The 45,582-nt window shown below is 68.2% G+C and carries 40 protein-coding genes; 17 read left to right on the top strand and 23 right to left on the bottom strand.

From position 1 onward, the window contains the following. Nucleotides 1-55 precede the first annotated feature (55 nt). The gene (locus AC1DMN_RS15035) at nt 56-853 is read right to left on the bottom strand and encodes a hypothetical protein (protein WP_477230013.1); all 798 of its coding nucleotides are present in this window, start codon (nt 851-853) and stop codon (nt 56-58) included. A gap of 232 nt (nt 854-1,085) precedes the next feature. Here AC1DMN_RS15035 and AC1DMN_RS15030 point away from each other — a divergent pair, with 232 nt between their 5' ends. The 3 genes from AC1DMN_RS15030 to AC1DMN_RS15020 all read left to right on the top strand — a co-directional run bounded on the left by AC1DMN_RS15030 (nt 1,086) and on the right by AC1DMN_RS15020 (nt 4,664). Further along, a complete protein-coding gene (locus AC1DMN_RS15030) occupies nt 1,086-2,078 on the top strand; it encodes a hypothetical protein (protein ID WP_477230012.1) in 993 nt (330 codons plus the stop codon). A 52-nt stretch (nt 2,079-2,130) separates the two neighbouring features. Further along, complete coding sequence (locus AC1DMN_RS15025; protein ID WP_477230011.1) at nt 2,131-3,366, top strand: hypothetical protein; 1,236 nt, start codon at nt 2,131-2,133, stop codon at nt 3,364-3,366. A gap of 65 nt (nt 3,367-3,431) precedes the next feature. Further along, nucleotides 3,432-4,664, top strand: a complete 1,233-nt coding sequence (locus AC1DMN_RS15020; protein ID WP_477230010.1) for a hypothetical protein — start codon at nt 3,432-3,434, stop codon at nt 4,662-4,664. 147 nt (nt 4,665-4,811) lie between these two features. Here the strand turns inward: AC1DMN_RS15020 and AC1DMN_RS15015 are convergent, their stop codons facing one another. The 4 genes from AC1DMN_RS15015 to AC1DMN_RS15000 all read right to left on the bottom strand — a co-directional run bounded on the left by AC1DMN_RS15015 (nt 4,812) and on the right by AC1DMN_RS15000 (nt 10,433). Beyond that, nucleotides 4,812-6,536: a dipeptide ABC transporter ATP-binding protein gene (locus tag AC1DMN_RS15015; protein WP_477230009.1), complete on the bottom strand. Its 1,725-nt coding sequence runs from the start codon at nt 6,534-6,536 to the stop codon at nt 4,812-4,814. Further along, nucleotides 6,533-7,546 (bottom strand): ABC transporter permease, encoded by a 1,014-nt coding sequence (locus tag AC1DMN_RS15010; protein WP_440732695.1) that lies wholly within the window; start codon nt 7,544-7,546, stop codon nt 6,533-6,535. Before AC1DMN_RS15010 ends, AC1DMN_RS15015 begins: the two co-directional genes overlap by 4 nt. Before the next feature lies 1 nt (nt 7,547). Further along, nucleotides 7,548-8,624 carry an ABC transporter permease gene (locus tag AC1DMN_RS15005; RefSeq protein WP_477384498.1) on the bottom strand — a complete coding sequence of 359 codons (1,077 nt, stop codon included), beginning with the start codon at nt 8,622-8,624 and terminating at the stop codon, nt 7,548-7,550. Between the two features lie 174 nt (nt 8,625-8,798). Next, a complete protein-coding gene (locus AC1DMN_RS15000) occupies nt 8,799-10,433 on the bottom strand; it encodes an ABC transporter substrate-binding protein (protein WP_477384496.1) in 1,635 nt (544 codons plus the stop codon). A 327-nt stretch (nt 10,434-10,760) separates the two neighbouring features. Here AC1DMN_RS15000 and AC1DMN_RS14995 point away from each other — a divergent pair, with 327 nt between their 5' ends. After that, entirely contained in the window at nt 10,761-10,985 is a 225-nt protein-coding gene (locus AC1DMN_RS14995) for a hypothetical protein (protein ID WP_477230007.1), read from the top strand. A gap of 223 nt (nt 10,986-11,208) precedes the next feature. Here the strand turns inward: AC1DMN_RS14995 and AC1DMN_RS14990 are convergent, their stop codons facing one another. The 4 genes from AC1DMN_RS14990 to AC1DMN_RS14975 all read right to left on the bottom strand — a co-directional run bounded on the left by AC1DMN_RS14990 (nt 11,209) and on the right by AC1DMN_RS14975 (nt 16,362). Beyond that, entirely contained in the window at nt 11,209-11,589 is a 381-nt protein-coding gene (locus tag AC1DMN_RS14990) for a DUF779 domain-containing protein (protein WP_477230006.1), read from the bottom strand. 171 nt (nt 11,590-11,760) lie between these two features. Further along, entirely contained in the window at nt 11,761-13,311 is a 1,551-nt protein-coding gene (exaC, locus tag AC1DMN_RS14985; protein WP_440732699.1) for an acetaldehyde dehydrogenase ExaC, read from the bottom strand. 172 nt (nt 13,312-13,483) lie between these two features. Further along, the gene (locus AC1DMN_RS14980) at nt 13,484-14,806 is read right to left on the bottom strand and encodes a GAF domain-containing protein (protein WP_477230005.1); all 1,323 of its coding nucleotides are present in this window, start codon (nt 14,804-14,806) and stop codon (nt 13,484-13,486) included. 92 nt (nt 14,807-14,898) lie between these two features. Then, nucleotides 14,899-16,362, bottom strand: a complete 1,464-nt coding sequence (locus tag AC1DMN_RS14975; RefSeq protein WP_477230004.1) for an MFS transporter — start codon at nt 16,360-16,362, stop codon at nt 14,899-14,901. A gap of 134 nt (nt 16,363-16,496) precedes the next feature. Here AC1DMN_RS14975 and AC1DMN_RS14970 point away from each other — a divergent pair, with 134 nt between their 5' ends. Continuing rightward, nucleotides 16,497-17,219 (top strand): TetR/AcrR family transcriptional regulator, encoded by a 723-nt coding sequence (locus tag AC1DMN_RS14970; protein WP_477230003.1) that lies wholly within the window; start codon nt 16,497-16,499, stop codon nt 17,217-17,219. Nucleotides 17,220-17,238: 19 nt separating this feature from the next. Here AC1DMN_RS14970 and AC1DMN_RS14965 read toward each other — a convergent pair whose 3' ends face one another. Further along, entirely contained in the window at nt 17,239-18,681 is a 1,443-nt protein-coding gene (locus AC1DMN_RS14965; protein WP_477230002.1) for a CCA tRNA nucleotidyltransferase, read from the bottom strand. An 83-nt stretch (nt 18,682-18,764) separates the two neighbouring features. Here AC1DMN_RS14965 and AC1DMN_RS14960 point away from each other — a divergent pair, with 83 nt between their 5' ends. Next, entirely contained in the window at nt 18,765-20,612 is a 1,848-nt protein-coding gene (locus AC1DMN_RS14960) for an alkaline phosphatase family protein (protein ID WP_477230001.1), read from the top strand. Between the two features lie 24 nt (nt 20,613-20,636). Here AC1DMN_RS14960 and AC1DMN_RS14955 read toward each other — a convergent pair whose 3' ends face one another. The 3 genes from AC1DMN_RS14955 to AC1DMN_RS14945 are packed head-to-tail and all read right to left on the bottom strand — an operon-like array spanning nt 20,637 to nt 24,211. Beyond that, complete coding sequence (locus tag AC1DMN_RS14955) at nt 20,637-21,554, bottom strand: alpha/beta hydrolase (RefSeq protein WP_477230000.1); 918 nt, start codon at nt 21,552-21,554, stop codon at nt 20,637-20,639. A 23-nt stretch (nt 21,555-21,577) separates the two neighbouring features. Next, complete coding sequence (locus AC1DMN_RS14950; protein WP_477229999.1) at nt 21,578-22,633, bottom strand: LLM class flavin-dependent oxidoreductase; 1,056 nt, start codon at nt 22,631-22,633, stop codon at nt 21,578-21,580. A gap of 39 nt (nt 22,634-22,672) precedes the next feature. Next, entirely contained in the window at nt 22,673-24,211 is a 1,539-nt protein-coding gene (locus AC1DMN_RS14945; RefSeq protein ID WP_477229998.1) for a DUF7059 domain-containing protein, read from the bottom strand. A gap of 161 nt (nt 24,212-24,372) precedes the next feature. Here AC1DMN_RS14945 and AC1DMN_RS14940 point away from each other — a divergent pair, with 161 nt between their 5' ends. The 5 genes from AC1DMN_RS14940 to trxA all read left to right on the top strand — a co-directional run bounded on the left by AC1DMN_RS14940 (nt 24,373) and on the right by trxA (nt 30,434). After that, nucleotides 24,373-26,574 (top strand): DUF6049 family protein, encoded by a 2,202-nt coding sequence (locus tag AC1DMN_RS14940; RefSeq protein WP_477229997.1) that lies wholly within the window; start codon nt 24,373-24,375, stop codon nt 26,572-26,574. 79 nt (nt 26,575-26,653) lie between these two features. Further along, a complete protein-coding gene (murJ, locus tag AC1DMN_RS14935) occupies nt 26,654-28,183 on the top strand; it encodes a murein biosynthesis integral membrane protein MurJ (protein ID WP_477229996.1) in 1,530 nt (509 codons plus the stop codon). A 28-nt stretch (nt 28,184-28,211) separates the two neighbouring features. Continuing rightward, on the top strand, nt 28,212-28,868 hold the full coding sequence (locus tag AC1DMN_RS14930; protein WP_477229995.1) for an IMPACT family protein: 657 nt from the start codon (nt 28,212-28,214) through the stop codon (nt 28,866-28,868). Between the two features lie 215 nt (nt 28,869-29,083). After that, entirely contained in the window at nt 29,084-30,037 is a 954-nt protein-coding gene (gene trxB / locus AC1DMN_RS14925) for a thioredoxin-disulfide reductase (protein WP_477229994.1), read from the top strand. 73 nt (nt 30,038-30,110) lie between these two features. Beyond that, nucleotides 30,111-30,434 (top strand): thioredoxin, encoded by a 324-nt coding sequence (gene trxA, locus AC1DMN_RS14920; protein WP_292717765.1) that lies wholly within the window; start codon nt 30,111-30,113, stop codon nt 30,432-30,434. A 68-nt stretch (nt 30,435-30,502) separates the two neighbouring features. On the opposite strand, the gene AC1DMN_RS14915 is transcribed toward trxA, so the two are convergent. From AC1DMN_RS14915 to rpmH, 10 genes are all read right to left on the bottom strand, one after another. Next, on the bottom strand, nt 30,503-30,841 hold the full coding sequence (locus AC1DMN_RS14915) for a hypothetical protein (RefSeq protein WP_477229993.1): 339 nt from the start codon (nt 30,839-30,841) through the stop codon (nt 30,503-30,505). 560 nt (nt 30,842-31,401) lie between these two features. Continuing rightward, complete coding sequence (locus tag AC1DMN_RS14910; protein WP_440732712.1) at nt 31,402-31,740, bottom strand: single stranded DNA-binding domain-containing protein; 339 nt, start codon at nt 31,738-31,740, stop codon at nt 31,402-31,404. A 97-nt stretch (nt 31,741-31,837) separates the two neighbouring features. Continuing rightward, nucleotides 31,838-32,815, bottom strand: coding sequence for a ParB/RepB/Spo0J family partition protein (locus AC1DMN_RS14905; protein ID WP_477384494.1), 978 nt, complete (start codon nt 32,813-32,815; stop codon nt 31,838-31,840). Continuing rightward, nucleotides 32,815-33,741 (bottom strand): ParA family protein, encoded by a 927-nt coding sequence (locus AC1DMN_RS14900; RefSeq protein WP_441976629.1) that lies wholly within the window; start codon nt 33,739-33,741, stop codon nt 32,815-32,817. Before AC1DMN_RS14900 ends, AC1DMN_RS14905 begins: the two co-directional genes overlap by 1 nt. Nucleotides 33,742-34,579: 838 nt before the next feature. Next, a complete protein-coding gene (gene rsmG / locus AC1DMN_RS14895) occupies nt 34,580-35,221 on the bottom strand; it encodes a 16S rRNA (guanine(527)-N(7))-methyltransferase RsmG (protein WP_477229991.1) in 642 nt (213 codons plus the stop codon). Between the two features lie 15 nt (nt 35,222-35,236). Continuing rightward, nucleotides 35,237-35,722: a Jag family protein gene (locus AC1DMN_RS14890; protein WP_440732716.1), complete on the bottom strand. Its 486-nt coding sequence runs from the start codon at nt 35,720-35,722 to the stop codon at nt 35,237-35,239. Beyond that, nucleotides 35,719-36,834 (bottom strand): membrane protein insertase YidC, encoded by a 1,116-nt coding sequence (gene yidC / locus AC1DMN_RS14885; protein WP_440732717.1) that lies wholly within the window; start codon nt 36,832-36,834, stop codon nt 35,719-35,721. Before yidC ends, AC1DMN_RS14890 begins: the two co-directional genes overlap by 4 nt. 3 nt (nt 36,835-36,837) lie before the next feature. Then, nucleotides 36,838-37,188 (bottom strand): membrane protein insertion efficiency factor YidD, encoded by a 351-nt coding sequence (gene yidD / locus AC1DMN_RS14880; RefSeq protein ID WP_441976508.1) that lies wholly within the window; start codon nt 37,186-37,188, stop codon nt 36,838-36,840. Continuing rightward, nucleotides 37,185-37,517 carry a ribonuclease P protein component gene (gene rnpA, locus AC1DMN_RS14875; RefSeq protein WP_440732719.1) on the bottom strand — a complete coding sequence of 111 codons (333 nt, stop codon included), beginning with the start codon at nt 37,515-37,517 and terminating at the stop codon, nt 37,185-37,187. The genes yidD and rnpA overlap by 4 nt, the downstream gene beginning before the upstream one ends. A 3-nt stretch (nt 37,518-37,520) precedes the next feature. Next, nucleotides 37,521-37,658 carry a 50S ribosomal protein L34 gene (gene rpmH, locus AC1DMN_RS14870; RefSeq protein WP_105689046.1) on the bottom strand — a complete coding sequence of 46 codons (138 nt, stop codon included), beginning with the start codon at nt 37,656-37,658 and terminating at the stop codon, nt 37,521-37,523. Between the two features lie 300 nt (nt 37,659-37,958). On the opposite strand from rpmH, the gene dnaA reads away from it, so the two are divergent. The 6 genes from dnaA to gyrB all read left to right on the top strand — a co-directional run bounded on the left by dnaA (nt 37,959) and on the right by gyrB (nt 45,496). Next, nucleotides 37,959-39,359: a chromosomal replication initiator protein DnaA gene (dnaA, locus tag AC1DMN_RS14865; protein WP_440732720.1), complete on the top strand. Its 1,401-nt coding sequence runs from the start codon at nt 37,959-37,961 to the stop codon at nt 39,357-39,359. Nucleotides 39,360-39,873: 514 nt separating this feature from the next. After that, nucleotides 39,874-41,013 (top strand): DNA polymerase III subunit beta, encoded by a 1,140-nt coding sequence (gene dnaN / locus AC1DMN_RS14860; RefSeq protein ID WP_440732721.1) that lies wholly within the window; start codon nt 39,874-39,876, stop codon nt 41,011-41,013. A 5-nt stretch (nt 41,014-41,018) separates the two neighbouring features. Next, nucleotides 41,019-41,471, top strand: coding sequence for a GNAT family N-acetyltransferase (locus tag AC1DMN_RS14855; protein WP_441976510.1), 453 nt, complete (start codon nt 41,019-41,021; stop codon nt 41,469-41,471). 153 nt (nt 41,472-41,624) lie between these two features. Next, nucleotides 41,625-42,794: a DNA replication/repair protein RecF gene (recF, locus tag AC1DMN_RS14850; RefSeq protein ID WP_441976511.1), complete on the top strand. Its 1,170-nt coding sequence runs from the start codon at nt 41,625-41,627 to the stop codon at nt 42,792-42,794. Next, entirely contained in the window at nt 42,781-43,272 is a 492-nt protein-coding gene (locus tag AC1DMN_RS14845) for a DciA family protein (RefSeq protein WP_440732724.1), read from the top strand. The genes recF and AC1DMN_RS14845 overlap by 14 nt, the downstream gene beginning before the upstream one ends. Nucleotides 43,273-43,390: 118 nt before the next feature. Then, nucleotides 43,391-45,496 (top strand): DNA topoisomerase (ATP-hydrolyzing) subunit B, encoded by a 2,106-nt coding sequence (gene gyrB / locus AC1DMN_RS14840; RefSeq protein ID WP_440732725.1) that lies wholly within the window; start codon nt 43,391-43,393, stop codon nt 45,494-45,496. The last annotated feature ends 86 nt before the right edge of the window (nt 45,497-45,582 follow it).

Raw genomic sequence — 45,582 nt, 5'->3', positions numbered from 1 at the left:
GTCCGGCTGTGCGGTCGATGGGCGAGGCGGGGAAGACCCCCCCTCGCCCCGGCCRTCAGGCGCAGGAACTGAGTGCGGGCGACGTCACGAAGAGGTCGGCGTTCTGGCGCGATCCTCCGGTGACGTACGGGAGCGTGAAGGTGTAGGTGAACAGGACAGTGCCGTCCGAGCTGGGCGTGAAGGTCGTCGCGGGCGTCTGCGCGCTGCCGAAGTGGGTGTAGCCGACGAGGCCGTTGGGAACGACCGCGATCGCCGGGTTTCCGTAGTACCCCTGCACGACTCCTGGCATGTTCACGCCGGCGCCGGCCACCGAGATGTCCAAGTACTGCGGTCCGAGGTAGTCCGCCGAGGCATAGACCGGCATCGTGAACGAGTACGCGATGCCCGCCTTCACATCGACGGCGTAGTTCGCGGTGATGACGGAGGGCGTCTGGTCTGCGCCGTCACGGTTGTCGTTATCGTCGAGCGACAGGAACCCGACGCTGTTCTGCGGGTCGCCGCCGCCCGACCACCAGCTGGCCGGCGTCGGAGCGACCGCGGAGTCGGTCTGAGACCAGAGCCCCGTCTGCGGGTCCTGGACCGGCGCCTTGGGCGGAGTCCAACCGGTTCCGAACAGTCCATCTGATGTCGGCGATGTGCCGACCCGACCGTCGGACACCAGGTTCCCGCCGACGACGGTGAACGACCCCACCGGCAGCGCCGCGCAGGGAGCAGGCGCGGTCGAGGCCACGGCCACCGGGGCGGCGACGGCCATGGCGATGACCGGTACCGACCACGCGGCGGTCTTCACCACGGTGCGACGGCTGAGGCCGCGATGGACGCTGTCCGTTTCGGGCACGACGAATTCGGGCATGCAGGTTTCCTTCCCCATTGGATGCCGCACGGCCCCCAGCGGGCGCGCGACGACCGGCTCACGGGTCGGGTGCCCGTGATATTCCGGCATCGAGCAAAATAGCGGATCCGCCCGTCACGTTCCGCATCCCTTGCGGAAACCTACTGTGACCGGTCCCATGTCAAAGTTCGCGTTGTTCTTCATCTCCAAAACCCACATCGGTGGATGCGCGCCGCGACGATAGCCTGGCGGCATGCGATGGGAGAACGACGTCGAGGTCGGCAACTGGATCCGGGATCGTCTGGATCCCGGCTTCACGACGATGCACGGCGTCGTGCCGCACGGGTTCGAGGCGTACGCCAGGATCTTCCATCCGGCGTCGGTGCGGAGCCTCCTCGGTGGCGGCGTCGTGCCGACGAGCGACGAGCTGCGCGCGATGTCGGACGACGAGTTCGACCGCACCGTCGCGTCGTTGCGGGACGAGGTCGTCACCTGGGCGGACACGGCCGCAGCCTTCGGCACGGTGCTGCACCCGCTCGCACAGTGGAACCGGATCGTGCGCACGCCGGAGGGCGAGGACTGGCGCGGCCGGCGCTCCCCCGACGGGCGGCAATTCAGCGCGCCGATCGAGGGCGATCTGCCGCCCGCGATCCTGGCTCATGTCGCCGAGCACCTGGTCGCGCACACCACGACGCCGGACGACGGGATCGCGGGCGTCTGGGCGGGCTGGGGCGGCCTGCTCGGTGGCTACGGTCCCGCCGGGCGCGTGTTTCTGACGGCCACCGGCGACGCCGCCGAAGCGCACGCGGCGCTGCTGGCCGAGAGCATCCACGACCCGTTCAACAACCCGTACCAGAAGGCGGTGTGGCACGACGGGATCCTGCCCCGCGAGATCTCCGAGAGCGCGCACCTCGAGCTCCCGCAGCGCGAGCACGTGCTGTTCGCCGCGCCGCCGCGCGCGTTCGCGGATCCGGACTGGGTGGCGTTCGTCCCCTGGCGCGACCCTTCGACAGGCTCAGGGATCGGGCTCGACGAACGCGGYGTCGCACCGATGGCGCAGCACCCGAGCCTGATCTGGCCGGCGGACCGCGCCTGGATCCTGGTCAGCGAGATCGACTTCGACTCCACGGTCGTCGCCGGATCCGCCGCTCTCGTCGCCGCGCTGTGCGCGGACGAGCGGATCGAGGCCCTGCCTCTCGCCGAGGGCGCGGACCTGCAGTGGGACGCCGACGAGCTGAACCGTTGAACGCCCGCCGCGGTCCGGCCAGGATGCGAGCCATCGGGGTTAGCGTGGACGCGTGACCGTGCCGACGAACCGACCAGCGGGCTCGTATCCTTTCGATGCCACCCCGCTCACCGCGCCGATCGACCGCGCCGCGCTGGCCGCGTTCGCCCGTTCGGCGCCCGCCGGAGGCTCCGGAGCGAGCGCGCCCCAGATCATCGGCATGGTCTTCGGCGGCATCGCCATCGTCTTCATCCTCGGCGTCGCGGGCAGCATCTTCGGTGCGATGCTGAGCACCTCCTTGGGAGTCGGCGTCAGCGTCATCGTCACCCCCCTCTTGCTCCTGGTCGTCGCGGCGGTCATCACGGTGGGCGTCGTGTTCTGGGTGCGCGGCCGGAGGATCCGGACCTACCGCCTCGCCGCATTCGCGGCGGCAAACGGCATGAGCTACCTCCCTGAGCTCGCCGATCCGCAGCTTCCCGGCATGATCTTCGGCCTGGGCCATGCGCGGGCGTCCCGTGACCTGGTGCGAGGCACGACACCCCGCTTCGTCGAGTTCGCGAACTATCAGTACACGACCGGATCCGGCAAGGAAGCCGAGACCCACCATTGGGGCTACGTCGCCATCCGACTCGACGTGCCGCTGCCGAACATCGTGCTCGATTCGCTCGCGAACAACGGTTTCCTCGGCTCGAACCTGCCCGCGTCCTACGGCAGGCATCAGCGTCTGTCCCTCGAGGGCGACTTCGATCAGTACTTCGCGCTGTACTACCCCGAGGGCTATGAGCGCGACGCGCTGTATCTGTTCACACCTGACGTCATGGCGCGCCTCATCGACAACGCCGCCTCCTTCGACATCGAGATCGTCGACGACTGGCTGTTCCTGTACGCCCAGAAGACAGAGGTGACGACCCTGGATCCCGCGGCCTGGGCGCAGCTGTTCGGCACCGTGGGGGCCGTCATCACCAAGCTGCAGCAGTGGGCGCGCTGGCGCGACGACCGGTTGCGCGCGGCGGGAGCCGTCGGCGCCGGCTCCACGGCCGCCCCGTCCGCGTCCCCGGTGCCGGCCACGGCCCCTGGCGTGCCGGTCGCCCCGCTCGGATTCCTCGCCGGCGCCGCTGCCCCGAGCGCCGACGCCACCGGCTTCGCCGCACCCACGCCGGCGGATCCGGGCCAGCCCTGGTCGCCGCCCCCGGGCGTCGCTTCCGGCGGGCGCCGGCTCAAGCGCGCGTTCCCCTGGGTGTCGGTGCTCATGTTCGGCATCATCGCCGTGGCGTGGTTCGTCTTCCGGGTGCTCCTGTTCGGGCACTGATCCGGGCACCGGCCCCTCGGCAAGAACCCCGCGGATCCCGCGGCGGCTCGGGCTAGCGTGGGGGCGTGAGCACCCCACTGCCCCCGGGATACTTCGATCCCCGGCCGCTGACCGAGCCGGTCGATTCCAGCGCCGTCGCCGCGTTCGCGCGGCAGCAGCGCGCGCAGCACCCCACGTCGGGCGGCACGATCGTCGGGATCGTGATCGCCGCGGTCGTGATGGCGATCCTCGTGGTTCCGGTCATGTTCGTGATCGCCATGGGCATCGGCCTCACGATCGGCTCCGCAGTGGGCCACGGCGCGGGCGGGAGCGCGGGCGCCGCGATCGGCGGGTTCGGAATGCTCGTCCTGATCGGGGGGATGGGCACCGGCGCCTGGCTCCTCATCGCCAGGGCCCGGCGCGATCGACGGATCGCGCAGTACCGCATCGCCTGCTTCGCCGCGGCGAACGGAATGTCGTACATCGGGACGATCGCGGATCCGCCCCTTCCCGGCATGATCTTCGGGCACGGCTCGGGGCGTGCGACGACCGACGCGGTGCGCGGCACGCAGCCGAGGTTCGTCGAGTTCGGCAACTACCGGTACACCACCGGCTCGGGCAAAGACGCCCACACGCACCAGTGGGGGTACATCGCCGTCAAGCTCGACGTGCCCCTCCCGCACATCGTGCTGGACGCGCTCGGCAACAACGCGCTGGGCAGCAACCTGCCCGCGTCGTTCGACAAGCATCAGCGGCTCTCGCTCGAGGGCGACTTCGACCGCTACTTCACGCTGTACTGCCCGGCCGGCCACGAGACCGATGCGCTGTACCTGTTCACGCCCGACGTGATGGTTCGGTTCATGGACAGCGCGGCCCTGCTCGACGTGGAGATCGTCGACGACTGGCTGTTCCTGTACACGCAGCGCCCCGTGTCGACCCTGGATCCGAACAGCTGGGGCTGGCTGTTCGGTGCCGTCGCCGCCGTGCTCGGCAAGCTCGACCAGTGGGAGCGCTGGCGCGACGACCGGCTGCGGCTGGGCGCTCCCGCGGACGCGACCGCTCCTGCCCTGGCGAGCTCCGCCGACGCCGTCGGCGTGGTTTCGCCGTCCCCGGGGCCGACCGCCGGGCACGCACTGCCCTTCGCGGCGCCCGTGGACCTGCTCACCCCGCCGCCGCCCGGCGTGGCGCCACCAGGCCAGCGTCTGCGCCGGCGAGGACCGTGGGTGACGCTCGCAATCGTGTTCGGCGTGGTGCTGGGCGTGCCGGTGATCTTCATGGGCGCGCTCGGCGTCATCACCCTTCTCGTGGTGGGCCGCTGAACGGGACCCACTCCCTTCTCCGGTCGTTGAGCGAGCACGGCCGAAGGCTGAGCGAGACGAAACGCGGTGCCCTTTCGAGATGACCCCGTTTCGACTCGCTCCGGCTGCGCCGGTGCTCGCTCAACGACCCCGTGAGGGGTCTGGCCCTCAGGCGCCGCGGCGCACCGCCTGCCAGAGAGCGCGGCGCTCGGCCTGCTCCACCGGATCCGGCACGGGAAGAGCCGCGAGCAGCTCCCTCGTGTAGGAGTTCGACGGATCGTTCAGCACCTGCGCGGTCGTGCCCTGTTCCTGGATCCGCCCCCGCCGCAGCACGATGATGCGGTCGGAGACCGCGTCGATCACGGCGAGGTCGTGGCTGATGAACAGCGACGCGAAGCCGAGCTCGGCCTGCAGCTGCACGAACAGGTCGAGCACCTTCGCCTGCACCGAGACGTCCAGCGCGCTGGTGGGCTCGTCCGCGATGAGCAGCTTCGGATCCAGAGCCAGGGCGCGCGCGAGCGAGGCGCGCTGCCGCTGGCCACCGCTGAGCTCGTGCGGGAAGCGGTCGCCGAAGCTCGTCGGCAGGCGCACCGCGTCGAGCAGCTCGTCCACCCGAGCCCGCGCGGCGGCGACGCTGGACGCCTTACCGTGCACGACGAGCGGCTCCGCGATGCACTCGGCGATCGACAGCAGCGGATTGAAGCTCGTGGCCGGATCCTGGAACACGAACCCGATCTCGGGGCGGAGCGGGGCCAGCTGACGCTGCTTGACGCCGTTCATCTCCTGGCCGAGCACGCGCAGCGATCCGCCGACGACCGTGGTGAGGCCGACGACGGCGCGGCCGATCGTGGTCTTCCCCGACCCGGACTCGCCGACCAGGCCCACGACCTCGCCGGGGCCGACGTGGAAGTCGACGCCCTTGACCGCCACGACGCCGCCGCGGCCGAAGCGGCCCGGATACCCGATCTCGCACGCCCGCGCGACGATCAGGCTGCCTTCCGGGGCCTCGTCCGCGACGCCGGAGGCCGGGCTTGTCACCGCCGCCTCCAGCATCGACTTGCCCTGGCCGACGTGCGGCACGGCGGCGAGCAGCTCGCGCGTGTACTCCTGCTGCGGGTTGGCGAAGAGCTCACGCACGGGGGCCTGTTCCACGATGTCGCCGCGCAGCATCACCACGACACGGTCGGCGAGGTCGGCGACGACGCCCATGTTGTGCGTGATGAGCACGATCGTCGCACCGAATTCGTCGCGGCAGGCGCGCAGCAGCTCGAGGATCTCGGCCTGCACCGTGACATCGAGGGCCGTGGTCGGCTCGTCGGCGATGATGAGCCCGGCGTTCAGCACGAGGGCCATCGCGATCACGATGCGCTGCTTCTGCCCGCCGGAGAACTGGTGCGGGAACTCGTCCACGCGCTGATCCGGATCCGGGATGCCCACCTTGCGGAGGATCTCGATCGCCTTCGCCCGCGCCTCCTTCTTGGAGAGCCGGCCGTCGTGATGCGCACGCAGCCCCTCGGCGATCTGCCAGCCGACGGTGTAGACGGGGTTCAGCGCCGTGGACGGCTCCTGGAACACCATCGCCGCGTCCCGCCCGCGCATCGCGCGGAGCTTCGCGGGAGACGCGTGCACGACGTCGGTCTCACCGCCGCGGCCGCGCACGATGACCGCACCCGACATGGTCGCGGTCTCCGGCAGCAGGCCGAGCAGCGCGTTGGCGGTGACGGTCTTGCCGGATCCGGACTCGCCGACGATCGCGAGCACCTCACCCGCATGCGCCTGGATGTCGATGCCTTTGACCGCGTCGACGGGCTCGGCGTCGGTCGCGAAGCGCACCTTGAGCCCGCGGAGCTCTGCCACATCGGGCAGCCCGGTGTTCATGGTCGTGCCGGTCATGCCGCACCTCCCGCGCGACGGCGGGTGCGCAGTCGCGGATCGCTCAGGTCGTTGAGGCTCTCGCCGACGAGGGTGATGCCGAGCACCACCAGCACGATCGCGAGGCCGGGGAAGATGGACGTCCACCAGATGCCGCTGGTGACGTCCGCGATGGCGCGGTTGAGGTCGTAGCCCCACTCCGCGGCCGAGGTCGCCTCGATGCCGAAGCCGAGGAAGCCGAGCCCGGCGAGGGTCAGCAGCGCCTCGGAGGCGTTCAGCGTGATCACGACCGGCAGCGAGCGCGTGGAGTTGCGCAGCACGTGGCGGGTCAGGATCCGCCCGGTCGGCACGCCGATGACTCTCGCCGACTCGACGAATGGCTCGGCCCGGACGCGCACCACCTCGGCGCGGATCACGCGGAAGTACTGCGGCACGAACACCACGGTGATCGACAGGGCCGTGGCCATGATGCCCGACCACAGGTTCGACTGCCCGTGGCTGATCACGATCGACATCACGATGGCGAGCAGCAGCGACGGGAACGCGTAGATCGCATCGGCGATCACGACGAGCGTGCGATCGAGCCAGCCGCCGAAGTAGCCCGACACCAGGCCGAGCGCGATGCCGATGAAGATCGAGCAGGCGATCGCGGCGAGGATCACGAGCAGCGCGGTCTGGGATCCCCAGATCACACGGGAGAAGACGTCGAAGCCGCTGACGGTGGTGCCGAGAAGGTTGGTGGCGCTCGGCGGCTGCTGCGTGCCGAACTTCACGCCGTTCACGGACTGCTGCGCCCACGAGTACGGGGCGATGAACGGCGCCAGGATCGCGACCAGCACGAAGATGCCGGTGATGACGAGACCAGTCACCAGCATGCCGCGCTGCAGCCCAACGCTCTGGCGCAGCTGCGAGACCACGGGGATCCGCTCGCGCCAGCGGCGCTTGCGCGGCGCCTGGGCGGCGAGCGCCTCGGTCTTCGGAGTCGGGAGGTCGCGGTCGATCACGGGGTCGGGGGTGTTGTCGACGTTCATCTCAGTACCTCACCCGCGGGTCGATCATGGCGGCGACGATGTCGACGACGAAGTTGGTGACGGCGACGATCACCGCGATCATGACGACGATGCCCTGCACGGCCACGAAGTCGCGCGCCTTGAGGTACTCGCTCAGCATGAAGCCGATGCCCTTCCACTCGAACGTCGTCTCGGTGAGGATGGCGCCGGCGAGGAGCAGTGCGATCTGCAGGCCCATCACGGTGATGATCGGGATCAGTGCCGGCCGGAACGCGTGCTTGGTGACCAGACGGTACTCGCTCACGCCGCGGGAGCGGCCGGAGGTGACGTACTGCTGGCCGAGGGTGCCGATCACGTTCGTGCGGATGAGCCGCAGGAAGATGCCGGCGGTCAGCAGGCCGAGGGCGAGGGCGGGAAGGATCGCGTGCCACAGCACGTCGAGGATCGCGGGACCGTTGCCCAGCCGGATGGCGTCGAGCAGGTAGATGCCGGTGGGGGTGCTGACACCGCYCATCAGCAGCTCGGTCTGGGTGCTCGCACGCCCGGAGACCGGCATCCAGCCCAGCCAGACCGAGAAGACGAGCTTCAGCAGCAGGCCGACGAAGAAGATCGGCGTGGCGTAGGCGAGGATCGCCATGATGCGCAGAGATGCGTCCTGCCACTTGTCGCGGCGGTGCGCCGCGACAAGGCCGAGCGGGATCGACACCGCGAACGCGACGATGAGCGCGTAGATCGCGAGCTCGAGCGTGGCGGATCCGTAGGTCAGCAGCACCGTGGTGACCTTCTGGCCGTCGGTGATGGTCGTGCCGAAGTCCCCGCGCAGGATGTTGCCGAGGTACTCGAAGTACTGGATCAGGACCGGCCGGTCGTAGCCGGCCTGGTGCACACGCGCGGCGAGCTGGTCGGGAGGCAGGCGACCGCCGAGGGCCGCGGTGATCGGGTCGCCGGTGACCCGCATCAGGAAGAAGACCAGGGTGACCAGGATGAGGACGGTGGGGATGATCAGCACGAGGCGGATCAGGATGTAGCGCCACAGTCCTCCTCCTGAGGACTTGGGACGCGTCGCCACGGGATCTGCGGCGAGGACATCAACGGCCATGGGGAACCTTCGTGAGGGTGGAGCGGATCCGGTCGCTTCACTGCGAACCGGAGTCGGGCGGATCAGGACCCCGTGACGGGGAGTCGAGCCTGTCGAGGTTAGGGACCGGATCTGCGCCCTGGAACGAGGACGGGGCACCGTCGCGAGTGCGGCGATGCCCCGTCTGAGGGTGCGCTACTTCGTCAGCGGCGCGTAGCGGAACTTGAACGACGCGTCGAGCGTGGTGCCGTTCACGTCCTTGCCGACGACGGCGACCTGCTTGCCCTGCAGCAGCGGCAGGGTGGACAGGTCCTTCGCGACCATGTCCTGCACCTGCGCCAGGTCGGCCATGCGCTTGTCCTTGTCGGTCTCGGTCTGCGACTTCACGATGAGGTCGTTGACCGCGGTGTTGTCGTAGTGGTTCTTCAGGAAGTTGTCCGTCGTGAAGAACGGCGACAGGTAGTTGTCGGCGTCGGAGTAGTCCGGGAACCAGCCGAGCTGGTAGGCCGGGTACACATCGGCCGTGCGGTCCTTGGAGTACTGCGTCCACTCGGTGCTCTGCAGGTTGACGGTGAACAGACCGCCCTGCTCGAGCTGCGCCTTGATCGCGGCGTACTCGTCACCCGAGGACGGGCCGTAGTGGTCGCCGTTGTACTGCAGGTTCAGCGTGACCGGACCGGTGATGCCCGCGTCGGCGAGGACCTTCTTCGCCTTGTCGAGCGAGGGGCCGCCGTTGCCGTCGCCGTACATCGACTTCAGCGGCTGGGTCGCGCCGGCCATGCCGTCGGCGACGAACGAGTACAGCGGGCTGTACGTGTCCTTGTAGACGTCCTTCGCGATCGCCTCCCGGTCGACGAGGTCGGCCGCCGCCTGACGCACGGCCTGAGCCTTGGCCGGGTCGGCCTCGGGGGTCGTCGCACCGAACGGCTGCGTGTTGAAGTTGAAGACGACGTAGCGGATCTCGCCGCCGGGGCCCTCGACCAGCTTGACCTTCTTGTTCTTGCCCAGGTCCGCGGTGTCGGTGGCCGACAGACTGCGGAACGCCACGTCGACGTCGCCGTTGCCGATCGCGAGCTTCAGGTTCGACGCGTCGGCGAAGTACTTGACGTTGACCTGGCTGTTGGCGGCCTTGCCGAGCTCGCCCTGATAGCCGGCGTACGGCTTGTAGGAGATGAGCTGGTTCTTCTTGTAGTCGGTGATCTCGTACTGACCGGCGAAGGCCTTGCCCTTGACGATGGCGTCGTCGTCGGTGACCTTGTCGGCCGAGAAGACCYTCTCGTCGACGATGGGCGCGGCMGGGCTGGAGAGGATGAGCGGCCAGATCTGRTCGTTGCCGTTCTTCAGSGTGAAGACGACCGTGGTCGCGTCSGGCGCCGCGGTGCTGGCSAGGTTGCCGAGSAGCACRGCCGGSCCGTTGGGRTCGTTGATCTTGACCATGCGGTCGAAGGAGAACTTCACGGACGCCGAGGTCAGCGGGTCGCCGTTGGCGAACTTCAGACCCTTCTTGAGCTTCACCGTGTACTCGGTCGGCGAGGTGAACTCCGCAGACTCGGCGATGTCGGGGGTGACCTCCGCGGTGCCGTATTTGCTGTTCATCAGGAACGGGTAGACCTGGTTCATCACCGCGAACGACCCGTTGTCGTACGAGCCGGCCGGATCGAGGTACGTGATCTTGTCGGTCGTGCCGACGGTGATCGTGCTGCCGGAGGATCCCCCGGTCGAACCCCCGCCGCCCGTGCTGCTCGTCGCACAGCCCGCGAGAACGAGGGCCGTGGCGCCGAGCGCGCCGATGGCGAGGCCGAGACGGCCTCGAGTGCTGTGGAATGACATATACACCTCTGTATCGGTTCCGTGACCGCGCTTGAGCGCGGCCGCAACATCCATGGCCGTCAGGGTTCACGGCGCACGGGACACCCGATTGTAGRCATGGCTCGGCGATTCCCGGGAGTTCCGACGCCGAGACGTGACCTGGCCAGGAGATCTTCCTGGCCGGCATCGACGCGGACCTTAGCCGTTCCGACGGGCGGGATCCCTGGATAGCCGGGGACCGCTCCTTGGCAGCCCGAGTCGTCCTCGCTAGCCTTACCCCATCGCCAGCGGCGAATGCTGACGGGGCCCGATCTCGGGCATCGACAAACCGGAGGAATCACTATGAGAATGCGCAAGTTCATTGCTGCGACGGGGGGAACCGTTCTCGCAGCTGCGCTGACCATCGCCATCGCACCGAGCGCCTCGGCGGCCACCCAGGTCGGTTCGGGAGGCTACGCCTCGCTGAGTGCCTGCCAGGCCGACCAGCGCCAGTTCGCGCGCAGCGGATATCAGATCGCCCAGAACTGCGAGCTGCGCGGCGACGGGTACTACCACTTCACCTACTGGGCCTGACCCTCGACGCCACGAGTTCTTCGAACTCTCGTGAACAGACCCTGGGACCTCGACGCTAGATCCCAGGGTCTGTCCTTTCGCCTCCGACTCTCCCCGACGCTCGGGCGCTCCCTAATCCGGGGCATGCGGGAGCTAGCGGGCGTAGCTGTCGATACAGATTGACCGCAGCCGCTGATCCCGACGCGGTAAAAGGGACCGGCTGCCAGCCGGTCCGGGTCGTCGATCAGGCCGGGGCGAAGTGCTCCAGCTCGGCCTGATCGAGCATCCGCGAACGGGTCAGGAATCGCTTGCCTGTCGGCGCCTCCACACTGAATCCGGATCCCCGTCCGTCCACGACGTCGATCGTGAGGTGCGTGTACTTCCAGTACTCGAACTGCGACGCGGACATGTAGACCGGCACGGACTCCTCGAGGCCGACGTCGAGATCACCGAGCAGCACGTCGCCGGATCCGATCAGGAACATCCCCACCGGATAGCACATGGGTGCGGATCCGTCGCAGCATCCTCCGGACTGGTGGAACATCAGCGGACCGTGCTGCGCCGTCAGTTCGCGCAGCAGCGCCGCCGCCTCCGCCGAGACCTCGACGCGGTGGAACTCGGGCATGGCCCGCTCCTCTCGTGTGTCGCCCCTCGGTCGTTGAGCGACGCTTCGACTCGCTACGCTCGCTCAGCGCGGGTCTTCGCGAGACGAAACGCGGCGCCCTGTCGAGCTCCCCGCGTTTCGTCTCGGTCGCCTTCGGCGTCCTCGCTCAACGACCGGTGGTGGGTATCCGGATCAGAAGAAGCCCATCGGGCCCTCCGCGTAGGAGACGAGGAGGTTCTTCGTCTGCTGGTAGTGGTCGAGCATCATCTTGTGGTTCTCGCGGCCGACGCCCGACTGCTTGTACCCGCCGAACGCGGCGTGCGCCGGGTACTGGTGGTATGTGTTCGTCCAGACGCGGCCGGCCTCGATCGACCGGCCGGCCCGGTAGGCGGTGTCGCCACTGCGGCTCCACACACCGGCGCCGAGGCCGTAGAGCGTGTCGTTCGCGATCGAGATCGCGTCGTCGAAGTCGGCGAAGCTCGTCACCGACAGCACCGGCCCGAAGATCTCCTCCTGGAAGATCCGCATGTCGTTGGTGCCCTCGAACACGGTCGGGGCGACGTAGTAGCCCTCGCTGAGGTCGCCACCGAGGTCGACACGCTCGCCCCCGGTGAGCAGGCGCGCACCGCCCTGCTTGCCGATGTCGATGTAGCTGAGGATCTTCTCGAGCTGATCGTTCGACGCCTGCGCACCGATCATCGTGGTGAGATCCAGCGGGTTGCCCTGCACGACCTTCTTCACGCGCTCGAGCCCGTCGGAGAGGAATCCGTCGTAGATCGAGCGCTGGATGAGGGCGCGGGACGGGCACGTGCAGACCTCGCCCTGGTTCAGGGCGAACATCGTGAAGCCCTCGAGCGCCTTCTCGTAGTACGGGTCGGCGGTGGAGCTCGCGACGTCCTCGAAGAAGACGTTGGGGCTCTTGCCGCCGAGCTCGAGGGTCACCGGGATGAGGTTCTGCGACGCGTACTGCATGATCAGGCGCCCGGTCGTGGTCTCGCCGGTGAAGGCGACCTTGCGGATCCGCTTGTGCTGGGCGAGCGGCGCACCCGCCTCGATGCCGAAGCCGTTGACGATGTTCACGACGCCGGCCGGGAGCAGGTCGCCGATGATCTCGAACAGGAACAGGATCGATGCGGGCGTCTGCTCGGCCGGCTTGATGACGACGCAGTTGCCCGCGGCGAGCGCCGGGGCGAGCTTCCACGTGGCCATCAGCAGCGGGAAGTTCCACGGGATGATCTGGCCGACCACGCCGAGCGGCTCGTGGAAGTGGTACGCCACCGTGTTCTCGTCGAGCTGGCTGATGCCGCCCTCCTGGGCGCGCAGCACGCCGGCGAAGTAGCGGAAGTGGTCGACGGCGAGCGGGATGTCGGCGGCGAGCGTCTCGCGGATCGGCTTGCCGTTCTCCCACGTCTCGGCGATCGCGATGATCTCGAGGTTCTGCTCGATGCGGTCGGCGATCCTGTTCAGGACGTTGGCGCGCTCCGTGGGGCTCGTCTTGCCCCAGCTCGCGAACGCCTTCCAGGCGACGTCGACGGCGCGATCGATGTCCTCACTGGTACCGCGGCCGACCTCGGTGAACGGCTTGCCGTTGACCGGGCTGATGTTCTCGAAGTACTGGCCCTTGACGGGCTCGACGAACTCGCCGCCGATGTAGTGCCCGTAGCGCGGGCGGTAGTTCGCGAGCGCGCCCGGCTGCCCGGGTGCTGCATAGGCGGTCGACACGCTCTCCTCGATGATGGTCATCGCGTCTCCTTCGACGTACCGCGGCTCCGATGCCGCGCGGGTTGATGTGTGCCTCGACGGTAGGCGCGTGCACGTTGCACCCGGATGCGTCACGTTGCATCGGGTTGCACCCCGGGGGTCGTTGAGCGAGCACGCCGGAGGCGAGTGAGACGAAACGCCGGGAACGGCGGCGTCAGCCCTGCTCGAGGCGCTCGATGCGGCTGACGAGACCCGCGCGCTTCGGCGAGCGCGCRGGCAGCAGCTCCAGGCAGAGACGCAGGATCTCGGCGTCCTCGGATCCTTCGGGGATCTCCGCGTACGACAGCAGTACGTCGATGCTGGCCTCGGTGCGCATGGTCTCGCGCAGGATCGAGCGCACCGAGTCGCGATACTCCTCCACGCCCGGCGCCGCCGAATCCGGCAGCACGGGGCCGCGGTACGTCGAAAGCGCCACCCGGTGCGCACCCCGGTCGAGCAGCGACAGCACGTCCTGGGCGTCGGTCTCCAGCGGCACGGTCAGCCGGTACGGACGCGACTCGGGAACGAGCGCTGGCCAGATCCGCTCGAGCGCCCTGCGCAAGCGGACCATCTCCGGGCGCAGGGTGTCGGCCGAGGATCCTTCGCCGTACACGAGCTCGGCGAGACGCTCGGCGGACAGCCCCTGCCGGTGCACGGCCAGCAGCAGCAGGATCTCGGCGTGCCGCGCGCTGAGCTCGACCGAGCGCTCGCCGTCGTCGCTGAACACCTCGAGCCTGGCCCGATCACGGCCCAGCACGCGCAGGGCGGCGCGCTCGGGAATCGGACGCCGCCGCGGGGCTGGGGCGACGGGGGCCACCGGCTCGGCGCGGGCTCGCAGCCGTGCCACGAGCAACTCGGCCTCGACGGCGCGGGCGGTGGCGTCGACCAGCATGCGCGCCTGCGGGCTCGCGGCCTCGGCGCCGCCGGTCACATCGATCACCCCGAGGATGCGCCGGTCCTCCGGATCGAACACGGGTGCAGCGGTGCATGACCACGGCTGCACGAGACGGTTGTAGTGCTCGGCCCCGTGGATCTGCACCGAGGCGCCGAGTTCGAGCGCGGTGCCCGGGGCGGAGGTGCCGACCGCTCGCTCCGACCAGTTCGCGCCCTCCACGAAGCCCATCTCACCGGACAGGATCCGCTGATTCAGATCCCCTTCCACCCACAGCAGCCGCCCCGCGTGGTCACCGACCGCGATGATGACGCCCGAATCGTCGGCCGATCCGGGCAGCAGCAGGGAGCGGATGGTGTCCATCGCGCCGGCGAGGGGGTGCGCGAGACGGTAAGCGTCGAGAGCGTCGGTGGTGAAGTCGAGCGGGGGCAGACCCTCGGCGCCGACGCGCTGCCGCCACGACCGCTCCCACGACTCCCGCACGAGTGAGCGCACGCTCTGCAGACGGCCATCGTCGATGTTGCCCGCGACGAGCTCCTCATGCGCGCGCTCGATGAGCAGGCGCGCGGGCGCCGGCTCGCGGGAGGGCTGCCAGCCAGAGGACACAGGGTCTCCGATCGTCGGCGACGGAGTGGGTCCAGTGTACGGCGACCGGACTCGGCAGTGCCGCGATCGGAGCATTGCGGCTCCCCGCGGCGTCAGGCCGGCGCTTCGTGCTCGTCGACCGTGCGCGCGTCGGTCAGGCTGAGCGCGCCGATGCCGGCGATGATGCCAACCGCCACGGCGAGCACGGCGAACACCACCTGCTCGCCGTGGAAGAAGGATGCGACGAGGGCGGGATCCCATGCGCCGACGGGGAGCGTCACGGTGACCAGGGCGGCGATGAGCGTGCCGACGACGGCCGTACCGACGCTGGTTCCCAGCTCCTGTGCGGTGTCGTTCATGGCGGCGCCCATCGAGGTGCGGTTCTCGGGCATCGCGCCGACCAGTGCCACCGCGCAGATCGTCATGACCGTGCGCAGGCCCGCCGTCATCACCACCATCGCGAGCGCCATAGCGAGGTAGTCCTGCTCGACCGCCCAGGCCATGACGCCGAGGCCCGCCGCGAGCAGGCCCGCGCCGATGAGACAGGCGATGCGGTGCCCGAACCTGCGCACGAGCCACTCGGTGAGGGGTGTGGCGAGGATCATCGTCGCGATGAGCGGCAGATTGGCCAGGCCCGCCTGCAGCGGCGACCATCCCCACGCGTACTGGAAGTGCAGGATCAGGGCGAACATCACGCCCGCCATCGCGACCGAGGTGCCGATCTGGGCGATCGCCGCGCCGCGCACGGTTCCACGGCGGAACAGGGCCAGATCCAGCATCGGCGCCACCGCCCGTTGCTCGCGGAGGATGAAGAGCACGAGCGAGACCACGGCGCCGACCGCGACCGCCACGGTGATCGGAGATGTCCACCCGTTCTCGATGCCGCTGGTGAGCACGTAGCAGCCCATACCGATCGTGAGGATGCTCAGTGCCGCGCCCGGCAGATCGAGCCGGTCCTTGGTGAGGCCGCCCGGGGCGTCGGCCGGCACACCGAAGTGGACGCCGGCGGCGGCGATCAGGGCGATGGGCGCGTTCACGAGCAGCAGCCACTGCCAGGGCAGATGAGTGAGCATCGTGCCGCCGAGGAGCGGACCGAGGACGAAGCCCGACATTCCGACGACCATCATGAGCGTGATGGCGCGCATGCGCAGCTTCTCGTCGTCGAACAGCCGGAAGACCAGCGAGTTGGTGATGGGCGCCATGGCGGCCGCGGCGATCCCGAGCAGGGCACGCAACGCGATGAGCTCGCCGGTGCTGGCGACGAGCAGTACGGCCAGGCTGATCAGCCCGAACAGGCCGAGCCCGATCTGCAGCACCCGGCGTCGCCCGAAGCGGTCGGCGATCGAGCCGGCGGTCAGCAGCAGGCCGCCGAACGTGAGCGAATAGGCGCCGGTGATCCACTGCAGCGAGGTCGTGTCCCCTCCGAGCTCGCGACCGATGGTCGGCAACGCGATCGAAAGGAGGGTGTTGTCGACCATCTCGACGAAGAAGGCGAGGCAGAGGGCGGCGAGCGGGATCCAGGCGGCCCGCAGGGATGAGTAGGTGCGTGAGCGAGCGAGGACGGGTGCGTCGGTCATGGGCGATTCCTCCGAATCGAGAAGATGAATCGAACAGTGTTCGGTCACCGAACGCCGTTCGATAGAATAGAACGATGTTCGATGATGTGCAAACGCCTCCCACGGAGAGCCGCCGGTCATGGTGGGATGGAGCCATGGCATCCACACCGCAGCAGAGCGACGGGCCCGTGCGGCCGCGCGGTCCGCGCACGCGCTCCCGCGCATCCCACTCCCTGGAGTCGGTGCTCGCCGGCGCGGTCGAGATCCTGGACGAGTCCGGCGCACAGGGGCTGACCATCCGCGCACTGGCCGCGCGGCTGGGCGGCGGCGTCGCGAGCGTCTACTGGTACGTGTCCGGACGCGACGAGCTGCTCGACCTCGCCGCGGACTCGGTGCTCGCCGGCGTTCTCGAGGCGACAGCCGAAGTCGGCGGCGGAGATCCGATCGAGGACATCCGCACCATCGCGCTCACCATGTTCGACGCGATCGTCGACCGCCCGTGGCTCGGCGCCTATGCCCTCCGCGACACGACCAGCCAGATCCACTCACTGCAGCTCTACGAGCGGATCGGGGAGCACGTGATGCGACTGGACCTCACGCCGCGCCAGACGTTCCACGCCACCTCGGCGGTCGTGGGCTACGTGATCGGCACCGCGGCCGACCTCGGGCAGGAGCCTCCCGCCGTCGTCGTTTCGGGCGAGGTGAGCCGCGAGGAGTACTTGGCCTCGGCCACAGCGCAGTGGCGCGCCCTCGACACGGCCGAGTACCCCTTCATCCACCACATCCTCGACGAGTTCGACGGTCACGACGACCGCGACCAGTTCCTCGGTGGGCTCGACCTGCTCCTGGCCGGGCTCCGCCTGCAGGCCCAGCGCTAGACACGCGCGGGCGACGGCCTCAGTCCCGCGCGGCCCACCAGTCGCGCAGACGCCGCTCGGCGGCCCCGGGGCCGATGACGCCTTCGTCGAGGCGCAACTCGAGCAGGAAGCGGTACGCCTCGCCGACTTCGCGGCCCGGGGCGATGCCGAGGATGCGCTGCACGTCGTTGCCGTCGAGCTCGGGGCGGATCGCGTCGATCTCCTCCTGCTCGCGGAGTGCCGTGATCCGCGCCTCGATGTCGTCGTAGGCCGCGGCGAGGCGGGAGGCCTTGCGCTTGTTGCGGGTGGTGACGTCGGCGCGGGTGAGGATGTGCAGACGCTCGAGCTGGTCGCCCGCGTCGCGCACGTAGCGGCGCACCGCCGAATCTGTCCATGCGCCCTCCGCATACCCGAAGAAGCGCAGGTGCAGCTCTATGAGCTTCGCCACCGCGTCGGTCGACTCCTTGTCGAACCGCAGCGCCTGCATGCGCTTACGCGCGAGGCGGGAGCCCACCACGTCGTGATGATGGAAGCTCACCGCGCCCCCCGGCTCGAGCTTGCGGGTCTGCGGCTTGCCGATGTCGTGCAGCAGCACGGCGAGACGCAGCACCGCGTCGGCCGGTTCGCCGGGGTGACGGGCGTGCTCCAGCGCGATCGCCTGCTCCAGCGCGGTGAGCGAGTGTTCGTAGACGTCCTTGTGGTGGTGGTGCTCGTCGACCTCGAGCCGAAGTGCATTGACCTCGGGCAGGAACTCGTCGACGAGACCGGTGTCGACAAGAACGCGGATGCCGCGCACCGGGTCGTCGGACTGCAGCAGGCGGATCAGCTCCGACTGGATGCGCTCCGGGCTCACGATTCCCAGCGTCGAGCGCAGCTCAGCCATCGCCGCGAGCGTGCGCTCCTCGATGCCGAAGCCGAGCTGGGCGCTGAACCGGGCCGCGCGGAGCATGCGCAGCGGATCGTCGCCGAAGCTCACCTCGGGGGTGGTGGGAGTGCGCAGGAGGCCCGCGATCAGATCCTCCACTCCCCCGGTCGGATCCACGAGCCGCTGCTGCGGGACGAGGAAGGCCATGGCGTTGACCGTGAAGTCGCGGCGCACGAGGTCGCCGTCGATGTCGTCTCCGAAGGAGACGACGGGCTTGCGGGTGACGCCGTCGTAGGCGTCGGCACGGTACGTGGTGATCTCGACCTGCTCGGACGGACCGTCGGGCGAGGGCACCTTGGCGCCGATCGTGCCGAACTCGCGGCCGATGTCCCACTGCGTGGTGGAGATCGGCTTCACGATGCGGAGGATGTCGTCGGGGCGGGCGTTCGTGGTGAAGTCGAGGTCGTGCGTGGGCCGGCCGAGCAGCGCGTCGCGCACGGGGCCGCCGACCACGGCGAGGTCGAACCCGGCGTCGGCGAACGCCGTGGCCAGGGTCCGCACGACCGGATGCTCGGCGAGGGCGCCCAGGCGCGCAAGGGAATCGGCCATGTTGAGCATGGTCTCCAGGGTACCGGGGTGGGCTCAGCCGCTGCCGAGCGCGCGGTCGTCGGCGCCCCTCGGCCGCTCAGTAGGATCGCGGCATGGTCAGACGCAAGAACTCCCCTGCCCCGGGCGACGGATCATCCGCTGCGGCCGGCGATCCCGCCGGTGCACCCGAAAACGCAGCCGCGACGCCGGACGACGGCACGGGTGACTCGGCGGGGAAGGGCCGCTCCCGGTCTCGCCGCGACTTCCTGCGCCTCGGTGGACTGACCGCCGCCGGAGCTGTCGTCGGCGGCGGTGCAGGGGCTGCGGCCGGCTACGCGCTCGGCCAGCACAACGGCTTCGCGGAGGCGCTGGACGACTACGGCGCCCTCGCACCCCGGCACGCGCCCGGATTCGACCACATCGTGGTCGTCATGGGCGAGAACCGGTCCTTCGACAACCTGCTCGGCTACCTGTACACGAAGGAGAACCTGCCGGAGGGCAAGGACTTCGAGGGCCTCGACTTCGGCGAGTACTACAACGAGCTCGACGGCGTCCGCTACGACGCGCACGTCTACGAGGGCCCGACCGACCAGATCATGACCTGGCCGGATCCGGATCCCGGCGAGATGTATCCGCACGTCAACACACAGCTGTACAACGTGATCAATCCGGCGGAGAACGCCGACCTGTACGACGGCGGCTTCCATCCCCCGTACAACCATCCCGAGGACGGCCAGGAGCCGACCATGAGCGGCTTCGTCACCGACTACCAGGTGAACCTCATGCGCCTCAAGCACGGCAAGGAGCCGAGCGAGGACGAGCGCAAGCGCATCATGGGCTCGTTCTCACCGGAGATGCTGCCGACGGTGTCGACGCTCGCCCGCGAGTTCGCCGTGTTCGACCACTGGTTCTGCGCCGTGCCCTCGCAGACGTTCTGCAACCGCACCTTCTTCAACGCGTCGACCTCGCACGGCTTCGTCACGAACCACGAGGGCGGCGATTACGACAAGTGGCTGAACGCGCCGAAGTCGCCGACGATCTTCAACCGCCTCGAGGATGCGGGCCTGAAATGGAAGGTCTACTTCGACGAGCTGCAGATGGTCTCCTTCACCGGCGTGCTGCACGCACCCGTGCTGGAGAAGTTCTGGCGCACCGAGCACTTCGGCACGATGGACGACTTCTACGCCGACGTCGAGCACGGAGAGCTTCCCGCGTACTCCTTCATCGAGCCGCGCATGATCTACAACCACAACGACTTCCACCCGCCGTTCGGGGCGCGACGGGAGAGCGACGTGGACGGATCCGACATCATCAACAGCGCGTTCTCCGATGTCCGCGCCGGCGACGACCTCGTGCACGACATCTACGACGCGATCCGCACGAGCAAGTCCACGAAGGGGTCCAATGCGATCAACACGCTGCTGCTGATCACCTTCGACGAGCACGGCGGCACCTACGACCACGTCGTCCCGCCGAAGGCGACTCCGCCCGACGATTCCGGCACGGGCGAGATGGGGTTCGAGTTCGACCGCCTCGGTTGCAGGGTGCCGGCGATCGCCGTGTCCGCCTACACGCGCAAGGGCACGATCGTGAACGACCAGATGCACCACGGATCCGTGATCGCGACGCTCACCCGCCTGCACGGCCTGAAGCCGCTCACCCGCCGCGATGCGACCGCCAACGACCTGTTCCAGATCATCAACCTGGACAAGCCCCGCCATCCGTCCGACTGGCCCGTGACGAAGTCGCTGTACACGCCCCCGAACCCGGAGGCGAAGCCGCCGCATCCTGCGCATGCGCACGCGGGAAAGCCGTTGACCCCGCCCGCCCAGGGCCTGCTGGGCCTGCTGCTCGCCCGCTACGGCCTGCCGGAGGACCAGCAGCCGCAGACCTTCATCGACGCTTACAACCTGCTGCACAAGCACGGCAAGGGACTGTTCGGCGCACCGGACGAGGACTGACCCCGCACGGCCCCGCGACCCGGACTAGGCCGTGGGGACGACGACGCGTTCTCCGAGCCGCTCGGCCAGGAAGACGCCGGCGCGATCGAGAGCGCGATCGGCAGCAGGAAGCCTTCCCACCGCCGTCTGATAGTTGTGCGGTGCCCGCGCGGCGGACTCCAGCGTGACATCGACGTCAGCGTGGGCGGCGTTCACCGCGAGACGGAGAGCGTCATCATGCAGCAGCTCTCTGCTGCCCACCTGGATCAGCAGCGGAGGAAGCCCGCCCAGATCCGCGAGCACGGGACTCGCGAGCGGCGAGCGTGCCGCATCTCCGGGGTTGTGCTCCGGAAGATACCGCCGCCCGTATCCGGCGATGTCGTCCGGCTGGAACAGCGGATCGTCGCCGTCCCTCGCGGTGAAGGAGGCGCCGCTGAGGGTGAGGTCCGTCTGCGGGGAGAACACGGCGGCCGCGACCGGCATCTCGAGACCCGCCTCCCGCGCGGCGAGGAGCGTGGCCACCGCGAGTCCGCCTCCCGCCGAGTCGCCTGCGATGAGCAGGCGGTCGGCACCGTGGCTCTCGACGAGCTCCGCGTACGCGGCGAGGGCATCGTCTACGGCCGCGGGGAACCGATGCTCCGGCGCGAGCCGGTAGTCGAGCGAGTACGCCGTCGTGCCCGTGCGCACCGCGAGGCCCGCTGCCATACCGACGCCCGTCTCCGCGGATCCGATCACGTATCCGCCGCCGTGCAGGTAGAGCAGGATCCCGTCCCCGGCGCCGTCGGGACGCAGCTCGATCGCGGGCCGTCCGCCCAGCTGCCGGCGCGCGGACGCGACCCCGGTCGGCGGTGGGACCGCGCCCTGCTCGAACGCCTCCCTCATCTCCTGAACGGTCGCGTCCGCCGGGAAGCGGTTCTTCGCGTAGTTCTCGGACAGCTGATCGAACTCGGCTCGCGTCTGCATGGCTCCCGAATGTAGCCGGGGGTTCAGACAGCGTCCCCCTGCACCGGGCCCTCGGTGTTGGGCTTCCAGCCCAGCGCCGGCGCCACGTGCTCGGCGAACGCCTGCAGCACATGCAGGTTGTACTCGGGTCCGAGCTGGTTCGGGATCGTCAGCATGAGGGTGTCGGCGGCCATGACGGCCTCGTCCTGCTTCAGCTGGGAGATGAGCACATCGGGCTCGGCGGCATACGTCTTGCCGAACGTGGAGCGGAACCCGTCGATCACGCCGATCTGGTCGCCGTTCTCCTCGCTGCGCAGCCCGAAGTAGGCCCGATCCTGATCCGTGATGAGCGGGAACACGCTGCGGCTCACCGACACCCGTGGTGCGCCGGCGTGACCGGCCTCCTTGTAGGCGGCGCGGAACAGGTCGATCTGCTCGCGCTGCAGCTCATGGAACGGCTGGCCCGTCGCCTCCGTGAGCAGCGTCGAGCTCATCAGGTTCAGGCCCTTGCGTCCGGTCTCCTCCGCCGTAGCGCGGGAACCCGCTCCCCACCAGATGTGGTCGCGCAGCGTCGGGGACTGGGGCTCGATCGCCAGGTAGCGGCCGGCCCCCACCATGCGGGGGTCGCCGGGCGCCACACCGGCCCCGTCGATCACCTGCAGGAAAAGGTCGAACTTCTCGCGGGCCATCACGCCGCCGCGCTCCGGATCCTCCTCGTCGTGGAAGCCGAAGGTCTCGTAGCCACGCAGCGCGGTCTCGGGTGAACCACGGCTGACGCCGAGCGCGATGCGCCCATCGGCGATCCAGTCCAGAGCCGCTGCCTCCTCGGCGAACTGGAACGGGTTCTCGTAGCGCATGTCGATGACGCCGGTGCCGACTTCGATGCGCTTCGTGCGCGCGGCCATCGCGCTCAGCAGCGGCATGGGCGACGCCGCCTGGCGCGCCCAGTGGTGCACGCGAACATATGCGCCGTTGACGCCGATCTCGTCGGCGCCCTCGGCGAGCTCGATGGTCTGGCGCAGCATGTCGCCGGCGGTGCGCGTCGTCGACCCCGGCACGTCGCCGTAGTGCCCGAACGAGAGGAATCCGAAAGCCTTCATGATTTATTCAAACGCATGGATCCCGACATGCATTCCCTTTCAGTGCTCGGCGGGGATCAGGAAGCCGTCGGTCACGAGTGCGCGCAGACGCGGCTCGAGGTCGGCCCAGAGGTCGGTGAGGGACACCTCGAACAGGTCGGCGAGCGCGGACACGATCTGGACGACCGTGAGGTCGCCGTCGCACGCGCCGACGAAGCCGGCGAGCGCCGGGTCGACCGAGATCGTGCGGCCGAACCCTCCGCCCTGGCGCAGCTCGATCACGCTCGGCGCCTCCTGACCGGGCAGGTGATGGCGGGCCTCGGTCACGTCGGGCGCGACGAGCAGTACCTCGGGGATGCCGTCGGCGAGAGCGTCGTGCCCTGTCAACCCGTCGCGGAACGCCCTTCCGGCGCTCGTCACGGGCTGGGTGAGCGTCTCGAAGCGGCGCAGCGGACTCACTGAGGCACCGGAGTCGGCCCCGACGGGCCGGCGGATCAGCACGTACCCGAACCCGATCTCGGTCACGCCGCGGGCGGCGAAGTCGGCGAGCCAGGCGTCCAGCAGCGGCTCGAACGCGGCGTCGCGGGGTGTCGTGCCGCCGTCGCGGATCCACAGCTCCGCATAGCCGAGCGGCGACAGCGTCTCGCGCTGCACGACCCAGACGTCCAGTTCCGGGGCGATCCACGACTCCAGGCGGCGGAGCCCCAGAACGGCACCGCGGGACTCCCAGTTGCCGAGCAGCTGCGCGGATCCGCCGGGGACGAGGTGTGCGGGGGCCTGCGTCACGAACGCCTCGACGAGCGCGTCGCCCACGAGCCCGCCGTCGCGGTACTCGTACTCGGGCACGTCCGCGCCGCGCGGCGTGATCACGAACGGCGGGTTCGACACGATGAGCCCGAAGCTCTCGCCCGCGACCGGCTCGAACATGCTGCCTTGGCGGAACTCAATATTGTGCACGCCCGCGAGCATCGCGTTCAGCTCGGCGTAGGCGAGGGCGCGCGCCGAGATGTCGGTGGCGATGACGGATCCGGCGTGCCGGGAGACCAGCAGCGCCTGGATGCCGCATCCCGTGCCGAGATCCAGCGCACGCTCGACCTCGACCGGCATGACGAGCGATGCGAGGGTGCGGGAGGCGCCGCCGACACCGAGCACATGGTCGGACGGCAACTCGCCGCCGCCTTCCATGTGGTGCAGGGCCAGCTCGTCGAGGTCGCTCGCGATCCACCACTCGCCGACCCCGTCCGCGTCGACGAACGACTGCGGCCGGATCAGGGCGGCCGGCACCACCGCGCCGCCCTCCCGGTAGCCGAGGCCCAGCGCCTCGAGCCCGTCGAGGCCGGTGCGCGCGAGCGCTGCCGCGACGTGGGCCTCCGGCTGCGGCATGCCCAGTACGAAGAGGCGCCCGAGCGTGGCCAGGGCATCGGTGCGGCCCTCGACCGCCGCGAGCAGCGGCGAGCGGATGCCCCGGGCGAGAGCGTCGTCGGCCTCCGCGCCCCAGGCGGCGCGCAATGGCTCCGACCGAAGGTCGGCGGCGTCGAGATCGGCGGCGAGCGCCGCGCACAGCACGGAGTCGGGACGGGGCAGCAGGTGTCGGACCACGGCGCCAGCCTACGCGGGGCGCTGCGCGGTCTCCGCGGCGCGCTCGATGGTGCGCATCGGATGTCCCGCACCCTGCCCGCCTCCAGGGATCGGGCCTGTGCGCCGCCTAGAATCTCAGGGCCAGCACTCCCCTGCGCCCCGCGCGCCCGACGGATCCCCCGATGACTGCGACTCAGACCGAATCAGCCCCCCTGCGCCTGCGCGTGCGACGCGCCGCCGGAGCCTTCGCCGTCGCGCTGGGCCTGCTGCTCCCCCTTGCCGCACTTTCACCTGCCGCGGCGGAGGAGACCCCCACCCCCAGCCCGACGCAGACACCGCAGCACACGGGTGTGCAGCTCTCGCTGCAGCCGGACGGAAACGGATCCTATGCATCCGGATCACCGCTGACCGCGACGCTCACGCTGCGCAACGATGCCACCACCGGTCTCGGCGCGGGTACGGTGCACCTGGAGCTGGGGCGTGCTCCGCTCGGCGATCGCCGCGCCGTGAGCGCCTGGCTGGACGGATCCGGCGACGCACCCGCGCTCAGCCCGATCGGCGACGTGCGCACCACGGTGCTGGATGCCGAGGGCACCTCACGCACCCAGGTCGTGGTGCCGGCGGGCGACGTCGGCGCGCTCACCCCCGGCGTCTACCCGCTGCAGGCACGGTTCGAGGCGACCCCGGCGGCCGCCGATGCAAAGGCACCGGCTCCCGCACGCAGCGCCCTCGTGGTCGCGCAGGGGACGCCCGCCACCGTCGTCACGGTCGTGCCGATCACGGCGAACCCCACCGGCGACCTACTGAGCGCTGCCGAACTCACCGCTCTCACCGCGCCGGCCGGGGCGCTCACGGCGCAGCTGAACGGCGTCGCCGGCACCCCTGCCGTGCTCGCCGTGGACCCGTCCATCCCTGCCGCGATCCGCGTGCTCGGTGCGGGGGCACCCGCCACGGCGACAGCGTGGCTCGCGCGGCTCGAGGCGCTGCCGAACGAGCGCTTCGCCCTGCAGTTCGGCGACGCGGACGCCACGGCGCAGGCGGCAGCCGGGCTGACCGCGCCGCTCACCGTCGACGACTTCGAGCCGTTCCTGAACCCCGCCGGCAAGACCTCGACGACACCCGCGCCGACGCCGACATCGACATCGACATCGAGCCCCTCGCAGGACCCTGCCGCACCCGACGCGATCGCGGGCGCCCGCACCGACATCCTGTGGCCGCGCGGCCAGGTCACCGCCGGGCAGGTGGCGACGATGTCGCATTACGGCCCTGCGGGTGCCGGAACCGTGCCGATCCTGCCTTCCACATCCTTCACCGCGGGTGCGCAGGATGCCCCGGTCTCGTCGCGCGGTGCCGTGGGCGGCACGGCCGTGCTCGTCAGTGACGAGGCCGTCTCGGAGGCGCTGAGCGCCGCGGCCGAGCAGTCCGATGCGGCGGCCCGCGGGGACGCACTGACCGAGGCGAACGCGATGCTGTGGTTCGACGCGCCCGGGTCCACGGTGCTCGCCGGTCTCTCCCGCACCGGGACGCGGTCGGAGGAGGGACTGTCCAGCGCTGTCACCGCATTCAGCGGCGGGCAGGACGGGCGCCTGGATCGCGTGCTGTCCGGCGCTCCGACCGAACTCGCGGTCGCCACGGGGTCCGCCGAGGACCGCGCAGAGGCCGTGACCGTCCTGACTGAGGACGCCGGCCGCCTGGCACAGTTCGCCACGATCCTCGAGCGCCCCGCCGATCTCACGGTGCGCGAGCGCATCTCCATGCTGCGCCTGCTCGGTGTAGGCGTGCACACGACTGCCGAGGACTTCGGCACAGCTCTCGCGTCGCATCGCACCGAGACGCGAAAGACCATGGAAGCAGTCGGGATCCAGCCGTCCAATCCGATCCTGATCAGCCCGAAGGTCGACGTTCCGGTGTGGGTGCGCAACGAGCTCCCCTATCCCGTCCGCGTGAGGCTCAACGTCTCATCCAGCGACAGCCGCATCGACGTGCCCGCGGCAACGGACGTCGAGGCGCAGCCTTCGAGCACCACGCGCGTGCGCCTCCCCCTCGAGTCGCACGTGGCCAACACCGAGCTCACACTCACCATGACCTTGACGAGCCCGACGGGCGTCGCGATCGGCCCGGCGCAGACCGCGCGCCTCACGATCCGGGCCGAGTGGGAGACCATCGGGCTCATCGTCTTCGGAAGCCTGGGCCTGCTGCTCATCGGCGCCGGGATCTTCCGCACGATCCGCCGCCGCAGGATCACCGCCGCAAAGCATGCCGCAGACGGCATGGAAGGATCCGACGGCGCGGCGCACGAGAGCGACCGGGAAGAACTCGCGGTCGCGGACATCCCCACCGAGAAGACCGGATCCGCTTCGGGCGAGAAGGAGACGAATGAGTAGCCTCGGTCGCGCCAGCGCCCTGCTCGCGGCGGGCACGATGGTGTCGCGCATCACGGGACTGCTGCGCACGATCGTGCTGGTGGGCGTGATCGGTGCGGTCGGCAAAGCGCCCGATGCCTTCGCGCTCGCCAACCAGCTGCCGAACGACGTGTTCTCCATCATCTCGGTAGGTCTGCTGACGGCCGTGCTCGTGCCCCAGATCGTCAAGGCCGTTGCCGGGGAAGACGGTGGCAGTGCCTTCATTTCGAAGATCTTCACCGCGGGTACGGTCGTGTTGCTCGCAGCCACGGCAGCCGCCATGCTCGCGGCCCCCTGGATCATCAGCGTCATCATGAAGGCGGGCACGAGCGTCGAGCAACAGCAACTCGCCCTCGCTTTCGCGTACTGGTGCCTTCCTCAGATCTTCTTCTACGGCCTCTATGCCCTCATCGGTGAGACCCTGAACGCGCGCAAGATCTTCGGCCCGTTCACGTGGGCGCCTGTCGTGAACAACGTGGTCTCGATCGCGGGATTCCTCATCATCGGGTTCCTGTTCGGAACTCCGCTCACCGAGGTCTCCGATTGGCCCGCCAACCGGATCGCCTGGCTCGGCGCCACTGCCACCCTGGGTATCGCCGTACAGGCGGGTGTCCTCCTCGCGTTCTGGCCACGCACGAAGCTGGCGCTGCGCATCGATTTCCGCTGGCGGGGGGTCGGTCTCGGCAACGTCGGCAAGTTGGCCGGCTGGACCATGTTGATGGCGTTGTCGAGCCTCATCGCCGGCTTCTACCAGCACAGTGTCGCCCTGGCCGCATCGGGTTCCAACGCATCGTTGACCGTGATGAACAACGCATGGCTGATCTTCATGCTCCCCTACTCGGTGATCGTGCTGTCGATCGGGACGCCGTACTTCACGCAACTCAGCGAGCACGCTCACGCCGGACGCCTTGAGGATCTGCGAGGCGATATCGCACGCAGCATCCGAACGCTCGGCTTCTTCCTCACGGGCGCGCTGGCCGCGGTGGTGGCCGCGACCGTTCCCGCCTCGCGCATCTTCACCGACAACCGTGATGAGGCCCAGGCCGCGGCCCTCGTTCTCGTCGGTTACCTGGTCGCACTCCTCCCCCTGGCAGTGCTCTTCATCGTGCAGCGCACCTTCTACGCCCTTGGAGACACTCGCACGCCCTTCGCCTTCACGATCTTCCAGTGCATCCTCATCGCCGCCACGGCGTTCGGGACGCAACTCCTCCATCAGGCCGGCATCATTCCCCTGTCTGCTCTGGCGGCGACGCTGGCGCTCGGCCAATCCGTTGCCAGCGTGCTGCAGACCATCGTCGCGACCGTGCTGCTTCACCGCCGCCTCGACGGCATCGGGACGAGTCGCTGGATCCTCGCATTGGGGCGCTTCGTGCTCGCCGCCATTCCCGCCACCGCCGCGGGGTGGGGAGTTTTCCTTCTCCTCGGCGGCCCACACGGATGGACGACGGCAGACCGGATCCCGGCGGCGGTCGGCTGTCTGATCATTGCTGCGGTGGTCATGGTCGTCTACATCGGTCTGCTCGCCCTGCTGCGTGCACCGGAGCTCGACGCCCTGAAGGGTCTCGTGCGCCGCTTCGTGCCCTCGCGCTGAGCCGTCACGGATCCGGACCTCGCCTCAGATGACCACGCCCAGCCGTTACCCCGACACGATCGCCACCCCCGTCACGCGTGAGCTGGTGGTGAAGAAGTCGCGCTTCATCGCCCACCTCGTCCCGGTCCGCTCGGTCGCTGAGGCAGACGAAGTCATCGCCTCCGTTCGTCGGCAGTATTGGGACGCCCGCCATAACTGCACGGCGATGGTCACCGGGCTGAACGGCGATCAGGCGCGATCCTCCGATGACGGGGAGCCCTCGGGCACGGCCGGGATCCCGATGCTCGAGGTCCTGCGCCGCCGCGGACTCACCGACCTGGTCGCGGTCGTCACGCGCTACTTCGGCGGCGTGAAGCTCGGCGCCGGCGGGCTGATCCGCGCCTATTCGACTGCGGTCTCCGAGGCGCTGGACGACGCCGCGCTGCTGCACCGCCGTGAGCTCCTCGAGGCGCGTGTCGACGTGCCGCACGCCGATGCCGGCCGCATCGACAACGCTCTGCGCGAATGGGCCACGGCCCACGGTGCGTCCTTCGGCGATGTCACGTACGGCACCTCGGCCTCCTTCGCTCTCTGGATCCCGCCCGCGATCAAGGAGGAGTTCGCCGCTGATCTCGCCGCGGTGTCGGCCGGATCCCTCCTCCCTGTCTACGGTTCGACGCGCATCGTGGACGTCCCAGGCGACTGACCCGGGATCACGCGCCACCACCCTGCCCTCCGAGCCCGCACTGCTCCGACCTCGGAAGTCCTGACGGATCAGCCGACCCGCGCTGTGATGCGTGGATCCCGCCACGTTCACCACAGCGGGGCCACACCCTCGCCCAGGAACGGCGGGTAACGCCCAGGCCCGCGGAATGCCGCGCCGGTACCATGTGTTGAAGCGTGCGAAAGCAAGGAGAAGCAATGCGACAGGTCATCATCATCGGTTCGGGACCTGCGGGATTCACCGCGGCGATCTACGCGGCCCGCGCGAACCTGAATCCGGTGCTCGTGGCGAGCTCGGTCGAGGTCGGCGGCGAGCTGATGAAGACCACCGAGGTGGAGAACTTCCCCGGCTTCCCCGAGGGCATCCAGGGTCCGGACCTGATGGCCAAGATGCAGGAGCAGGCGGAGAAGTTCGGCACAGAGGTGCTCTACGACGACGTCACCGAGCTCGAGCTCGACGGCGAGATCAAGAAGGTCACGCTCGGCAGCGGCACCGTGCTCGAGGCCGCGTCCGTGATCTACGCCACCGGATCCGCCTATCGCACACTCGGCATCCCGGGCGAAGAGCGTCTCTCCGGTCATGGCGTCTCCTGGTGCGCGACCTGCGACGGCTTCTTCTTCCGGGAGCGCACCATCGCCGTCGTCGGCGGTGGTGACTCGGCGATGGAGGAGGCGACGTTCCTCACCAAGTTCGCCTCGAAGGTGTACGTCATCCACCGCAAGGACTCGCTCCGCGCCTCCAAGATCATGCAGGAGCGCGCCTTCGCGAACGACAAGATCGAGTTCATCTGGAACAGCGCCGTCGAGGAGGTGCTCGGCGAGGACGCCACCACCGCCGTGCTGCTGCGCAACACGGTCGACGGCACGACGAGTGAGCTCCCCGTGGACGGCCTGTTCATCGCGATCGGCAACGACCCGCGCACGCACCTCGTGCACGGCAAGCTCGACCTGACCGCGGAGGGCACCATCTGGGTCGACGGACGCACTTCGCGCACCTCTGTTCCGGGCGTCTTCGCTGCCGGCGATGTCATCGACCCGACCTACCGTCAGGCGGTCACGGCTGCCGGATCCGGCACAGTCGCAGCGCTGGACGTCGAGCACTTCCTCGCCGCGCTCTCGGATGGAACCACCGCCGAGTCGGTTCTCGTCTGAGCCGCGGGAACACTTCAGCCCCTACCGCTGTTGACGCCTGTGAGCGTCTCACGCTTTCACAACAAGGAGAATCATGACTGCCAAGGCAACCAGCCAGGCGACCTGGGAGCAGGATGTGCTTCAGGCCGATGGCCCCATTCTGGTCGACTTCTGGGCCGAGTGGTGCGGTCCGTGTCGCATGGTCGCGCCCGTACTGGACCAGATCCAGTCCGAGAACGGCGACAAGATCACCATCCTCAAGCTCAACGTGGACGAGAACCCCGATCTCGCCATGAAATACCAGATCACGTCGATTCCGGCGATGAAGGTGTTCCAGGGCGGCGAGGTCAAGACCACGATCATCGGCGCCAAGCCGAAGTTCGCCCTCGAGCAGGATCTGGCCGCTTTCCTCGGCTGATCCCGCCCACACGGCCTCGAAGCCCGCTCTCCTCTGGGAGGGCGGGCTTCGTCGTTCGCGGGTCATTGCTATTCATGCGGTTCCGGGTCGCGCTCCGCGATGCTCTCCGTCTCCGCATGCTGGGCCCGCGTGGGCGGCGGGTCACCAGGCACGGCCTGGACGTCGCTACGGGTATCTCCTTCGGCGGCGTATGTCACGACAACTCGCGACCAGCGTCCAAGGACAGTGCCGGGCGGGATGTCCTGCGTCGTCACCCAGTAGAGCCCTGGCCAGGTTCGCGCATGAAGGCTGGGCCCGTCCAGATCATCGCTCGTGAGCAGAATCCGCTGCTCTGCGGCATTCTCGATCGCGATGTGGACAGGAGTGCCGACGAAGTCCGGCACAACAGTACGTTGCTGATCCGGCATGGAGCCCTCCGCTACTGGAGGCTAAAGGGAGCTCTGATCCCTGATCTGACCCTGGTCGTGACTCTACGCCAGCACCGTTTCACGTGAAACAGCCCGGTCGGCGGCTCGACCCGAGGCCGTGGTCTGCTCCGACGGCTCCCGGACGACAGGTGTCTGCCCGCTATACGCGCCATGGACCCTGCACATGGTCGTGAGCCGCGGAGCCATGTGCCCTTATGCGTGCGCGGTGTCGGCACGTTTCACGTGAAACGCCCATATGGATCGGTTGCACGTGGGCGCCGCTACTCCACGGAGCGGCGGGCGCAAACTCTGCGGCGGAGCGCGCAGGGGTGGGTTCTCCGAGTGCATCGGGAGGGGCCCGCGAAGCGGGAAGGTCCCCGCTCTGCGCTCGGAGAAGCCACACCCCGAGGCCCGAGCGCACCCCCGGGGGGAGAGCGCAGAGGGAAGGAAACCGCTCTGTGCGTGACCATGCCATCCCGGAGCCCGGGCGCACCACAACAGCCCCTGGTCGGGGATAGCTCTCGTCTGGGCGACGTTTCACGTGAAACATCGCGGGTGAGTCAGGGTCGGGCGTCGTCAGCCAGCAGGTCCCAGCGACGATACTTGGGCCCATCTCCAAGTAGCCCCCAGACGATCGGCGTGAGTTCGGGGTAGTCGAGGGCGATGCGACGGAGAAGATCGAAATTGCGTGATTCGTCGGGGCGTACGCCACCACTCTCGACGATCTCATCGGCTCGCAACAGGAAGACGACCAGTTCATCCACGCTGGGGAGCTCCTCCATGAAGGCCCACGGGTCCTCTCCCCCAAGCAGACGCTCCTGGACCAGCACCGCGAGCTCATCCGCCGCTTCGGCGCGCAGCACTTCGAGGCTGGCTCGACGGGTCGGGGATTCTTTCACCGTTCCAGCCTACGCGGCGCTGGATGAACAGGGGCCCGAGAGGATCTGCGTACGCAGATCGTCCCGGGCCCCGTTGAAAGCGGTCGCTCCGAATCCGTCAGGAACCGAAACCTTCTTCGCCGATCTCCAAAAGGATGCGGTTCAGGTCCTGGATAGAAGCGAATTCGATCTTGACCTGGCCTTTTCGTGCACCCAGGGCGATCTGCACCCGGGTGTTGAGTCGATCGCCGAGCTTGCCGGCGACGTCGTCCAGGTACGCGCGGCGCGCGCCCGCCTGCGGCTTGACGGACTTGGCTACGGTGCCTGCTGCGGCGATGGTCTTCGCCGCCTCTTCAGTTGCGCGGACGGAGAGATCCTCGTTGACAACCTTGTCCGAGAGCCGCTGCATCAGTTCGGTGTCGTCGAGCGAGAGGATCGCCCTGGCGTGGCCGGCCGACAACACTCCTGCCGCCACCCGCTGCTGGACGGGAACAGGCAGTTTGAGTAGCCGGATCGTGTTGCTGACCTGCGGACGGGAGCGACCGATGCGGTTCGCGAGCGCCTCCTGTGTGATGCCGAAGTCCTCGAGGAGCTGTTGGTACGCGGAGGCCTCTTCGAGCGGGTTCAACTGCGACCGGTGCAGGTTCTCCAGCAGCGCATCACGGAGCAGGTCTTCGTCTGCGGTCTCCCGTAGAATCGCCGGCATCGAATCGAGTCCGGCTTCCCGAGCGGCGCGGGTGCGCCGCTCCCCCATGATCAGCTCGTACTTGCCTTCKTCGTTCTGTCGCACGACCACGGGCTGCAGCACMCCGAACTCRCGCACGCTGTGCACGAGYTCCGCGAGATCGTCCTCGTTGAAATGGACGCGCGGCTGTCGTGGGTTCGGAACGATGTCGTGCGGGTTCACACGAATCAGGCGGGCACCCGGAACGGCGACAAGATCCTCGGCCGGCTCGGCGGGCTGTACAGCAGGCGCGGTCTCCGGGACCGGATCGATGCGTGCGCCGGGGAAGAACACGTCCACGGGGCGCTCCGTGGCATCCGAAGTGGGGATGAGTGCGCCGATCCCCCGGCCGAGTCCCGTGCGTTTGGCCATCAGTGCCCCTTCTCGTTGTCTTCGGTCGCCCGGCGGGCGATCTCAACTGCTGCTTCTCGGTAGGCGACCGCGCCTACCGACTGCCCGTCGTACGCGATCACGGTCTGCCCGAAGCTCGGCGCTTCGGAGACACGCACGGAACGAGGAATCACGGTGTCCAGCACCTCGTGCGGGAAATGTCCGCGCACCTCCTCCGCAACCTGCTGCGCGAGTCGGGTGCGTCCGTCGAACATCGTCAGTAGGATCGTCGACATCGTGAGGTCGGGATTCAGGTGCTTCTGGATCATCCGGATGTTGCCGAGCAGCTGGCTCAGGCCCTCCAGGGCGTAGTACTCGCACTGAATCGGGATCATCACCTCGGTTGCGGCGGTGAAGGCGTTGATCGTGAGCAGTCCCAGCGACGGCGGGCAGTCGATGATCACGACGTCCACCGGATTCTGGGTCAGGTAGTCATTGAGCGCGGTGCGTAGCCGGTGCTCCCGCGCGACCTGCGAGACGAGCTCGATCTCGGCGCCCGCGAGGTGAATCGTGCTCGGCGCGCAGAGCAGATTGGGGGATTCAGGACTGGCTCGCACGACGTCCACCAGCGGAACATCGCTGATCAGGACGTCATAGATGCTCTGCAGATCGGCGGTGTGCGGGACTCCCAGCGCCGTCGATGCATTTCCCTGTGGATCCAGGTCGATCACGAGCACCTTCGCGCCGAGATCCGCCATCGCCGCCGCGATATTGACGGCGGTTGTCGTCTTTCCGACCCCGCCCTTCTGGTTCGAGATCGTGAAGACGCGGGTCGGCCCGTCGAAACGGACCGTGACGCCTTCCAACGCCTTGCGGCGAGCCGTCAGATCCGCGAGTTCCCGGGCCAAAGGGGTGTCCACGCCGTATCCAGCAGTCGAGGTGCTTGGGGACTGTTTCACGTGAAACATCCACTCCTTTCGACGATCTCCGACGGGGAAACGACGGAATCTCCACTCTAACTTGCGCGGCCGACAATCTCCGGACGCATCGGTGAAACAGGGTGATGTTTCACGTGAAACGCCACATTCTGTGCCACTCACAGCCCCTTGGGGCATGCGCGCTGAGCCCTCATTGCACACGCGGGCGCAGGGGTGTGTGGATCACGAGTCGGTGGGCTCCTTCCCGCTGCGCGGGCCCCTCCCGATATTCGCCACCCACACACCCCTGCGCCCTCCCACGACAGGAACGGTCGGTCAGTGCTGGCAACAGCTATGACCCAGGTGGCGGCGCTAYGGTGATGTTTCACGTGAAACATCACATAGGGGCTGTGGCCCTCGAGGCAGGTACAGGCTGTGTCGACCGACTGAGAGGTCCCGCAGCGTCGACGGCCATCTCTGCGCAACACCACACTGCTCCCCCTACCCGGCCGTCGCGCTCTCATCCCACACGAGCGCCGCTAAGCGAAACGTGCTGAGCATGCGCCTCGCTGGCGGCTGCTCCTGGACACACACACGATCCGATTCGTCCGCTGTCCTGGGGTTCGTTTCAGCTGGGGGGCCTGTAACACCCAATCCCATCCCTACCGAAGGACGCTGGTCCCACGCGCTTGGCCCAGGTCGAGCACGGCGTTTCACGTGAAACGAGGGCGGAGGGATGTGAGTACCACGAATATCGGGAGGGGGCCCGCGAAGCGGGAAGGAATCCGCCGATTCGTGGAACTCACATCCCGCAGCCCGGGTGCCACGAATCGAGGTGGAGTTATCAGAGGAAGACCGTATCCCGAAAGGGCGGTCCTACTTACAAGACCTAACCACGGACAGTCGCTCGCAGCACGCGCGTCGTCTCGGTCAGCACGCCTTCACCGAGGATCTCGACACGCACGTCGCTGAGCAGGAACTTGCGGATCTGCTTCTGCGCAGCGGTGATCTCGTTTTCGGCGTTGACGCCCTTGAGCAGCGCGAGCTCTCCCCCGCTGCGCACGAGAGGCGCAGTCCACGGAAGCAGAGTGCGCAGCGCGCTGACCGCGCGTGCAGTGACCATGTCGAACGTGCCGCTGAGCCCGACATCCTCAGCACGACCACGAACGACCGTCGTGTTCGACAGGCCCAGGACCGCGACCTGCTCGTCCAGCCATGCCACGCGTCGCTCCATCGGCTCGATGAGCGTGAACTGCACATCGGGTCGGGCGATCGCGAGCACGATGCCCGGTAGGCCGGCTCCGGATCCCACGTCCGCAACGGTGCCGTGGAACAGAGGTGCGGCGATAGCGCTGTTGAGGATGTGCCGGGTCCATAGCCGCGGCACCTCGAGCGGGCCGATCAGGCCCCGCTCTTCGCCTTGCTCGGCCAACGCCGCGGTGAAGTCGCGCGCGAGCCGGATCCGATCCCCGAACAGCACGGCGGCAACAGCCGGCTCAGCCTCGAGCTCGGACGACACCGGTTCAGTCATGTTTCACGTGAAACGTCAGTGCCGGCGGATGACCGTATGGCGGGTCGGACCATCGCCGTAGGACTCGGAGATAAGGCCCCGCTCCGCCACGATGTCATGCACCAGCTTGCGCTCGTAACTCGACATCGACGGCAGCGACGCCTGCGACGCACCCTCGTCGAGCTTCGCGACAGCGGAATCGACCAGGCGCTCGAGCTGACTACGGCGCGCATCCCGGGATCCGGCGACGTCGAGGATCACGCGCGAGAAGGATCCGGTGCTGCTCTGCACAGCGAGTCGGGTGAGCTCCTGCAGCGCCTGCACGGTGTCGGGCGCGGAAAGCAGGCGCAGACCGTCGCCCTCCGCCTCGACCGAGACGTATGCTCGTCCCTGCTTGACGTCCAGGGTCAGGTCGCCGTCGATGTCGGCGATGTCCAGAAGACCCTCGATGAAGTCCGCCGCGACGTCGCCCTCATGCTCGAGATCGGAGACGGTCGGCTCGGCGACATCCTGCTCGGTCATGCCTTGTCTCCGTTCACGTTCTTCTCAGGATCCTTCTTGGCGTTGTCCTGGTCCTTCTTGGCGCGCTTGGCGCTCTTCGGCTGCTGGCGCTTGGGCTGCTGAGCACGGAGGCGCTCGGCGTCCTCCAGCATCTTCTGCTGCTCGGCGTCGTAGGCGGCCTTCGGCACGACCTTGCCCTCGGAGTTGATGGCCTTGCCCTTGCGCGCGAGACGCTCCTCCCGCGCCTTGGCCGCATCGGATCCGGGTGTCGGCATCTCACGCAGCACCAGGAACTGCTGGCCCATCGTCCACAGGTTGCTGATGAACCAGTAGATGACCACACCGAGCGGGAAGAACAGACCGGAGAAGATGAAGCCCAGCGGAAGGATGTACAGCATGATCTTCTGCATCTGGTACGCCTGGCCGGTCTTGGCCTCGGGCGACAGGTTCTTCGAGATGATCTGCAGCTGCGTGAAGAACTGGGATCCGATCATGAGGATCACCAGGACGACGAGGATCGCGACCGTGGTCTCCCAGCCGGCCGGCTTGTGCTGCACCGCATCCACGAGGCTGGTGTGCAGCGGCGCCACTCCGAACAGCGTCGCGTCGTAGAACTGCTTGGTCAGCTGCTTCGTCAGCAGCCACACCCCGCCCTCGCCCGCGACGGCGTGCTTCTTGACATCGCTCAGCGTGTAGAACATGCCGAGCAGGAACGGCATCTGCACCAGCAGCGGAAGACAGCTCGACATCGGCGTCGTGCCGTGGCGCTTGTACAGGGCCATGGTCTCGCGACTCATCGCCTCGCGGCTCAGCTGATCRCGCTTGCCCTTGTACTTCTCCTGAACTTTCTTGAGTTCAGGGGCGATTTCCATCATCTTGCGCTGACTCTTGATCTGCCGCACGAAGAGCGGGAAGACCGCCGCGCGGATGACCAGGACGAGCCCGACGATCGACAGCACCCAGGTGAGGCCCGCGGCGCCCTGCATGCCCAGGGAGGTGAACAGCCAGTGCCAGGCGACGAGGATCGCCTCGACCAGTGCCTTGAACGGCCACATGACGATGCCGAGCAGATCGAAGCCTCCGCTCGAGGCAGCAGGCGTCGTTGACGCGGCAAACAGGAGGTCGGAACCCACTGATCAGTCCTTTCGGGAGGGTACGACGAATCCTCGGGGCGTGAGGGCGTGTCGGAAGTCGGAATGCGGTGGCACGTCGTCCACACCGCCGTGGCTCCAGGGATTGCAGCGCAGAATCCGCCACGCCGAAAGGCCTGCGCCCTTCACCGCACCGTGCTGCTGCACCGCACCTACAGCGTAGGCGGAACACGATGGGTAGTACGCACAGACATCGCCGTACAGGGGGGAGACCACCGCGCGGTAGGCGGTGAGGAACCCCAGCACCAGGTTGCGTGGAACCAGCGGGACTGCCCGCAGCGCGTCACCGGCGTGCAGGTGCGCAGTACCGCGCGAATACGCCGGAAGCGCGCTCATCGCACACCCCTGTCGACGGCTCGTCCCAGATCCGACAGCAGATCCACGAAAGGCGCCTCCGCCGCGGAAGGCAGGGCGCGGATGACGATGTCGACGCCGTCCCGCAGCGGGAGCTGGCGGGCGCATGCGTCCTTCAGGCGTCGCCGCACCGTGTTGCGGGTCACTGCGTTCCCCACCTGCTTGCTCACGATGAAGCCGAAGCGCACGGGGCGCTGCTCACCGGTGTCGAGCACCGAGACGACAAGCCGCAGCCCGCCGTATCGCCGTCCGCGCCGAACCACCGTGCGGTAGTCGGACCCGCGGACGAGGCGATGCGGGCGGGCGAGCACGGTTTACGCCGAGAGCTCGACACGGCCCTTCGTGCGGCGTGCCGAGAGGATGGCGCGGCCGGCGCGGGTGCGCATGCGGGCACGGAACCCGTGCTTCTTGGCGCGACGACGGTTGTTGGGCTGGAAAGTACGCTTGCTCATGATTTCTCCGGGAAGGGAAGCTGTCACCGGGATCGATGCGGCCGGAGACGGTGGACAAAGACTGCCGAAATGGCATAAGTCAACCGATTAAGGCTACGACGTCGACCCCGACATCGCAAACTGAGCGGGCGAAAGCAACATTATCCACATCTGTGGAGGGATCCTTCAACAAGGACACGCCGTCTCTCGTTCCCAGTCACAGGTTGCCCTCACGGCCCAGGCTGACTACCGTGGCACGAGCAGTTATCCACAGGCAGCGTGTCCCGATCCGCCCGCTGTGCCGAGTCGCCCGGGGGAACCATGTCCGCAGCCGCAGAGTCCGAAGTCCCGATCTGGGACGAACTTCTCGCGGAGCTGGCCCGAGACGAGCGCGTCTCCGCGCCGCTGCAGGGCTTCCTCAATCTCGCCGTTCCTGCGGGCGTCATGACTGCCACCCTCTACCTGGAGGTCCCGAACGACCTCACCGCGGGACAGATCAACAAGCGCCTCCGACTGCCGATCATGGAGGCGCTCGCCCGCATCGGAGACGAGGTGACCTCGTTCCGCGTCACCGTGAACCACGACATGGTCGAGCAGCAGACCGTGCCGATCCCGGTCCCGGACTTCGCCCCCGGCCGGCAGGAGCCGACCAGGATCGAATCCCCCATCGAGCAGCAGCCGACACCGATCCGTCACGAGTCGCGGCTGAACCCCAAGTACGTCTTCGACAACTTCGTGATCGGCCAGTCCAACCGCTTCGCCCACGCGGCCGCCGTCGCCGTCGCCGAGGCACCCGCGAAGGCGTACAACCCGCTGTTCATCTATGGAGGCCCTGGCCTGGGCAAGACCCACCTGCTGCACGCGATCGGCGACTACGCCCAGTCCCTGTACGCCGGGGTCAAGGTTCGCTACGTGTCGAGCGAGGAATTCACCAACGACTTCATCAACTCGATCGCGAACAACCGCGGATCCGCCTTCCAGGCGCGCTATCGCGAGGTCGACATCCTGATGATCGACGACATCCAGTTCCTGCAGGGCCGCGCGGAAACGCAGGAGGCGTTCTTCCACACCTTCAACCAGCTGCACGACCACAACAAGCAGGTCGTCATCACGAGCGACCTGCCGCCCAAGCACCTCACCGGGTTCGAGGAGCGGATGCGGAGCCGGTTCGAGTGGGGCCTCATCACCGACGTGCAAGCGCCCGACCTGGAGACGCGCATCGCGATCCTCCGCAAGAAGGCGCAGAGCGAGCAGCTGCACGTCCCGGACGACGTGCTCGAGTACATCGCGACGAAGGTGTCCTCCAACATCCGCGAGCTCGAGGGTGCGCTGATCCGTGCCACGGCGTTCGCGAACCTGAACCGCTCCGCACTCGACATCGCCACCGCGCAGACGGCCCTGCGCGACATCGTCGATCAGGACGAGGACAGCATCATCTCGCCGACCGACATCATCACGACGACCGCGAACTACTTCAAGCTCAGCGAGGACGACCTCTACGGATCCAGCAGGTCGCAGCAGATCGCGACGGCCCGACAGATCGCCATGTATCTGTGCCGCGAGCGCACCAATCTCTCATTGCCGAAGATCGGCCAGCTGTTCGGCAACCGCGACCACACCACCGTGATGTACGCGTACAAGAAGATCAGCGAGCTCATGAAGGAGCGCCGCGCCATCTTCAACCAGGTGACCGAGATCACCGCCCAGCTCAGCCGTCGCTGAACCTCCGCACGGATCCTCCCCCGCGCTGCGGGCTCTCTGCGCGGCCGCAGGAGCGCCGTCGACGCCAGTTCCAGGCTGTGCCGGCGAATTCTGGCATCCGCCCCGCCCGGAAGTCCACATGTGGATAACTTGGGGATATCTCGGGATCCGGACGGCGTGGATTCCCCATGATGAGCGTCGATCTGTGGATAACTCGGGCGAACGGATCCGCACCGCATGCCCCGCGACCCCGCTGTTTCCGCAGGGTCTCCACAACTCACACGTCTGTAGTTCCCTAGAGCCGCAAAGCATCCCCAGAGTTATCCACAGTATCCACAGGCGTTAACACCGTTAAGAACTCCTTTCGAATCTCCGTCCATCGATCACCACCCGGTGCCGGGTTGGGGATGGATCCGGATCCGGAGCACTTCGACCTGAACCTGATGCCTCGTGGCATTAGCATGGGATCCCCTGGTGTCTGCCATGGGGCGGAGATTCGTGTCATCCTCCGCATTCAGTCGACGGAGGAGCGCCGGTGAGGTTCCAGGTCAATCGCGATGTCTTCAGCGAAGCTGTGTCCTTCGTCGTCAAGCTGCTGCCTCAGCGCAATCCGCAGCCGATCCTGGCCGGAGTGCTGATCGAGGCCGGTGATGAGGGGCTCACGCTCTCGGCCTTCGACTATGAGGCCTCCGCGCGCACCACGATCGAGGCCACCGTCGACGAACCGGGCACGATCCTCGTGCACGGACGCCTGCTCTCCGACATCGCCAGCCGTCTGCCCAACGCACCGATCGAGATCTCTGTCGAGGAGGACGGCGGCATCGCCGTACGCTGCGGATCCGCACGCTTCACCCTCGCCGCCATGCCGGTCGAGGAATATCCCTCCATTCCCGAGGTCTCCGGCACCAGCGGTGTCGTCCCCGCAGAGGACTTCGGCACTGCGATCGCCCAGGTCGCCTTCGCCGCCTCGCGCGACGACGTCACCCCGGTGCTCACCGGCGTGCAGCTCGAGGTCAGCGAGAACACGCTGAGCCTCGTGGCCACCGACCGATACCGGGTGTCGCTGCGCGACGTCCCATGGGACGGCGAGGCCGCGGCGCAGACCGCGCTCGTCCCGGCTCGCACCCTGCAGGAGGTCGGTAAGACCTTCGGTCACGCCGGCACCATCCAGATCTCGTTCTCGGGCGCCGGTGACCGCGAGATCATCGCATTCACCGCGGGCAACAAGACCGTCACCTCGCTGCTCATCAAGGGGAACTTCCCCCCGGTCCGCCGCCTTTTCCCGGAGCAGACCGACCACCACGCGGTGGTGAGCACCGCCGACCTCACCGAGGCCGTGCGTCGCGTCGCGCTCGTGCTGGACCGGTCCGCTCCGCTGCGTTTCACGTTCGAGACGTCCGAGGTGACCATGGACGCCTCCGGCGGCGAGCAGGCCCGTGCCTCCGAATCGGTCGACGCGCACCTCAACGGCGAAGAGGTCACCCTCGGCCTGAACCCGCAGTACCTGCTCGAGGCGCTCGGAGCTCTCAAGAGCGAGTTCGTGCGCGTCACGTTCACCTCCTCGGACAACGCGAACAAGCTCAGCCCCGTGCTGATCACGAGCCAGACGTCGGTCGATGCGGCCGGTCTCGACTCGTACAAGTACCTGCTGCAGCCCAACCTGCTGCTCCGCTGAGACGGATGAGGCTGGACCCGATCGATTCCGCTCTCGCGGAGAGGATCATCACCCGCGATGAGCGATCGGGCGACGACTGGCACCCCGAGTACCCGTTCGAGGACGAACTCGTGCCGCTGCGATCGCTCGCCGCTCGCGAGGACGCGGATCCGGTCTTCACGCTGTACGCCATCCGCGATGACCAGGGTGTCGCGGTCGGCGGCTTCGGATTCTTCGGTCCACCGGACGAGACGGGAACAGTCGAATTCGGGTACGGGCTGATCCCCGCCGCGCGCGGTCGAGGGCTCGCGACGACCGCCGTCACCGAAGGCCTGAGGATCGCGGCCGATCATGGAGCCGTGCGCGCGATCGCCGACACCGAAGAGACGAATCTCGCCTCGCTCGCCGTGCTGGCGCGGTCCGGAATGACCGAGATCCGCCGCGAGGGCGGCATGGTCTACGTCGCCCGCGAGTTCTGATCGCGCGGTCGCACACGGCCCGGCCCCCCGCGACTGGTCGCAGAATGCGGCTTCGAACGCGGAATGACCGCGTTCTGCGACCACTGAGCCGGAGACGGAGCGCACGGGTTCCGACCCAACCCGGTGTCGGGGCCCGCGGGTAAGGTTGCTCGGGTGATTGTGGAGCATCTCAGCCTCGTGGATTTCCGCAATTACGCGACCGCCGAACTCGCGCTGCACCGCGGCCCGAACGTGCTCGTCGGCCGCAACGGCCAGGGCAAGACGAACCTCGCCGAGGCGATCGTGTTCCTCGCGACCCTGGGTTCGCACCGGGTCTCCTCCGATGCCCCGATGGTGCGCGACGGTCATGATGCGGCGATCGTCCGCGCTCGGCTCGCGCACGGGCCGAGGAAAGTCCTGATCGAGGTGCAGATCAACCGACAGGGTTCGAACAAGGCGCGCATCAACGCCGCTCCCGGCCGGACCGCGGATCTGCCCCGATACGCGCACGTCGTGCTGTTCGCCCCGGAGGATCTGCAGATCGTGCGCGGGGATCCGTCCTCCCGCCGCCGGTTCGCCGATCAGCTGCTGATCCAGCGCACTCCGCGCATGTCGGCGGTGCTCGGCGACTACGACCGCGTGCTGCGTCAGCGCACGGCGCTGTTGAAGTCGGCGCGTGCCCGTGGCATGAAAGCCGAGGCCTTGACCACGCTCGACGTCTGGGACGACAAGCTCATCGCACTCGGATCCGAGATCATCGACGCCCGTTCCCGGCTCGCCGCCGACCTGCAGCCGGGGCTTACCGATGCGTATTCGGCGATCGCCGGCGAGGATCATGACCCGCGCCTGCACTGGGCCCAGTCGATCCGCGGCGGCGACCCGGAGGAGGGCGACGCCGCCGAGGAGGCACCCGCTCCCGGATCCACGGCGGATCTCTTCCGCACCGCCCTCGCGGCCAAGCGCTCCGCCGAGCTCGAGCGGGGACTCACCCTGGTCGGRCCGCACCGSGACGACCTCGTGCTGCGGGTGCGCGACCTYCCGGTGAAGGGMTACGCCTCMCACGGGGARTCSTGGTCGATCGCGCTCGCKCTGCGWCTSGCCTCSGCSGAGCTGCTGCGCGCGGAATCCCCCGCCGGGGATCCCGTGCTCATCCTCGACGACGTATTCGCCGAGCTCGACGCCGAACGCCGCCGGCGTCTGGCCGGCATCACGGCCGGCTACGAGCAGGTGCTGGTCACGGCAGCCGTCGAGGAGGACATCCCCGAGGTGCTGCATCGGCACGTGGTGCGGATCTCGGCCGGCACCATCATCGACGAGCGCGAGGTCGACGATGACCGAGCATGACGAGCCGGACGTCCCCGAGACGATCGCGACGTACTTGCGCCTGAGGGGTCTGAAGCCGAGTTCCAAGAACTGGAAGCGCAAGAAGCGCCTCGTCGACGACGAGAACGCCCCGTTCACGGCCGGCCGTGACCCCGGCACACTCGGCGATGTCCTGGCGAAGCTGACCAAGGATGCGGGCTGGGAGGCGGCGCTGAGCCGCGAGGATCTCGTGCTGCAGTGGGCGGAGCTCGCGGGCCCCGACACGGCCAAGCACTCCGAGCCGGTGTCGCTGGAGGGCGGCATGCTCACGGTCAAGTGCGATTCGACGGCGTGGGCGAAGAACCTGCAGTACATGCGCGCCGTGATCATCACGGAGATCGGGAGGAGGTACCCGGAGGCCGGTGTCGAGAACATCCGGTTCGTCGGGCCGGACGTCCCTTCGTGGAAATGGGGCACCAGAGTCGCTCCAGGGCGCGGTCCGCGCGATACCTACGGTTAGGACATGATCCATCCCGTCCCGGGGGACTCCAGGCGCGCAGAATCGCGTACAACGAGACAGGAAGGGGTCTTTCCGATAGACTGAGGGCCTAGATCTTCGATGTGGAGCCTCCTCTCAGATGACGCCTGAAACCCCCTCTGACGCGAACGAATCGACCGCGAACGACTCGACCCAGACGGGGGCAGAAGCACCCGGATCCGCCACGTCGCCGACCGCGCCCGCCCCGGCGGCGAAGCCCGCCCCAGAAGTGGAGTACGGCGCCGACTCGATCCAGATCCTCGAGGGACTCGAGGCTGTGCGCAAGCGCCCCGGCATGTACATCGGTTCGACCGGACCCCGCGGCCTGCACCACCTGGTGTACGAGATCGTGGACAACTCCGTCGACGAGGCGCTCGCGGGCTACGCCGACAAGATCCTCGTCACGCTCCTCGCCGACGGCGGCGTCCGTGTCATCGACAACGGTCGCGGCATCCCGGTCGACCCGCACTCCTCCGACCCGACCAAGTCGACAGTCGAGGTCGTGCTCACGATCCTGCATGCCGGTGGCAAGTTCGGCGGCGGCGCGTACGCCGTCTCCGGCGGTCTGCACGGTGTCGGATCCTCCGTGGTCAACGCCCTTTCGACGCGATTCGACGTCGAGGTCAAGCAGAAGGGCTTCGTCTGGCGGCACCGTTTCGCCGACGGTGGTGCGCCGCAGCAGCAACTCGAGAAGGGCGAGGCCACGTCCGAGACCGGAACGACGATCACGTTCTGGCCGGACGCGGAGATCTTCACCGAGACCGTCGAGTTCGAATACGACACGCTGCGCACCCGCTTCCAGCAGATGGCGTTCCTGAACAAGGGGCTGCGCATCGAACTGCTCGACGAGCGCGAAGGCGCCACGGTCGATGAGGAGGTCGACGGCACCGTCGTCACGCGCCAGCGCGCGGATGTGTTCTTCTACGAGCGCGGTCTCGTCGACTACGTCGAATACCTCAACCACGTGCGCAAGGCCGATGCCGTCAACGACGAGATCATCGCGTTCGAGTCCGAGGACACCGCCCGGAAGATCTCGCTCGAGGTCGCGATGCAGTGGACCACCGGCTACACCGAGAACGTGTTCACCTACGCGAACACCATCAACACGCACGAGGGCGGCACGCACGAGGAGGGCTTCCGCGCGGCGCTGACGACGCTCGTCAACCGCTACGCGCGCGCCAACAACATCCTCAAGGAGAAGGACGACAACCTCACCGGTGACGACGTGCGCGAGGGCCTCACCGCGGTCATCTCGATCAAGCTCGGCGAACCGCAGTTCGAGGGCCAGACCAAGACCAAGCTCGGCAACACCGAGGCGAAGGCCTTCACCCAGAAGGTGGTCGGCGATCAGCTCGGCGACTGGTTCGACCGCAACCCGAAGCAGGCCAAGAACGTCGTGACCAAGGCCGTCGAGGCCGCGACCGCCCGCATGGCCGCCCGCAAGGCGCGCGAGACCGCACGCCGCAAGAGCGTCTTCGAGTCGGCCGCGATGCCCGACAAGCTCAAGGACTGCACGAGCAAGGATCCGTCGATCAGCGAGATCTTCCTCGTGGAGGGCGACTCGGCCGGCGGCTCGGCTGTGCAGGGTCGCGACCCGCACACCCAGGCGATCCTGGCTCTGCGCGGCAAGATCCTCAACGTCGAGCGCGCGCGTCTGGACAAGGCCCTCGCCAACAAGGAAGTCCAGGCGATGATCCAGGCCTTCGGCACGGGCATCGGCGAGGACTTCGATCTCGGCAAGGCGCGCTATCACAAGATCGTGCTCATGGCGGATGCCGATGTGGACGGCCAGCACATCACCACGCTGCTGCTGACCCTGCTGTTCCGCTACATGCGCGGGCTCATCGAAGCGGGCTTCGTGTTCCTCGCGATGCCGCCGCTGTACCGCCTGAAGTGGACGAACGCACCGCACGAGTACGTGTACTCGGACGCCGAGCGCGACGCCCTGCTCAACGACGGGCTCGCGAACGGCAAGCGGATCCCGAAGGATGCCGGCATCCAGCGCTACAAGGGTCTGGGCGAGATGAACGCCAAGGAACTGTGGGAGACCACGATGGACCACACCACGCGCACGCTCCGTCAGATCACGATCGACGACGCGGCCGCCGCGGACGAGATCTTCAGCGTGCTGATGGGCGAGGACGTGGAGTCGCGTCGCGGCTTCATCCAGCGCAACGCCAAGGACGTCCGCTTCCTCGACATCTGATCCACCAACCACACAAGCGAATATCGGGAGTTCCTCCTTCGTGGCGGAGGAGGGCGCAGGGGTCTCACTGGTCAGGAGCATCGGGA

Source organism: Microbacterium sp. 01T413_2, from assembly GCF_056398985.1.
The sequence above is the reverse complement of the archived record's forward strand: the minus strand, read 5'-3'. Positions and strand labels throughout refer to the sequence as shown.

Excerpts from the sequence above, each read along its gene's own strand:
- AC1DMN_RS15035 (WP_477230013.1), bottom strand. The coding sequence starts at position 853 with ATGCCCGAATTCGTCGTGCCCGAAACGGACAGCGTCCATCGCGGCCTC.
- AC1DMN_RS15015 (WP_477230009.1), bottom strand. The coding sequence starts at position 6,536 with ATGACCGGCACGACCATGAACACCGGGCTGCCCGATGTGGCAGAGCTC.
- AC1DMN_RS15010 (WP_440732695.1), bottom strand. The coding sequence starts at position 7,546 with ATGAACGTCGACAACACCCCCGACCCCGTGATCGACCGCGACCTCCCG.
- AC1DMN_RS14995 (WP_477230007.1), top strand. The coding sequence starts at position 10,761 with ATGCGCAAGTTCATTGCTGCGACGGGGGGAACCGTTCTCGCAGCTGCG.
- AC1DMN_RS14990 (WP_477230006.1), bottom strand. The coding sequence starts at position 11,589 with ATGCCCGAGTTCCACCGCGTCGAGGTCTCGGCGGAGGCGGCGGCGCTG.
- exaC (WP_440732699.1), bottom strand. The coding sequence starts at position 13,311 with ATGACCATCATCGAGGAGAGCGTGTCGACCGCCTATGCAGCACCCGGG.
- AC1DMN_RS14975 (WP_477230004.1), bottom strand. The coding sequence starts at position 16,362 with ATGACCGACGCACCCGTCCTCGCTCGCTCACGCACCTACTCATCCCTG.
- AC1DMN_RS14970 (WP_477230003.1), top strand. The coding sequence starts at position 16,497 with ATGGCATCCACACCGCAGCAGAGCGACGGGCCCGTGCGGCCGCGCGGT.
- AC1DMN_RS14965 (WP_477230002.1), bottom strand. The coding sequence starts at position 18,681 with ATGCTCAACATGGCCGATTCCCTTGCGCGCCTGGGCGCCCTCGCCGAG.
- AC1DMN_RS14960 (WP_477230001.1), top strand. The coding sequence starts at position 18,765 with ATGGTCAGACGCAAGAACTCCCCTGCCCCGGGCGACGGATCATCCGCT.
- AC1DMN_RS14955 (WP_477230000.1), bottom strand. The coding sequence starts at position 21,554 with ATGCAGACGCGAGCCGAGTTCGATCAGCTGTCCGAGAACTACGCGAAG.
- AC1DMN_RS14950 (WP_477229999.1), bottom strand. The coding sequence starts at position 22,633 with ATGAAGGCTTTCGGATTCCTCTCGTTCGGGCACTACGGCGACGTGCCG.
- AC1DMN_RS14940 (WP_477229997.1), top strand. The coding sequence starts at position 24,373 with ATGACTGCGACTCAGACCGAATCAGCCCCCCTGCGCCTGCGCGTGCGA.
- AC1DMN_RS14930 (WP_477229995.1), top strand. The coding sequence starts at position 28,212 with ATGACCACGCCCAGCCGTTACCCCGACACGATCGCCACCCCCGTCACG.
- trxB (WP_477229994.1), top strand. The coding sequence starts at position 29,084 with ATGCGACAGGTCATCATCATCGGTTCGGGACCTGCGGGATTCACCGCG.
- trxA (WP_292717765.1), top strand. The coding sequence starts at position 30,111 with ATGACTGCCAAGGCAACCAGCCAGGCGACCTGGGAGCAGGATGTGCTT.
- AC1DMN_RS14915 (WP_477229993.1), bottom strand. The coding sequence starts at position 30,841 with ATGCCGGATCAGCAACGTACTGTTGTGCCGGACTTCGTCGGCACTCCT.
- AC1DMN_RS14900 (WP_441976629.1), bottom strand. The coding sequence starts at position 33,741 with ATGTTTCACGTGAAACAGTCCCCAAGCACCTCGACTGCTGGATACGGC.
- rsmG (WP_477229991.1), bottom strand. The coding sequence starts at position 35,221 with ATGACTGAACCGGTGTCGTCCGAGCTCGAGGCTGAGCCGGCTGTTGCC.
- AC1DMN_RS14890 (WP_440732716.1), bottom strand. The coding sequence starts at position 35,722 with ATGACCGAGCAGGATGTCGCCGAGCCGACCGTCTCCGATCTCGAGCAT.
- yidD (WP_441976508.1), bottom strand. The coding sequence starts at position 37,188 with ATGAGCGCGCTTCCGGCGTATTCGCGCGGTACTGCGCACCTGCACGCC.
- rpmH (WP_105689046.1), bottom strand. The coding sequence starts at position 37,658 with ATGAGCAAGCGTACTTTCCAGCCCAACAACCGTCGTCGCGCCAAGAAG.
- dnaA (WP_440732720.1), top strand. The coding sequence starts at position 37,959 with ATGTCCGCAGCCGCAGAGTCCGAAGTCCCGATCTGGGACGAACTTCTC.
- AC1DMN_RS14855 (WP_441976510.1), top strand. The coding sequence starts at position 41,019 with ATGAGGCTGGACCCGATCGATTCCGCTCTCGCGGAGAGGATCATCACC.
- AC1DMN_RS14845 (WP_440732724.1), top strand. The coding sequence starts at position 42,781 with ATGACCGAGCATGACGAGCCGGACGTCCCCGAGACGATCGCGACGTAC.
- gyrB (WP_440732725.1), top strand. The coding sequence starts at position 43,391 with ATGACGCCTGAAACCCCCTCTGACGCGAACGAATCGACCGCGAACGAC.